The following is a 55,417-nucleotide window of genomic DNA, read 5'->3' as shown; positions in this document are numbered from 1 at the left end:
CATATATTCCACCAGCTATTTGTTAGTGAATAAAAGGTTGCGTGTAAAATTACAAAAACCTTACGCAGCGTCAAGCGGAATCGTGTCAATCATTGCGACAAATCAATCCTTAGCATTAGCTTTGCTCGATTGACCTACCTCACATTCCCTTGGAGCTTGCACCCATATGGGGCCTGCGCACGGAATTTTAAAGGGCTGCCCACATAAAAACGTGGAGTAGATCACATTTGTCTGACCGCCTCTGCGCAACGAGTAAGTTTAGATCAAAAGTACATACTTCAGTGTTAATGTTTTGTTAGAATCGACAGTAAAAGTTGTCTGTTTCAACTGCGAGATGTAAGCCTATGTCGAATCAACATAACTCCGATGAACTGAAAAAAAACCTCACCGAAATGCAGTTCTACGTGACGCAAAATCACGGGACGGAACCGCCATTCACCGGGCGTCTGCTGCATAACAAAAGGGACGGTGTTTACCACTGCTTGGTCTGTGACGCTGCGCTGTTTAACTCCCAGAGTAAATACGATTCTGGCTGTGGTTGGCCAAGCTTCTATGAACCGGTCAGTGAAGAGGCTATTCACTATCTGAAGGACCTCAGCCACGGTATGGAGCGCATCGAGATCCGCTGCGGAAACTGTGACGCCCATCTCGGTCACGTCTTCCCGGATGGCCCACAGCCGACAGGCGAGCGTTTTTGCGTCAATTCCGCCTCCTTAAGCTTCACCGACGACGAGAATGGCGACCAGACGAAAGGCTGAAAAATCGATTCAGCAAATTATTCCTTCGGAGCCCGATTTAACATGAATATTGAAGAGATGATCAATGGCATGACGCCGGAAGTGTATCAGCGTCTGGTCACGGCGGTAGAGCTGGGCAAATGGGCCGATGGCGTGGCCCTGACCCCGGAGCAGAAAGAGAATTGCCTGCAACTGGTGATGCTCTGGCAGGCGCGCAATAACACCGAAGCGCAGCATATGACCATCGACACCCAGGGCCAGATGGTGATGAAAAGCAAACAGCAGCTGAAGGAAGATTTTGGTATTGCACCGAAGCCGATTGCGACGCTGAAGGTCCAGTAATCAGAACCATTGCAGCCCGGTGAATGGCTCACCGGGCCTGTTTAACGTTACGGGTGTTTTATCCCCAGCGACTCGGCCAGCTGCTTTGCCAGCTGGTTGTTATCATCCGCGCCGTACTCCCAGAACATCGCTCCGGCCAGACCTTTCTCTTTGATGTACTCGGCTTTGATCGCCACCGAGCGCGGGTTTTCATACGACAGGGCAAACAGCGGATTGCCGTTATCGGACTTCACCGACAGCCACGGCACTTTCGCCTCATCGTCCCACTGTTCGGTAAACCGTTTCTGCGGATCGTTTAAAAACGTCTTCACAATGTCGTTGTATTTCACGTAGGTATCTTTGGTCAGATCGTAGCCCAGTGATTTGAACAGGGCGATCTGCTGTGCGCTGAAGTAGGGCTGGGTCGCGGGATTTTTCTGCGCGTCCGGTTTGCTCCAGTCGATACCTGGCTCGACGGCACGTTTCGGCACGCGACCATAGAAGCCGATACCCAGGTTCATCTGCTGCGGCTTCAGCCCGGCGGCCAGATAGTTGTTCACCACAAAGTCGACGCTATATTTATCCGCGGCGGCAACGGTCGGCCAGGCGCTGGAGTCATACAGATTGGCGTTAAAATACTGGGTGCCATACGCCATGTCGTAGGTCATCAGGTTGATGTAATCGAGCAGGGGCGCCACTGCCTTCACGTCCACCCAGCTTTTTGGGCTCTCGGCGTTGGCGCCCACCGCGATGGTCACCAGTTTTTTATGTCCGAACGCGGTACGCAGTTCTTTCAGCAGGGCGGTAAAGTTAGCCCGGTCTTCTGGCTTGCTGGCGACCAGCCCCCATGCGCCGTTAACCGGGAACTCCCAGTCGAGATCGATCCCGTCGAGGCCATATTTCTCTACGATCGCCTGAGCTGAGCGGATAAACACCGCGCGGGTCTCCGGGGTGGATGCCGCGCCCGAGAAGCCACGAGCCCCCCAGCCGCCGACAGAGAGGAGCACCTTAAGGGCAGGGTTCTGTTTACGCAGGACAGGGAGCAAAGCCAGATCGGCTTCAACCTTAGGAGATAACCAGATTTGATGCAGTCTGGCCGGGTCTTTTAACGCCGGATTGGTTTCGTCTTTCTCGTCGTTATAGATCAGACCAAAGGAGTAGTTCAGGTGGGTGATCTGGCGAACATCGAGTTTATTGATATCCCCGCCCGGCCCGGCAGTGACGTCGCCGCCACCGTTAAAATAGCCGACGGACATCAGCGAACTGGCGGAAGCAATGGATGCGCAGAGCAGGGGTAAAGCTGCCAGCAAGGGCAAACGTTTCATAGCAATTCCTCTTCAATTTTGACGGTAAAAAAAGCACGCCACGTAAGGGCGTGGCGAAAAAAGTGCCAAAAAAGAATAACATTGCCGTCTCGCTGAGAGTGCGAGGCAGTTCACTTTATGAGACTTAATGAGAATTATGCCCGGTGGCGCTGCGCTTGCACGGGCCTACGGGTGACGGGGTTTTGCCCGGCGGCGCTGCGCTTGCACGGGCCTGGGGGTTTTGTAGGCCGGGTAAGGCGTAGCCGCCACCCGGCACAAGGCTATCAGGCCTGCGTCTCCTGCCAGTCCGCCAGCGTATACAGCGTCGCACCTTCCGCCGCCATATCCATAAACGCCTGGGCGCTGTCCTGGCGCTGAATATTCACCCCGCGACAACCGTCGGTAATGACGTTCACCCGGTAACCCAGCTGCAAAGCATCCAGCACGGTAAATTTCACGCAGTAGTCCGTCGCCAGCCCCATCACAATCAGCTCCACAATTTCGTGATGGCGCAGCCACTGATCCAGCCCCGTTTTTTGCCGGTGCCCATTGTCGAAAAAGGCGCTGTAGCTGTCGATGTCAGGGTTTTCACCCTTCTGGAACACCGCGTCAATGGCTTTGCTGTTAAGCAGGGGATGCAGCTCTGCGCCTTCGGTATGCTGCACGCAGTGATCGGGCCAGAAGGTCTGCGGCAGGCCGTCCAGTTCGCCCTCGGTAAAGGGCTCAACGTCATGCTGGCTGGCAAAACTGCCGTGATCCGCCGGGTGCCAGTCCTGGCTGGCAACCACCGCTTCACCGCGCGCCTTACACCACGCAATCAGTTCGTTGGCGACGTCTACCGTACTGTCGCCTTCGGCCACCGCCAGCGCGCCGCCCGCGCAAAAATCATTCTGTAAATCGACCAGTAACAGGGCTCGTTGCTTCATAGGAACTCCTTATTCGTCTGGCGTCAGTTCGCCACGCAGGTTTTGCATCATCGCGGTGCGGATCGCCTGCACATCCAGATCCTGACTGAGTAAGTAGTGAAGTTTAGTCAGCGTGGCCTCGACCGTCATATCGAATCCGCTCACTACCCCCGCTTGCGCCAGGGCGTTACCGGTGGCGTAGCCGCCCATATTTACTTTACCGGACATACACTGGGTCAGGTTCACCACCACAATCCCACGGCTGCTCGCCTCCTGAAGTTCTTTCAGGAACTCGCCGTTCTGCGGGGCGTTACCCACGCCGTAGGAGCGCAGGATAAGCGCTTTCACCGGCTGACGGAGGAAGTTACGTACCACCTCGGCGGAGATACCGGGGTAGATCGTCACCACGCCAATGGGCTGCGGGGTGATCGGATGGACCACCAGCTCGCCGGAGGTGTGCGGCGCCGGAGGCGTACCGAGGCGGCGAATATGAATACCCGCTTCCAGCAGTGGCGTGAGGTTCGGTGAGGCAAAAGCATCAAAGCCGTCGGCGTGGGCCTTGGTGGTGCGGTTTCCACGGTAGAGCCGGTTATTGAAGAACAGGCTCACTTCGTTGATCGGGAAATTGGCCGCCACGTAGAGGGAATTAAGCAGGTTGATCTGCCCGTCGGAACGCAACTCCGCCAGCGGGATCTGCGATCCGGTGACGATCACCGGCTTACTGAGGTTTTCCAGCATGAAGGAGAGCGCCGAGGCGGTAAACGCCATGGTGTCGGTGCCGTGCAGGATCACAAAGCCGTCGTAGTCGTCGTAATGCGCTTTAATGTCGTCGGCGATGTGCTGCCAGTCTTCCGGGGTCATGTCGGAAGAGTCCATCAGCGGATCATATTCGTGAATGGTGAAGTCCGGCATCTCCGGGCGGTGGAATTCAGGCATTAACGCCAGCTGGCGCTGCAGATGGCCAGATACCGGGATGTAGCCATTTTCCGAACGCTGCATACCGATGGTACCGCCGGTATAGGCCACATAAATTGATTTCTTTTGCATGATGTAAGGTTCGTTTGCTTCAAAGAAAAATCCCCTCTTCGCGGAAGAGGGGATGGGAATTACCGTACGTTAGCGCAGGTGAGGCAGAACGCGTAGCGGTTTTGCGGATCGTTGAAGGTGGCCAGCTTGTCGCCCTCGGCTTTGACCGCTTTCGCCGCCGTGGCGACCGGAGCGGGCAGGTAAGCCTGCAGCGCGTCTGGCAGCATGGCTTTTACCGAGCCGGAGACGCTGTCCATCACAAGATCCATGAAGGTCGGCTCATCCTGATAGAAATCGACGTGCCACTGCTTCAGCTTCGCCAGTTCAGCGGCTTTGGCGACGGCATCATCGAAGTCGCCCAGGTTATCCACCAGACCGTTGCTCTTCGCATCCTGACCTGTCCAGACGTGACCCTGGGCAATCTGGTCGATCTGTTCCGGGGTTCGCTTACGGGAGTCGGCCACCAGGGTGATGAAGCGCTTGTAGCCATTCTCAATGCTGAGCTGCATCATCTGCGACACTTCCGGCGGTAACGCTTTGGTTACGGCAATGTCGGCCAGCGGCGACGTGGCGACGCCATCGGTATGCACCCCCAGATAGTCGAGGCTGTTTTCAACGGTGTTAATCACCCCGAAGATGCCAATCGAGCCGGTAAGGGTGCTCGGGTTCGCCACGATGTAGTTCGCCGGGGTGGAGATCCAGTAGCCCCCGGAGGCCGCCATGCCGCCCATGGAGACCACCACCGGTTTCCCGGCGGCGCGCGCGGCTGCCAGCTCAGCGCGGATCACTTCCGATGCGCTGACGCTGCCGCCCGGGCTGTTAACCCGCAGCACAATCGCTTTCACTTTCGGGTCGAGGCGCGCGTCGCGGATTTGTGCGGCAGTGGTATCACCCCCGACGTTGCCCGGCGTCTCTTCGCCATCCATGATCGCGCCGTTCGCGAAGACCACGGCGATGCTGTCCCCGGTATCGGCACGTTTTTTCGCCTGATAATCATAGAAGCTGATGGCGCTGTAGTTCTTCTCCTCTTTGCTCCAGCCGAACTGTTTGGTCAGGGACTTTTCAATTTCGGCGCTTGAGCCCAGGGCATCCACAAGCTTGTTATCCAGCGCATATTTCGCGGTATCGCCATCAACCTTACGCAGCCCATCCAGCACGCCCTGGGCGCCCGGGAAGACCTGCCCGGCGGTGATCTGGCGGTTAGCGGCCACGGTGCTGAGGTAGTTCTGCCACAGTTCGCCAATCCAGCGGCTGTCCGCTTCACGGGCGGCAGGGGACATATCGTCGCGGATAAACGGCTCAACGGCAGATTTATAGGTCCCGACGCGGAAGACGTGGGTGGTGACCTTCAGCTTATCGAGCAGCGATTTGTAATAGAGGCCGTTAGTGGCAAAACCGTGCAGATCGACCGCGCCCTGCGGCGAGAGCCACACTTTATTGGCAAAGCTCGCCAGATAGTACTGCCCCTGGCTGTAGTTATCGCCCACCGCAATCACCGGTTTGCCGCTGTCGCGGAATTCCCGCAGCGCTTTACCGATATACTGCATCGAAGGCTGATCCGCCCCGGCAAAGTTCTTCAGATCCAGCACGATGCCGGTAATGTTGCGATCGTCCTTCGCCTGACGAATGGCGTCGACGATATCGAACAGTGAGTTTTCCTGCAGACGGTCACCGCTGGCACCAAACAGCTGGCGGCCCAGCACGCCAAGGCGATTGCTGGTGGACGGTTTATCCACCACCACGCCGGCGATATCCAGCAGCAGCGCGCCACGCCCGGCGCTCTGACTCTGGCTGGAGGCGCTGAGGTGCATCCAGACACCGACGCAAACTATCACAAACAGGATGAAAAAGAGGTTCATCACCAGGTTGCGGACGAAATTGAGCAGTCGCCACGTCCATTTAAAAAAGCCGGCAAACAGTCGCCAGAGGGTTCGCATGTATTCTCCCTGTCCAGATAATTACCTATTCCGTCGCTACTGGACGGCGTTGTCGGGCTATCGTAATGACCCGACCGTCACTTGTCAGCAGGAATCGCCTGCTACGCTGTAACAAAATCTGCCGTCGTGTTAATTTTGAGTAAATTTCAAGACAGGAGTTAACCCAATGGATGCACTCGAACTGCTTGTTAACCGTCGTAGCGCAGCGCGTCTGGCGGAGCCCGCGCCAGCAGGCGAACAGCTGGAGAATATTCTTCGCGCCGGAATGCGCGCCCCGGATCACGGTACCTTGCAGCCGTGGCACTTCTTTATCATCGAAGGGGAAGGACGCGAGCGCTTCAGCACCCTGCTGGAGAAGGGCGCTGTTGCCGCCGGGCAGGATGAAAAGGCGATTGAGAAAGCCCGTAACGCGCCGTTCCGCGCCCCGATGATCATCGCCGTGGTCGCGAAATGCCAGCCGCAGCACAAGGTGCCGGTGTGGGAGCAGGAGATGTCCGCGGGCTGCGCGGTCATGGCGATGCAGATGGCGGCAGTCGCCCAGGGCTATAACGGTATCTGGCGTAGCGGCGCACTGACCGACAGCCCGGTCGTGCGGGAAGGCCTCGACTGCGGCGCAGATGATAAAATCGTCGGTTTCCTCTATCTGGGCACCCCGCAGCTTAAAGCCTCCACCACCGTTTCCGTGCCTGACACCGCGCCTTTTATCACCCGTTTCTGATTAATGGCATAAAACTGTCTGGATCCTGAGCAAGTGCAGCAGAATTCAGACAGTCATACTTATCACTTAATGGAATGAGCGCTAACATAGTGCAATTGTAATGAAAGGAGATTGTCATGAGCGAGCAAGCTATTCGTTTAACGCAATACAGCCATGGAGCCGGTTGCGGTTGTAAAATTTCCCCCAAAGTGCTGGAAACCATTCTGCACAGCGAGCAGGCGAAGTTTATCGACCCGAACCTGCTTGTTGGCAATGAAACCCGCGATGATGCTGCCGTCTACGATCTGGGTAACGGCACCAGCATTATCAGCACCACCGATTTCTTTATGCCGATCGTCGACAATCCCTACGATTTCGGGCGCATTGCGGCCACGAACGCCATCAGCGACATTTTTGCAATGGGCGGCAAGCCGATCATGGCGATTGCGATCCTTGGCTGGCCGATTAACACCCTGGCCCCGGAGATCGCCCGCGAGGTAATCGAGGGCGGGCGTTTCGCCTGCCAGCAGGCGGGGATCGCCCTGGCGGGTGGCCACTCCATTGATGCCCCGGAGCCGATTTTTGGCCTGGCGGTGACCGGCGTGGTGCCAACGGAGCGCGTCAAGCGCAACAGCACCGCGGAAGCGGGCTGCAAGCTGTTCCTCACCAAGCCGCTGGGCATTGGCGTGCTCACCACCGCCGAGAAAAAATCGCTGCTGTTGCCTGAGCACAAAGGGCTGGCAACAGAGGTGATGTGCCAGATGAACCTTGCCGGTGCTGCCTTTGCCGACATCGAGGGGGTGAAGGCGATGACCGACGTCACCGGTTTTGGCCTGCTGGGCCACCTGAGCGAAGTGTGCCAGGGCGCAGGCGTTCAGGCGCAGGTCTGGTATCACGAGGTACCGAAGCTGCCGGGCGTGGAAGCCTACATTGCGCAAGGCGCGGTCCCGGGCGGCACGCAGCGTAACTTCGCCAGCTACGGCCATCTGATGGGTGAGATGCCTGCCGAGTGGCGCGATCTGCTGTGCGACCCGCAGACCTCCGGCGGCCTGCTGCTGGCCGTGACGCCAGACGCCGAAGAGGCAGTGCGCGCGACCGCCGCCGAGTTCGGTATTACCCTGACCGCCATTGGCGAGCTGGTGACCGCCCGCGGTGGCCGTCCGATGATTGAGATCCGTTAATTCAATGCGGTTATTTATTGCCGAAAAACCCAGCCTTGCCCGGGCGATTGCGGACGTTTTACCCAAACCGCATCGCAAGGGTGACGGCTACATTGAGTGCGGAAACGGCCAGGTGGTCACCTGGTGTATCGGCCACCTGCTGGAGCAGGCCCAGCCGGACGCCTACGACAGCCGCTATGCGCGCTGGAATCTTAACGATCTGCCCATCGTGCCGGAGAAGTGGCAGCTGCAGCCGCGCCCGTCGGTCACCAAACAGCTCAACGTCATTAAGCGGTTGCTGAACGAGGCATCCGAGGTGATCCACGCCGGTGACCCGGACAGGGAAGGGCAGCTGCTGGTGGACGAGGTGCTGGATTACCTGGGTCTGGCGCCGGAAAAACGCCAGCAGGTGCAGCGCTGTCTGATTAACGACCTCAACCCGCAGGCGGTAGAGCGGGCCATCACCCGTCTGCGCGCCAACAGCGAGTTTGTCCCGCTGTGCGTGTCGGCGCTGGCCCGTGCCCGCGCCGACTGGCTCTACGGCATCAACATGACCCGCGCCTATACCATTCTCGGGCGCAACGCGGGTTACCAGGGGGTGCTCTCCGTTGGCCGGGTGCAAACGCCGGTGCTGGGGCTGGTGGTGCGTCGCGACGAAGAGATCGAGAACTTTGTCGCCAAAGACTTCTTCGAGGTGAAAGCCCATATTGTCACCCCGAAGGACGAACGCTTTACTGCAGTCTGGCAGCCGAGTGAGGCCTGTGAACCCTACCAGGATGAAGAGGGACGCCTGCTGCATCGTCCGCTGGCCGATCACGTGGTGACCCGCATCCAGGGCCAGCCTGCCGTCGTCACCAGCTATAACGATAAACGGGAATCAGAACCCGCGCCGCTGCCGTTCTCCCTCTCTGCTTTGCAGATCGAGGCGGCAAAACGCTACGGCCTGAGCGCGCAAAACGTACTCGATATCTGCCAGAAGCTGTACGAGACGCACAAACTCATTACCTACCCGCGTTCCGACAGCCGCTACCTGCCAGAAGAGCATTTCGCCGGGCGCCACGCGGTGCTGAACGCCATTGCCGTACACGCCCCCGATCTCGTGCCACAGCCGGTGGTCAACCCGGATACCCGCAACCGCTGCTGGGACGATAAAAAGGTGGATGCCCACCACGCCATCATTCCCACCGCGCGCAGCAGTTCCGTCAACCTGACGGATAACGAATCGAAGATTTATACCCTCGTGGCCCGCCAGTATCTGATGCAATTCTGCCCCGATGCGGTGTTCCGCAAGTGCGTCATTGAGCTGGAGATCGCCAAAGGCAAGTTTATTGCCAAGGCGCGTTTTCTGGCGGAAGCAGGGTGGCGCACGCTGCTGGGCAATAAAGAGCGGGATGAGGAGAACGACGGTACGCCGTTGCCGGTGGTGAAAAAAGAGGATGAATTGCTGTGCGAGAAGGGCGAAGTGGTGGAGCGACAGACCCAGCCGCCGCGGCACTTTACCGACGCCACGCTGCTCTCCGCGATGACCGGTATCGCCCGCTTTGTGCAGGATAAAGATCTGAAGAAGATCCTCCGCGCCACTGACGGCCTGGGAACCGAAGCGACCCGCGCCGGGATCATTGAGCTTCTGTTCAAACGCGGTTTTCTGCACAAGAAAGGGCGTTATATCCACTCGACGGATGCCGGAAGGGCGCTGATCCACTCCCTGCCGGAGATGGCCGCGAGGCCAGACATGACCGCCCACTGGGAGTCGGTGCTTACTCAGATCAGCGAAAAGCAGTGTCGCTACCAGGACTTTATGCAGCCACTGGTGGGTACGCTGTTCGATCTGATCAACCAGGCGCGAAATACGTCGGTGAGGGATTTTCGCGGCATGGTGGCACCGGGCGGCGACAAGAAGAAAAAGTTTAAGAAGAAGAGTGCGGCCTGAGAATTTGCCCGGTGGCGCTGCGCTTACCGGGCCTACGGTTTGAGGTTTTTGTAGGCCGGGTAAGGCGAAGCCGCCACCCGGCACAGCCACACAATCAGATCACACCCTGACCCATCATCGCATCCGCAACCTTCACAAATCCGGCGATGTTCGCGCCGCGAACGTAGTTGGTCTGTTTCTCTTCCCCGCCGTACTCGACGCAGGCGTGGTGAATATCCAGCATGATATGGTGCAGACGCGCATCCACTTTCTCCGCCTTCCAGCCCATGCGAGCGGCGTTTTGCGCCATCTCGAGGCCAGAGGTCGCCACGCCGCCTGCGTTAGCCGCTTTACCCGGGGCAAACAGCACGTTCGCTTCCAGGAACAGGTCGGTGGCTTCAATGGTGGTGGGCATGTTGGCCCCTTCAGCTACCGCTTTCACGCCGTTGGCGATAAGCTGGCGCGCGGCATCAACATCCAGTTCGTTCTGGGTGGCGCACGGCAGGGCGATATCCACCGGCACTGACCACGGCTGTTTGCCTTCAAGGTAGGTCAGACCGAATTCACGGGCATAGTCGGCCACGCGACCGTCGCGGCTGGCTTTGATTTCGCACAGGCGCGCCAGTTTTTCGGTTGTAAAGCCCGCTTCATCCACCACGGTGCCGCTGGAGTCGGAGGCGGTGATGACGCGTGCGCCGAACTGCATCGCTTTTTCGATAGCGTACTGAGCCACGTTGCCGGAGCCGGATACGGCGACACGCATGCCCTCAAAGCTCATCCCATGACGCTTCAGCATCGCTTCAGTGAAATAGACCAGACCGTAACCGGTGGCTTCCGGGCGGATCAGGCTGCCGCCGAAGGAGAGGCCTTTCCCGGTAAAGACGCAGGCGCTGTTGTTGGAGAGTTTTTTCATCATCCCGGCCATAAAGCCCACTTCGCGTCCGCCAACCCCGATATCGCCAGCCGGTACGTCGGTGTCGGCGCCCAGGTGACGATAGAGTTCCGTCATCAGCGCCTGGCAGAAACGCATCACTTCACCTTCGCTTTTGCCTTTCGGATCAAAATCGCTGCCGCCTTTGCCGCCGCCCATCGGCAGGGTGGTCAGGGCATTTTTAAAGGTCTGTTCAAAGCCGAGGAACTTCAGAATCGACAGGTTTACCGACGGATGGAAACGCATGCCCCCCTTGAACGGGCCGATCGCCGAGTTGAACTGTACGCGCCAGGCACGGTTAACCTGTACCTGGTTGCGGTCATCAACCCAGACCACGCGGAACTGGATCACGCGTTCAGGTTCAACCAGGCGCTCAAGCAGGGACATCTGACGATAGCGGGGATTTTGTTCCAGGAATGGCCAGAGGGTGGTCATTACTTCGCGGACGGCCTGAGCAAATTCGCTCTGGTGCGGGTCACGCTGCTGAACACGATTCAGAAAGGAGTCAAGGGAGCAAGCCTGGTCCATAACTATAAGTTCCTCTAATATATTGGGATTATTTAATTTGTAACAAATATCTTCGTGATGTTGTGTTTTTCGACTATACCACCCGACAGGCTTTGTGACGCAAGCTAAATTTCGTCCTCAAGTTAAATTCATTAAACGCGCCGGGTCATAATAAAAAACGATGACCGAAGGGGGGATTAAAGCTTCGCGCTGTTTTTACCGTTATAGTGAATATCAGGACATAACAGGAAGAAGCGTCGATGAAGCGTATTGTGATGGCTGTTTTGCTTGGGGTTTTCGCGGCTGGCAGTCAGGCCGATCAGCGGTTTGGAACCGGGGTGGATGTGAATATCCCGCCGGAGATCTTCAGCTCCAGCGGTCAGCGTCCACCGCCGTGTAACCAGTGCTGTATCTATCAGGATCAGAACTATTCAGAAGGGGCGGTGGTAAAAGCCGAGGGGGTATTGTTGCAGTGCCAGCGCGATCCTAACGCCCTGAGTACGAATCCGCTGGTGTGGCGTCGCGTAAGAGAATAAACGCCTGTAACAAAGGGATATCTGCCGGGGCGAGGTCGTAATCCAGCGCCTCGTGCGGTGAACACCATACCAGCTGGCTGTGATAGCGCGCTTCCGGCGTGCCGGTGAATTCCGCGACGTGCCAGGCGTGTAGGTTAATCAGTCGCTGGGACACTTCCCGTTGATGGCTGGCGATATACTCTGCGGGGCAGGCCTCAATGCCCAACTCCTCGCGCAGTTCACGCACTAATGCCGCGGGCTGGGTTTCCCCCGCCTCCACTTTTCCCCCGGCAAACTCCCACAGACCGGGCTGATCCGCATGCAGCGGGCGTTGCGCCAGTAAAATTTTGCCATCCCGTTCGAGAATAGCGCAGACAACATCGAGTGTTTTTAGCATGGTCGTCAATAATGAATAAAAGAAAAAGAGTTAGGATCTGCGCACTTAACACGCCAGGAGCATCCTGTGAACGAGAGACCACCCGTCTGGGTTAAACCCATCGAATCCATTCCCACCATTCTAACGCCTGTCGCGGCAATGCAGAAAAAACATTATGGCGCAGTGCTTAATCCGCTGCGCTGGTGGGGAAGAATGCCCCGGCTGTTCTGGCTGGTAGCGCTGTTTGTAGGCTTTCTGGAACGCAAAAAATCGCCCCTTGAGCTGGTACTGCGTTCGCTGCTGATGACCCGCGTCTCGCAGATCTGCCACTGCGCCTTTTGCATCGATGCCAACGCGCTGCGCCTGGCGGAACGCAGCGGCGGGCTGGATAAGGTGCAGGCCGTCGCGACATGGCGCGACAGCAGCCTGTTCAGCGATAAGGAGCGCGCCGCGCTGGCCTATGCGGAAGCCGTTACCGCCACGCCGCCGGTGGTGGATGAGGCCACCAAAGCGGCGCTGCGCCAGTACTTCAATGACGAGGCGATTACCGAGATGACGGCGCTGATTGGTTTTCAGAATTTATCCGCCCGCTTTAACGCGGCGCTGGATATCCCCTCCCAGGGGTTGTGCGCGATAAGAGGAGAAAAACAGGATGCTTGACCGCCACCTTCATCCGCGCATCAAGCCGCTGCTCAACCGGCTGGTCGCAACCCTGGATAAACCGGGCATCACCCCGGACGGTATTACGCTGATGGGCTTTGCCATCGGGGTACTGGCGCTGCCGTTTCTGGCGCTGGGCTGGTACCTGGCGGCGCTGGTGGCCATTGCGCTGAACCGCTTGCTCGATGGGCTGGACGGCGCGCTGGCCCGGCGGCGCGGGCTGAGCGATGCCGGAGGCTTTCTCGATATCTCCCTTGATTTCCTCTTCTATGCCCTGGTGCCCTTTGGCTTTGCCCTGGCGGATCCGGTTAACAATGCGCTGCCTGCCGCCTGGCTGCTGTTTGCCTTTATCGGCACCGGGAGCAGTTTTCTGGCGTTTGCTGCCCTGGCCGCGAAGCATGAGATAGACAATCCAGGCTATGCCCACAAGTCGTTTTACTATCTGGGTGGCCTGACGGAGGGGACGGAAACGCTGCTGCTGTTCGTGCTCTTTTGCCTGTTCCCGGCGCATTTCGGGTGGCTGGCGTGGGTGTTTGGCGCGTTGTGCTGGCTCACCACCACAACGCGCATCTGGAGCGGGTATCTGACGCTGAAGGAGGTTCAGCGCCAGCCGTGATCACCGCGAGCTGTCTGGCCCGCGTTCCCCAGCCACTACCGGGTTCTGCGGGTTGCTGCTCCACTCATACCAGCCGCCGTCATAGACGCCGATATGTTTCCAGCCCATCGCCCGGGCATACATAAAGGTTTCTGATGCCCGCCAGCCGGTGCCGCAGTAGAAGGCCACCTGCTGATCCGGCAGAATGTTCCACTGCTTCCACATCCTGGCGATATCATCCGCGCTGCGCATGGTGCCGTCCGGGTTATGGAAATCCTCCATATGGGTCGAGTCGCTTCCGGCGTGGCCCCAGCGGGCGCCCTGGATCTCCCCTTTAGGTTTGATGTAGCTGTAGCCGCTGGTGACACCGGTAAACTCCGGCCACGAGCGAACGCTCACCAGCGAAGCGTCCTGACGATGCAGCAGGCCGCGGGCCTGTTCGGTGCTCAGCATCAGCTGCGGCTGACCGGGGATCGGCGCGCCAAAGTCGGCGGCGGGTTTGACATCGTCGGGCGTGCCGCGCTCGACCGGCAGCTTCGCGTCATCCCACGCTTTCCAGCCGCCGTCCAGCAGGCGTACATCTTTCACGCCGGCATACAGCATGATCTGCGCCACGCGCGCGGCGGCGTAGACATCGCGTCCGTAGAGGATCACTGTGGTGTCATGGCGGATGCCGTGTTTCGCCAGCATCGCCTTCAGATCGGCATCAGAGACCTTGTTCCACAGCGGCTCGCTTTCCACTTCGTTGGTGTCGATATAGTCCGCGCCGGGAATGTGGCTCAACAGATAAAATTTCGGCGCACCCCAGGCGGCCTCAATCACTTTCCACTCGCCGGCAGGGGCGGCAGGGACCGTTTTTCCCTGCTGGAGCTGATGCAGCCACTGGGGATAGACCAGCTGTTCGAAATGGGCGAGACGCTGCAGGCGAGACGAGGTTTGCAGGGCATCACCGAGCAGGGTGATGTGGCTGAAGCCTGCCTCAGTCAGCCGCGCCTTCACGGCCTGGTTATCGCTCTCGCTGCCATATAATGCGATGGGGGTGGTCAGCGTCAGTTGATGCCGCATGGCCCAGGCTTTCAGCTGCGCCTCAGACATGGCACCCAGCCAGCTGGCAGAGAGGTTAAGAGCCGAAGGCTCATGTCCGGATGGGCCGTTCAGCCTCTGGGGCCAGCCGTTGTAAAAGGCGCTGATGCGGGTATCGATCACCGCGCCTTTCTGCTGCTGAAGCTCTTTGAGCGTGAGGGAAGGCGCCATATCAGCGGCAAAAGAGAAGAAAGAGGCGAGACCTAACGCGGCGGTCAGCGCGGTCAGTTGAGAAACACGTTTCATCGAAATGCCCGTCGTAAGAAAAAAGAGCGGTGATTGTGGCAATCCTCCCGACAAAAAACGTTGCGTTTGCGCAGGTTGCCATGGGATTCATTGCCACTTCTCCATCGCCAGCACCCGACCCGCAGCAGGGATATCCTCTTCATCGTGGGTCACCTGAACGACGGGAATGCGCCGGGCGCGCACTTCGGCAAATACCCAGCGGCGAAACTGGTCGCGCAGCGTTTTATCCAGTCGGCTAAAGGGTTCATCAAGCAGCAGCGCCTGGGGCCGGGCCAGCAGGGCGCGCAGCAGGCTGACCCGGGCGCGCTGCCCGCCGGACAGCGTGGCGGGATCGCGCTGAAAAAAACCGGGCAAATCGGCGGCATCCAGCGCCGCGATTACCTGCTGTTTACGCTGCTCCCCTTTGATGGACGCCGGAAGCGCCAGCAGCAAATTCTGTCCGACGCTGAAATGATCAAAAAGCAGTGCATCCTGAAACAGCAGACCCAGGCCGCGCTGTTCGGTGGGCAGCGTGTCGCAGCGCCGGGCATTGATCCACAGCTCCCCTTCGGCGCGAAAATCAGCGGGCAGGGCACCTACCATCCAGGCAAACAGCGACGATTTGCCGCTGCCGGAAGAGCCCATCAGGGTGAGGATTTCACCGGGTGGCACCGAAAAACTGACGTTGTGCAGCAGCGCCGTCTGACGCAGAGAGAGCGAAACATCCTTAACCACAAGCATTAACGTAACCCCTGTCGAAAACGGCCAACCAGCCGGGAAAGCAAAATGCAGGCGGCGAAAATCAGCATCGGCAGCAGCAGTTGCCAGAGCGCCTGGGCTGCCAGCACCGCGCTACTGCCGCCGCTGCTGAGCGCCACCGCGTCGGTGGTGAGGGTGGCAAACCGTCCGCTACCCAGCCACAGGGTGGGCAGATACTGCGCCACGCTGACGGAAAAGCCGACGGCAAACGCCGTCAGTGCCGGGCGGATCATCTGCGGGCATTTGATCAGCCAGAAAATTTTAAGCGATCCCCAGCCGAGGGTGCGGGCTGTCAGGATCAGGCGCGGATCGAGCCTGCGCCACGCCGGTTGCATCACCAGCAGCATCCACGGCAGCACCCACAGTAAATGTCCCCACAGCACGGCGACAAACTGCCCGTCCAGCTGCAACAGCAGCGCCAGCCGGTACTGCCCGGCCACCAGCGGCAGGGCGGGAAGGGCCAGCGGCAGCCAGACCCAGAATCCCCCGCGCTGCGGGCCCCATTCGAGCCAGAGCAGGATCATCCCCAGCGCTATCCCCGCTGAGAGCAGCCCCAGCGTCAGACTCACCCCGGCCGTCTCCCGCGAAACGCTGGCATTGCCCGCCACCAGAACCAGCACCGCGATGCTGGCGATCCCGGCCAGGGGGAGCAGCAGGCCGCAGGCTCGCCCTGTTAGCAGCGGACGCGGCATCGGGCGCTCCCCGGAGATGGCCGGAATGGTGGTTCGCCAGCGCCGCCAGCTGATAAATATCGCGATGGCAATCAGCTCCAGCAGCAGAAGCAGGATCACGCACACCAGCATCCCCTTGGCCTGCTGGACGTTGTCCCCCTGCGTCAGCCACTGCCACGCCAGCACCGCCAGGGTGGGGGGATTACCCGGCCCGAGGATCAGGGCCACATCCACCACCGACAGCGACCAGGCGATCACCGCCAGCATCACAGCCCCCAGAGCAGGCGCAATGGCGGGCAGGATCAGCCAGCGCAGCGCCTGCCAGCGTCCGTAACCCAGCGATCGCAGGATCGTCACCTTTTGCGCCAGCTCTTTTTCCGGCAGCGAGGCGTAAATCGCCCAGACCACAAAGGCGCTCTCCTTGACGGCGAGGGTCAGCCCCAGCCCGATCCCGTAGCGATCCACTATCGGTGAACAGAGAGAACAGAGGCGGTAGAGTTCTCCCCCTTCGGCAAATATCAGCAGCACGCTGACGGCAAACGCCACGTGGGGGATCGCCAGCAGCCACGGCAGATGGTTGCACAGGCGTCGCCAGCGGCTGCCGGGCCACAGCGCGGCCACCACCGCCAGGGCCAGCATCAGCGCCCCGGCGGCGGCAATCAGAGTGGAAACCAGCGTGGCGGCCAGCGCCTGCGGGATCTGCGGATCGGCGGCCAGCGCCCGCCAGTTATCAAGGGAGAAGATCGGGGGCAGCAGCAGGCCGAAGGCGGGCAGCAGCGGCAGGTACACCGCCGCCATCAGCAGCCAGGCAAGCCCGCTTAGTGGGTGCCGTAACGACGCAGCCATTCCTGCTCCAGCGCATTCACCCAGGCGGCATGTGGTTCAGCGAGCGTTGGCGGAAGCTCAGTCGGCATAAACTGGCGCAATTTATCCGCCGCTGCCGCCGGGAGTTTTTGTGGATCCAGCACAGTGGGATCGCCCCAGTTAGCCGGGTCCGCCTTGCGGATCTGTGCCTGCGGCGAGAGCAGGAAATTCGCGACGACTTTCGCCCCCGCGCTGGCGGAGGCGTTGGCCGGGATCGCCACAAAATGTACGTTGCCGATCATCCCCTGTTGAAAACCAAAGCTGTAGCTGTCTGCGGGCAGCGCTTTGCTGGCCACTTTCTGCCGGGCGTGGGCCGGGTTAAAGGTGATCGACAGGTTTAAATTGCCGCTGGCCAGCAGGGCATCCATCCGCGCCGGTGAAGGGGGGAAGTCTTTGCCCTCGCGCCACAGGTACGGATGTAGTTTATCGAGATAAGTCCAGAGCGGCGCGGTCACCCGGGCAAAGGTGGCGCTGTCGGGCGGCTGTTTCAGCGCCTCCGGCTGGGTGGTTTGCGTCAGCAGAAGCTGTTCCAGAAACGCGGTGCCGGTAAAGTCGGGCGGGCGCGGATAGGTGATGGTGCCGGGATGTTGCGTGGCGTACGCCAGCAGCGCCTGCGGGTCAGCCAGCGGCTGCGGCAGGCTCTTGCGGCTGGCGATAAAGGTCAGCTGGGCGCTGCCCCACGGAGACTCGGCTCCCTCGGTCGGGATGGCAAAATCTTCCGTCACCGGTTTCGCGGTATCCACATAGCGCCAGTCAGGCAGCATTTGCGCCCAGCCGGTCTGCAACAGCCCGGCGGTTTTGAGGGTGCGGAAGTTCTCGCCGTTGACCCACAGTAGATCTACCGAACCGTTGGTTTTGCGCCCGGCGCTGGCCTCGGTCTGGATGCGCTTCACCGCGTCGGCGGCATCCGCCAGACGGACAATCTTCAGGTTTATGGCGTAGTGGCTTTTCATCTCCCCGCTCACCCAGTCCAGGTAGCGGTTCACCGCCTCATCGCCGCCCCAGGCGTTAAACCAGACGGTCTGGCCCCGGGCCTCCTCTTTGATTTTCTGCCAGCCCTCATCGGCCAGCGCGTGTCCTGTCATCAGCAGGCCCGTTAACAACATGCAAAAACGCACACGGCGCATAGTGCCTCTCTGTTATGAAGAAGTGCGGGAAAAGCGGGCGAACAGCCAGCGGGTGATAAGCGGCAGCAGCCCCAGTAGCGTAAAGGCAATGACCACGCCGGGGGAAAGGATATCACGCAGCGCGGCGATCTGCCCCAGCTGGTGTCCGGCATTAAGATAGACGATTGCCCCTGGCAGCATGCCGAGCTGACTGACCCACCAGTAGCGCCACAATCCGATCGGGGCGATCCCCGCCAGCAGGTTGACCATAAAGAACGGGAACAGCGGCATCAGGCGCAGGGCAAAGAGGTAGAACGCCCCGTCCCGCGAGACACCTTCGTTAACCGTGCGCATTGGCCCGGCAAAACGGCGCTGCACCCAGTCCCGCAGCAGGTAGCGGCTGCTCAGCATCGCCAGCGTGGCCCCCAGCGTCGAGGCGAACGACACCAGCAGGATCCCCGGCCACAGGCCAAACAGCGCCCCGCCGAGCAGGGTTAACACCGCGGCGCCCGGCAGCGACAGGGTAGTGACCAGCACATAGAGAAGGAAAAAGAGTATGGCGCTCTTCAGCGGCGCCTGCTGGCAGTATAGCTGCAGGGCCTGATGCTGCGCCTGAAGGTTTTCCAGCGTCAGCGTGCCGGGCGGCAGTAGCTTAAAAAGAAGGGTAAAAGCGCCCAGAAGGGCGCAAATAAGCAGAACTTTACCGGGACGTACAGCCATTTACTTCACGTCGAAGGTCGCCCAGACCGGGGCATGGTCGGAGGGTTTTTCCATGCTGCGGATCTCATAGTCGATCCCGGTTTCGATGCAGCGCTCCGCCAGCGGGCTGCTTGCCAGCAGCAGGTCAATGCGCAGGCCGCGGTTATCATCAAAACCTTTAGAGCGGTAGTCAAACCACGAGAAGCGATCGTGGGTTTCCGGGTTGGCGTTGCGGAAGGTATCCACCAGACCCCAGCCCAGCAGACGCCCCATCCACTCGCGCTCTTCCGGCAGGAAGGAGCATTTCCCGGTGCGCAGCCAGCGCTTGCGGCTGTCCTCGCCGATGCCGATATCCAGATCGGTCGGGCTGATGTTCATATCGCCCATGATCAGCACCGGATGATCTTTTTGCAGCTCCGTTTCCAGCAATGACTGCAGATCCTGGTAGAACTTCTCTTTGGCCGGGAATTTCAGCGGATGGTCGCGGCTCTCGCCCTGGGGAAAGTAACCGTTGATCACGGTGACATTACCCAGCGGGGAGGGCACTTCCGCCATGATGATACGGCGCTGGGACTCTTCGTTATCCCCCGGGAAACCGCGACGTACCGAGACAGGCGCCGCTTTGGTCAGCAGGGCCACGCCGTAGTGACCTTTCTGGCCGTGATAAAAGACGTTGTAACCCAGTTTTGCCACCTCTTCGAGAGGGAACATATCGTCGTGAACTTTTGTCTCCTGCAGGCCAATGACGTCAGGCTGATGTTTTTCGACGATGGCCTGGAGTTGATGAGGGCGGGCGCGCAGGCCGTTGATATTAAAAGAGACAAATTTCATAGTCGCTGCCAGTGCAAGGTGAATAGTGCAAGGATGGTAGCAGAATTTCCTCCCGCTGACTGCCGCCGCTGCGTATGTTCCACCCATTACTGCAACAGATCCTGCCGATAGTGCAATTTCTGCACCGTTCTGACGCGTTACGCCCTCCGATGGCGCATAAAAGCTACACAAATTTCGCGAGCGATCACAATTCCAGAATTATATTTGGCCTATGCATAATATTTCTGTTTTTCCTTCGGTAAAGCTGCGCTTGTTGTAAAAATATTCACTTTTTATGCAATAACAGTGAATAACTCCATGTTGTAACCTGTTGATATTTCGTTACCCCCTCCCGTTTATGCATTTTTATCGCTGGCTGGCACGAACGCTGCAATCTACATTCACAGGGCAAACACATAAATATTTAACATTTTATCAACCTTTTATTTACCGGATGAGGTCGCTATGTCTCTGTCAATTACGCGTGAAAACTTTGATGAATGGATGATGCCGGTTTACGCCCCGGCGGCTTTTATTCCGGTACGGGGAGAGGGCTCGCGCCTGTGGGATCAGCAGGGCAAAGAGTATATCGACTTTGCTGGGGGCATTGCGGTTAACGCCCTGGGACATGCTCATCCGGCGCTGCGTCAGGCGCTGAACGACCAGGCGGCAAAGTTCTGGCATACCGGGAATGGCTACACCAACGAGCCCGCGCTGCGCCTGGCGAAAAAACTGATCGACGCCACCTTCGCGGAAAAAGTGTTCTTCTGTAACTCAGGCGCTGAGGCCAACGAAGCCGCGCTGAAGCTGGCACGTAAATATGCCCACGACAATTTTGGCAGCCATAAAAGCGGTATCGTCGCCTTTAAAAATGCCTTCCACGGCCGCACCCTGTTTACCGTCAGCGCGGGCGGGCAACCCTCTTACTCCCAGGATTTCGCGCCGCTGCCACCGGATATCCGCCACGCGGTCTATAACGATCTACAGTCCGCCAGCGAGCTGATAGATGAGTCCACCTGCGCGGTGATCGTCGAGCCGATGCAGGGCGAAGGCGGCGTTGTGCCTGCCGACAAAGCGTTCCTGCAGGGGCTGCGCGAGCTGTGCGATCGCCACAACGCGGTGCTGATTTTCGATGAAGTCCAGACCGGCGTCGGCCGCACCGGTGAGCTCTATGCCTATATGCACTACGGCGTGACGCCGGATGTGCTCTCCACCGCCAAAGCGCTGGGCGGCGGCTTCCCTGTCGGGGCAATGCTCACCACCGATAAATTTGCCCGGGTGATGACCGTCGGCACCCACGGCACCACCTACGGCGGCAACCCGCTGGCATCGGCGGTGGCCGGTCAGGTGCTGGATATCATCAACACGCCGGAAGTGCTGAACGGCGTGAAGCAGCGTCACGACTGGTTTGTTGAGCGTCTTCAGGCCATCAACAGCAAAACCGGCCTGTTTAAAGAGATTCGCGGCCTGGGGCTGCTGATTGGCTGCGTGCTCACGGATGAATTCGCCGGAAAAGCTAAACTCATTTCACAGGAAGCGGCAAAAGCGGGCGTGATGGTGTTGATCGCCGGGGCTAACGTGGTGCGCTTCGCGCCTGCGCTGGTTGTCAGCGAAGAAGAGGTGCGGACCGGGTTAGATCGCTTTGCGCTGGCCTGCGAACAGGTGAAGTCCGGGGTGTCATCATGATGGTCATCCGTCCCATTGAGCGCGGGGATCTCTCCGCCCTCATGCAGCTTGCCGGTAAGACGGGAGGCGGGCTGACCTCGCTTCCCGTTGATGAAAACACGCTCTCGGCGCGCATTGAGCGCTCCATCGAGACCTGGCAAGGGACGCTGCCGAAAGGCGAACAGGGCTACGTGTTTGTGCTGGAAGATACCGACAGCGGAACCGTGGCGGGGATTTGCGCCATTGAGGTGGCGGTAGGTCTGAACGATCCCTGGTATAACTACCGTGTGGGCACCCTGGTGCATGCCTCGAAAGAGCTGAACGTCTACAATGCGCTGCCCACGCTGTTTCTCAGTAACGATCACACCGGCAGCAGCGAGCTCTGCTCGCTGTTTCTCGACCCGGAGTGGCGCAAAGAGGGCAACGGCTATCTGCTCTCCAAATCGCGCTTTCTGTTTATGGCCGCCTTCCGCGATCGCTTTAACGAAAAAGTGGTTGCCGAGATGCGCGGCGTCATCGACGAAACCGGCTTCTCGCCGTTCTGGAAAAGCCTGGGCGAGCGCTTCTTCTCCATGGAGTTCAGCAAGGCGGACTACCTGTGCGGCACCGGGCAGAAAGCTTTTATCGCCGAGCTGATGCCAAAACATCCTATCTATACCCATTTCCTCAGTCCCGAGGCGCAGGCGGTAATTGGCGAGGTCCATCCGCATACCGCGCCGGCCCGCGCGGTGCTGGAAAAAGAGGGCTTCCGCTACCGTAACTATGTCGACATCTTCGACGGCGGCCCGACGCTGGAGTGTGATATCGACCGGGTGCGGGCGATCCGCAAAAGCCGTCTGGTGGAGGTGGCCGAGGGGCAGCCCGCGCCGGGTGAGTTTCCGGCCTGCCTGGTGGCGAACGAACAATATGACAGCTATCGCGCCACGCTGATCCGCGTGGACCCCGAATGTGAACGTCTGGTGCTGACCGCAGCGCAACTGGATGCCCTGAAATGTTGCGCTGGCGATCTTATTCGCATGGTGCGTCTGTGCCCCGAGGAGAAAACGGTATGAACTTATGGATTAACGGTGACTGGGTAACCGGCGAAGGTGAACTTCGCAGCAAACATAACCCGGTGGGGCAGGAGAGATTATGGCAAGGGGCGGATGCCAGCCCCGGGCAGGTTGAGCAGGCGTGCCGCGCCGCGCGCGCCGCGTTCCCCGGCTGGGCGAAGCTGCCGTTCAGCGCTCGTCAGGCGATCGTGGAGAAATTTGCCACCCTGCTGGAGGCAAATAAGCAGGAGCTGACCCGCGTTATTGCCAGCGAAACCGGCAAGCCGCGCTGGGAGGCGGCGACCGAAATTACCGCCATGATCAACAAGGTCGCCATTTCAATTAAGGCGTACCACACCCGCACCGGCGAGCAGCGTACCGAGATGGCGGACGGGGCCGCTACGCTGCGCCATCGTCCGCACGGCGTGCTGGCGGTGTTTGGCCCCTATAACTTCCCCGGCCATCTGCCGAATGGCCACATCGTGCCCGCCCTGCTGGCGGGTAACACGGTGATCTTCAAGCCGAGCGAGCTAACGCCCTGGAGCGGCGAAGCGGTGGTCAAACTGTGGGAGCAGGCCGGGCTGCCGCCGGGGGTGCTCAATCTCGTCCAGGGCGGGCGCGAAACCGGTCAGGCGCTGAGTGCGCTGAGCGATATTGACGGGCTGCTCTTTACCGGCAGCGCCGGAACTGGCTATCAGCTGCACCGCCAGCTGGCCGGGCAACCGGAGAAAATTCTCGCCCTTGAGATGGGGGGCAACAATGCGCTGATCGTTGACGATCCGGCGGATATCGATGCCGCGGTCCACCTGACCATCCAGTCAGCCTTTATTACCGCCGGGCAGCGCTGCACCTGCGCCCGTCGGCTGCTGGTCAAACGCGGTGCTGAAGGGGATGCTTTCCTGGCCCGTCTGGTTGAGGTGAGCAGGCGGCTGCTGCCGGGCGAGTGGGATGCCAGCGAGCAGCCGTTTATCGGCGGGCTGATTTCCGAACAGGCGGCAAAAAATGTCTATCACGCCTGGCGGGAACATGTCGCCCGCGGCGGCCAGTCGCTGCTGGAGCCACGGCTGGTGAAGGCGGGAACCTCTTTATTAACCCCGGCAATCGTCGAGATGACTGGCGTGAGCGGTGTGCCGGACGAAGAGGTCTTTGGTCCGCTGCTCTGCGTCTGGCGCTATGACGATTTTGACCAGGCCATTGCGATGGCAAACGCCACACGCTACGGCCTGTCGTGCGGTCTCATCTCCCCGGATCGTGAGAAATTTGACCAGCTGCTGCTGGAGGCGCGCGCCGGGATTGTGAACTGGAATAAACCGCTCACCGGCGCGGCCAGTACCGCCCCGTTTGGCGGGGTGGGCGCCTCCGGTAACCATCGTGCCAGCGCCTGGTATGCGGCGGATTACTGCGCCTGGCCGATGGCGAGCCTGGAGACGCCGGCCATCGTCCTGCCGGAGCAGCTGAATCCGGGCCTCGATTTTACACGGGAGAAGCGTCATGAAAGCGCGTGAAGTTAACTTCGACGGGCTGGTGGGGTTAACCCACCACTATGCCGGGCTGTCTTTCGGCAATGAGGCCTCCACAAAACACCGCTTTCAGATCTCCAACCCGCGGCTGGCGGCAAAGCAGGGGTTGTTAAAAATGAAGGCGCTGGCGGATGCGGGTTTTCCTCAGGCGGTGATCCCGCCGCAGGAGCGGCCTAACGTCGCCGTCCTGCGCCAGCTCGGGTTTACCGGCAGCGACGAGCAGGTGGTGGAGAAAGCGGGCACCCAAATGCCGCAGCTGCTCTCTGCCGCCAGTTCGGCCTCCTCCATGTGGGTTGCCAACGCCGCGACGGTGGCCCCCTCCGCAGATACCCTCGACGGAAAAGTGCATCTGACGGTGGCGAACCTGAACAACAAGTTCCACCGCGCCAGTGAAGCTGGCACCACGGAACAGGTGCTGCGGGCTATTTTTCGCGATGAGTCCCGGTTCAGTGTCCATACAGCGCTGCCGCAAGTGGCGATGTTCGGCGACGAAGGGGCGGCCAACCATAACCGTCTTGGCGGCGATTATGGCGAGCCGGGTTTGCAACTGTTTGTCTATGGTCGTGATGAGGGAACAGGTCCCGCGCCTGCCCGTTACCCGGCCCGTCAGACTCTGGCCGCAAGCCAGGCCGTTGCCCGCCTGAATCAGGTCAATCCGGGCCAACTGATGTTTGCCCAGCAAAACCCGCTGGTGATCGACCAGGGAGTGTTCCATAACGACGTGATTGCGGTCTCGAACCGCCAGGTGCTGTTCTGCCACGAGCAGGCGTTTGTTCACCAGTCAGCGCTGCTGCACGCCCTGGGCGATCGCGTGCCCGGATTTATGCCGATTGAGGTGCCGACGGAAGCCGTTTCGGTGCAGGATGCGGTGGCAACCTATCTCTTTAACAGCCAGCTGCTGAGCCGTGACGACGGCAGCATGATGCTGGTGCTACCCCAGGAGTCGCAGAACCATCCTGGCGTCTGGCGCTATCTGAATCAGCTGGTGGCCGAGGATAACCCCATCAGCGAGCTGCGGGTGTTCGATCTGCGCGAAAGCATGGCCAACGGCGGCGGTCCGGCCTGTCTGCGCCTGCGCGTGGTGCTCACCCCTGAGGAGCAGCGGGCGGTTAACCCGGCGGTGATGATGAACGATACCCTGTTCAACACCCTTAATGACTGGGTGGATCGCTACTATCGCGATCGGTTGACCCAGGCCGACCTGGTCGATCCGCAGCTTTTACGGGAAGGACGCGAAGCGCTGGATGCCCTGACCCGCATTCTGCAACTGGGCTCCGTCTACCCGTTCCAGCAATAAAGGAGGCGTTATGGATAATTTTCTGGCGCTGACCATGGCGAATGAAACGCCCGCCCGACGGGAGGGTAAAGGGGCTTCGTTTCACTGGCGCTGGCTGGCACGCGGCGTGCTGGAGCTCGTCCCGGAGGCAGACAGCGAGCGAGCCCTGGTGCTCTCTGCCGGGATACACGGCAACGAAACGGCGCCGGTGGAGATTGTCGACCTGCTGGTCAGGGCGCTCTTTCGCGGCGAACTCTCGCTGCGCTGCCGTCTGCTGATTATCTACGGGAATCCTCCGGCGCTGCGAGCCGGCAAGCGCTACCTGACCTGCGATATCAATCGCCTGTTCAGCGGGCGCGGGACGCAGTTCCCGGCCTGCGAGGAGACCGAACGGGCGGCGCTGCTGGAGGATCTGTTAGCGGCCTTTTACCGGCAGGCGGGTTCCGATCGCTGGCATCTGGATCTGCATACCGCCATCCGCGCCTCGTATCATGAGCGCTTTGGCGTGCTGCCCCAGCGCAATCAGCCCTGGGATGAGGCGTTTATTCAGTGGCTGGCGGATGCCGGGCTGGAGGCGCTGGTCTTTCATCAGGCACCCGGCGGTACCTTCACCCATTTCACCTGCGAACGCTTTGGGGCGCTGGCCTGCACCCTGGAGCTGGGAAAAGCGCTGCCGTTCGGGCATAACGATTTAACGCGTTTTGCCACCACCCATCAGGCGCTGCGCGCGTTGCTGTGTGGTGAGGTATCGACGTCCCATGCCGGGCCCGTGGCGCAGTATCGGGTGGTGCAACAGATCACCCGCCGCAGCGAGGCCTTTGTGCTGCACATGGCGAGTCATACCCTGAACTTTACGCCGTTCCGCCAGGGGGTATTGTTGGCAGAGGATGGCGAAGAACGCTATGAAGTACAAAAGCCAACCGAGTATGTTCTTTTCCCGAACCCCGCCGTGGCCTTTGGTTTGCGCGCCGGGCTGATGCTGGAAAAAGTTGCCTGAAAATTACCTGACCCCATCTGTGTAACGCGGTGGGGTTGTTTATTTTCTCAGCCATTTCACTCGACTGCCGTTTTATTACGGATTATTCCTGGTTGTTTGCTTTATTATTAATCTGTTTGTCGGTATACTTCTCCACAATCTCTTTAAAATCATCTGCATGCATATTTTTGTTTCAACTCTCCACGCTTTATCCTTATTTTCTCCATATTTGACGATAATTTGTTTTTTACACTTTCACTGTTTTACCGTTGCTCTGACTAATTGACGATAAACCCCGTAAAGTTAATCTCGTCAACACGGCATAGCGCCGAAGAATAACTGAAAGGAAGGACAAAATTATGCGTAAATTAACTGCACTGTTTGTTGCCTCTACCCTGGCTCTGGGCGCTACCAGCGCGGCGTTCGCCGCTGATACCGCCACCACCACCACGGCTGCACCGACCGAAGGCAAAATGATGCATCACAAAGGTAAGCCGGGCATGCATCACGACATGATGTTTAAAGACCTGAACCTGACGGATGCGCAGAAAGAGCAGATCCGCGACATCATGAAAAGCCAGCGCGAGCAGATGAAGCGTCCGCCGGTAGAAGAGCGCCGCGCAATGCATGACATCATCGCCAGCGACGCCTTCGATAAAGCGAAGGCCGAAGCGCAGGTTGATAAGATGGCCGAGCAGCATAAAGCCCGCATGCTGGCGCACATGGAAACCCAGAACAAGATTTACAACATCCTTACCCCGGAACAGAAAAAGCAGTTTAATGCCAATTTTGAGAAGCGTCTGACAGAACGTTCCGCGGCGAAAGGTAAAATGACCACCTCAGCCGAATAATCGGTTCAGCTATTCAAGACCGCCGGAGTCTTGTCCACTCAAGCAGATTTGCTGTGGGCAGGTCCGGCGGTTTTTTCTTTTCCAGCCTCTTGCCAGCCGCCGCCATCCCGGTATTCTCCTGTTATCGATTTGCAGAATGTGTTTGAAATTTCTGACGTTACTTTTTTCGTCGTCAGACTAAGGCCCACCCGCACATCTGCCGATACTGTTCTGCAGCGACCTAACGATAACAAACAAAAAGCGACCGCCCTGGGCGGGGTGCTTTGGCGCGTATTGCGCCATTTGGAGTGGTGATGGAATTCTTCGATATCCGCAAAATGCCGGTTAACCTCTGGCGCAACGGCGCGGGAGAGACGCGCGAAATATGTTGTTTCCCTCCTGCAACCCGGGACTTTAACTGGCGCGCCAGTATTGCCTCCCTTGCCAGCAACGGTGATTTTTCTGTTTCCCCCGGTGTTGATCGGGTGATCACCCTGCTGGAAGGGGGAGAAGTGCAGCTGGATGGTGGAAAGGCGTTTAATCACACGCTGCGGCGTCATCAACCCTTCAGCTTTGCCGGAGAACTGCCGGTCAAGGCGCAGCTGCTGGAAGGGCAGATGTCGATGGACTTTAACATCATGACCCGCCGGGATTGCTGCCGGGCTAAGGTGCGGGTGGCGGATCGCACCTTCACGACATTCGCGTCACGCGGCGGCGTGGTGTTTGTGCTGAGCGGCGCCTGGCAGTTGGGTGATAAACTGCTGACCGCCGATCAGGGGGCGTACTGGCATGAAGGCGACCATACCCTGCGATTGCTTAAGGACGAGGGCACCCTGCTGTTCAGCGAGATTTTCTGGCTTCCGGGCCACTGAGCGGAATGATCTCATACTTGCCCGCCAGCAGCGGCTTGCAGAGTATTTTATACCCATCCTGATCAAAACCGGCGGGCGTGCGCAGCAGTTCCGCCGCCTCGTCCAGGCTTTCGACCGCGCCCAGCCAGAGCCAGTTATGGATAATGTGGTAGTGGGTCATCTCCGGGCGCGACTCTTTCAGCGCCACGGCGCAGTCCCACGGCCAGCAGGTGACGCCTATCGCCTGCAACCCTTCAACCAGCCGCTGCTGATGCTCCTCCACGCTCTCTTTCCCGCAGCACGCCCCTGCACAACGCTTCAGGGCGGAGCGGAAACAGGCCCGCCCGCGGCTTAACGACTCCAGCCCCAGCAGGCCGTAACAGAGCTGTCGCTCGTCGGCCAGCGTCTGTAAGGTTTGCAGCGCCGCCCGGCGGTTAGCGAACAGGCCATACAGGTTCGGGGTATGCGAAAAATCGACCTCGCGGGCATAGACGATCTGCGGTTTACCCTCGGTGATTTGCAGCGAGCAGAGCTGGCGGTTGCGACGTAATCGTTTATTGAACAGCGGCTGCTGCTCCTTGATTAAACGCGCTTCCAGCAGCAGGGCGCCCAGCTCGCCCGCGGTTTGCGTCCAGGTGATGCGCCGGGACTGGCGCAGCATAGCGGCTTCGTCCGGCGTGCGCAGATGCGACAGCACCCGGCTGCGGATATTGACGCTCTTGCCGATATAAAGCGGCATGGCATCGCTTTCGCCATGAAAGAAGTAGACGCCTGGCTGCCTGGGGAGTGCCTCAAGCCACGGGCGCAGATGTTCGGGATATTCATAGATTGCTGCCGCTTCAAATTCAAGCCGCGGTGCCGATTGACGCCTGCTCACAACATACTCCTGATACTGTTCAGGCATACAGTGTAGCAGCAGTGGTGCGGTTAAAAAAGAGGCGGCATAAGCCGCCCCGTCAGATTACGCTTTCCAGAAGTCGTCAAACACCGTGATCGGCGGGCGACGTTTGTGCTCGGTCTTCAGGTACCAGCCTTCGATAATGCGGGCGGTGCCTTCGTCCAGCGTCTTACCTTCCAGATAATCATCAATATTTTCATAGGTCACGCCCAGCGCAGCTTCGTCAGGCAGGGAAGGGCGATCGTCTTCCAGATCTGCGGTAGGGGCTTTTTTATACAGATGCTCCGGACAGCCCAGCGCGGCCAGCAGCTGTTTGCCCTGGCGCTTGTTGAGACGAAACAGCGGATTAATGTCGGTACCGCCATCGCCATATTTGGTGAAGAAGCCGGTCAGGGCTTCTGCCGCATGGTCTGTCCCCACCACTACGCCGCTGGTCATCCCGGCGATGCTGTACTGCGCCTTCATGCGCTCGCGGGCTTTTTCGTTACCGCGGACGAAATCGCTCAGCTCAATGCCCGCCTCGCGCAGCGCTTTTTCGCTGGCCAGCACCGCTTCTTTAATATTGACGGTCAGCACGCGATCGGGCTGGATGAACGCGATGGCATCCTGACAATCCTGCTCGTCAAACTGCACACCGTAGGGCAGGCGCACCGCGATAAACTGCAGGTCGTTATTCCCCGTTTCGGCACGCAGTTCGTTGATCGCCATCTGGGCGAGCTTCCCGGCGAGCGTAGAGTCCTGACCGCCGCTGATGCCCAGCACCAGCGTTTTCAGAAACGGGAAGCGGGTTAAGTAGGATTTCAAAAAATCGACGCTACGGCGAATCTCTTCTTCCGCGTTGATAGTGGGTTTTGCACCCAGTGCCTGGATAATCTCTTGTTGCAGAGCCATCTAGCCCCTCCGTTACACAAATTTGCCTGATGAATGTACTGTTAAAGCTAACCTGTGATGGGTAAAACGACAAGGATCACAAATTTGAATGGAGCGAAATAGAGCGATTTAGCAGGTTATTTTTGTTTTGCCGGAATTTTCCGAAAAAACTTTGCCGTCACGCTTGAGGTTGAAAAATGTGGTTTTCTATTCCAGGCTTACTTAACACGCTGATAAACAAGAGGACGGAATATGAACAAGAACGTAGCAGGAATGTTAGGCGCAGCGGCTGTACTGACTTTACTGGCGGGCTGTACCGCTTATGACCGCACAACCGATCAGTTTAAAGAGCCTGTGGTCAAAGATGTTAAGAAAGGGATGAGCCGCGCTCAGGTCGAGCAGCTGGCCGGTAAGCCATCCTCTGAAGTGACGATGATCCACGCTCGCGGTACTTGCCAGACCTATATCCTGGGTCAACGGGATGGTAAAACCGAAACCTATTTTGTTGCATTAGATGACACAGGTCACGTTATGAACTCTGGCTACCAGACCTGCGCGGAATATGACACCGATCCGCAGGCACCTAAAGCCTGATAACCCTTTTGCCTGAGCAGATCCAAACCGGCCAACTGGCCGGTTTTTCTTTATCCCCCCTATAATCTTATTTCTTATCGCGAATTATTTGCCTGAAATGTGAAGGTTGTCATAACCGCAGGTCAATGAGAGACAATTCCAAAACATCCTGGATTACCACAGCCTTATCGCTTGCCGTATACTCATCCCATCAGACCAGCCTGCGAGAAGAACGCCCGGTAACGGTGCTGAAGTCGCAGCTAACGCGGTGGCTATATAAGAGGGAAGTCATTATGGAAAAGAAACATATCTATCTGTTTTGCTCAGCAGGCATGTCAACGTCACTGCTGGTGTCAAAGATGCGCGCGCAGGCCGAGAAGTACGAAGTTCCGGTTATCATTGAAGCCTTCCCGGAAACGCTGGCAGGCGAAAAAGGCACCAGTGCCGATGTGGTACTGCTGGGGCCGCAAATTGCCTATATGTTGCCAGAAATTCAGCGTCTGTTACCGAATAAACCGGTTGAAGTGATCGACTCTGCCCTGTACGGCAAAGTGGATGGTTTGGGTGTTCTTAAAGCTGCAGTAGCGGCGATTAAAAAAGCTGCTAATTAATTTAATTTTTATTTTTCCCGTCAAAGAGCAATTTCACACATTTACGCCGCAATATTATTGCGGCATTTAAGGGTATTTTCTATGAGTAGATTTATTGCTGCGCTTGAAAAGGTACTCCTTCCTTTTGCAGTTAAAATAGGAAAGCAACCGCATGTCAACGCCATTAAAAACGGTTTTATTAAAGTAATGCCGTTAACACTGGCCGGGGCCATGTTCGTTTTAATTAACAACGTTTTTCTTAGCTTCGGTGATGGTTCATTTTTCTATTCATTAGGCGTGCGTTTAGATCCCTCAACTATTGAAACATTAAATGGTTTCAAGGCCATCGGCGGCAATGTGTACAACGGTACGCTGGGTATTATGTCGCTGATGGCACCTTTCTTTATCGGGATGGCGCTGGCAGAAGAGCGTAAAGTCGACTCACTGGCCGCCGGTTTATTATCTGTCGCTGCGTTTATGACCGTCACCCCTTACAGCGTGGGCGAAGCCTACGCAGTGGGCGCCAACTGGCTGGGCGGGGCAAACATCATCTCCGGCATTGTGATCGGTCTGGTGGTGGCGGAGATGTTCACCTTTATTATTCGACGCAACTGGGTGATTCGCTTACCGGACAGCGTTCCGGCATCGGTATCGCGCTCGTTCTCGGCGCTGATCCCGGGCTTCATTATTCTCTCCATCATGGGGACTATCGCCTGGGCGCTCTCACACTGGGGCACCAACTTCCACCAGATCATCATGGACACCATCTCCACACCGCTGGCATCCATGGGAGGCGTGGTAGGCTGGGCTTACGTGATTTTCACCTCCCTGCTTTGGTTCTTCGGTGTTCACGGCTCTCTGGCGCTGGCTGCGCTGGACAGCGGCATCATGACCCCATGGGCGCTGGAAAACGTGGCGCTCTACCAGCAGTACGGCTCCGTTGACGCAGCGCTGGCGGCCGGTAAAACCTTCCACGTGTGGGCGAAACCGATGCTGGACTCCTACATCTTCCTGGGCGGTACCGGGGCAACGCTGGGCCTGATCATCGCGGTATTTATCACCTCCCGTCGTGCGGATCATCGTCAGGTGGCGAAGCTGGCCCTGCCGTCAGGCATCTTCCAGATTAACGAGCCCATCCTGTTCGGTCTGCCGATTATCATGAACCCGGTGATGTTTATTCCGTTCGTCCTGGTGCAGCCGCTGCTGGCGGCCATTACCCTGACGGCTTACTACCTGGGCATCATCCCGCCGGTCACTAACATTGCACCGTGGACCATGCCAGCCGGTCTGGGCGCCTTCTTCAACACCAACGGCAGCGTAGCGGCCTTCCTGTTGGCGATATTTAACCTGGGTGTGGCAACCCTGCTCTATATGCCATTCGTTGCCATCGCCAATAAAGCCCAGACCACCATTGATGAAGAAGAGAGCGAAGAGGATATCGCCCTCGCACTGAAATTCTGATGTCGTATGACGCGGGGCGACCCGCGTCACTACAGGAGAGAAAACATGTTTGATTTAGAGAATGTAGTTGCAGAAGCGGAAGAGGTCGCAGAGAACGATCTTGAAGAAGTGGTGATGGGGCTTATCATCAACTCCGGTCAGGCGCGCAGCCTGGCGTACGCGGCGCTGAAAAAAGCCAAGCAGGGCGATTTCGACACCGCGAAAGAGATGATGGCCCAGTCGCGCACCGCGCTCAATGAAGCGCACCTGGTGCAAACAAAACTGATCGAAAGCGATCAGGGTGAAGGTAAAATGAAGGTCAGCCTGGTGCTGGTACATGCTCAGGACCATCTGATGACCTCCATGCTGGCGCGTGAGCTGGTGGCGGAACTCATCGAACTTCATGAGAAAATGCAGTAGGTCAGACTGATAGCAGGAGGTCAGCGCCATGGAAATCACTACCGCCCGGGAACAACAGCTGTTTAATGGTAAAAATTTTCATGTCTTTATCTACAACAAGGTGGAGAGCATCAGCGGTCTGCATCAGCATGACTACTATGAGTTCACCATCGTGCTGACCGGCCGCTATTTCCAGGAGATCAACGGCAAGCGGGTGCTGCTGGAGCGTGGGGATTTTGTTTTTATCCCGATGGGTTCTCACCATCAGAGCTTTTACGATTTTGGTGCCACGCGCATTCTCAACGTCGGCATCAGTAAACGCTTCTTCGAAACCCACTACTCGCCGCTGCTGCCGTTCTGCTTTGTTGCATCGCAGGTTTATCACGTTAAAAGTGAATTCCTGAACTGGATCGACACTGTTATTGCCTCACTCAACTTCCGCGACAATGAATTCGATGAATTTATTGAAACGGTGACCTTTTACGTCGTCAATCGGCTACGCCATTATCGCGAAGAGCAGCAGGCATCCGACGATATTCCGCAATGGCTGCGCACGACCGTTGAATCGATGCATGACAAGCTGCGTTTTGGTGAAAACGCGCTGGAAAATATGGTGGCGCTGTCGGGAAAATCCCAGGAATACCTGACCCGTGCCACCCAGCGTTATTACCAGAAAACGCCGATGCAGATTATTAATGAAATACGGATCAATTTCGCCAGAAAACAGCTGGAAATCACCAACTATTCGGTGACGGATATTGCTTACGAATCCGGTTATAGCAGTCCGAGTCTGTTTATTAAAACCTTTAAGAAATTGACCTCATTTACCCCTAACAGCTACCGGAAAAACCTCACAGTTATTAATTAACGTCCGGCGGGTTTACCGCCGGGAATATCGATTAACAGGCTTGCCCAATATAAATGGGACGGGATCGCTATACTTAAAAAGCGGATCTCCAGGGAGAATATTATGCAAAAGAAACTTAAAGTAGTGACCATCGGCGGCGGAAGCAGCTACACCCCGGAATTACTGGAAGGCTTCCTTAAGCGTTATCATGAACTGCCGGTCAGCGAATTGTGGCTGGTTGACGTGGCCGAGGGCCAGGAGAAGCTCGATATTATTTTCGACCTGTGCCAGCGTATGGTGAAAAAAGCGGGTGTGCCGATGACCGTGCATAAAACCCTCGACCGTCGTCAGGCGCTGAAAGATGCCGATTTCGTGACGACGCAGCTGCGTGTCGGCCAGCTGAAAGCGCGCGAGCTGGATGAGCGTATCCCGCTGAGCTACGGCTATCTGGGCCAGGAGACCAACGGTGCAGGCGGCCTGTTCAAAGGGCTGCGCACCATTCCGGTGGTGTTCGACATCATTAAAGATGTACAGGAGATCTGCCCCCAGGCATGGGTGATTAACTTCACCAACCCGGCCGGGATGGTCACCGAAGCGGTCTATCGCCATACCGGGTTCAAACGCTTCATTGGGGTCTGCAATATCCCTATCGGCATGAAGATGTTTATTCACGACGTGCTGGCCCTGACCGACAACGACGACCTCTCTATCGACCTGTTTGGCCTGAACCACATGGTCTTTATCAAGGATGTCCTGGTCAACGGCAAATCACGTTTCCCGGAGCTGCTGGATGGCGTTGCCAGCGGCACTCTGAAAGCAAGTTCGGTGAAGAACATCTTTGACCTGCCGTTTAGCGAAGGGCTGATCCGCTCCCTGAATCTGCTGCCATGCTCCTATCTGCTCTACTACTTCAAGCTGAAAGAGATGCTGGCGATCGAGATGGGCGAATACTACAAAGGCGGTGCCCGCGCGCAGGTGGTGCAGAAGGTGGAAAAACAGCTGTTCGAGCTCTATAAGAACCCGGATCTGGACGTGAAGCCGAAAGAGCTGGAGCAGCGCGGCGGAGCATACTACTCCGATGCGGCCTGCGAAGTGATCAACGCTATCTACAACGACAAGCAGGCGGAACACTACGTCAATGTGCCGCACCACGGCCACATCGATAACATCCCGGCGGACTGGGCGGTGGAGATGACCTGCATCCTGGGCCGTGACGGGGCGAAGCCACATCCGCGACTGACCCATTTCGATGATAAAGTGATGGGCCTCATCCACACCATCAAGGGCTTTGAAGTGGCGGCAAGCCAGGCGGCCATCAGCGGCGAGCTGAACGACGTGCTGCTGGCGCTGAACCTGAGCCCGCTGGTGCACTCCGATCGTGATGCCGAGAAGCTGGCGCGGGATCTGATCCTGGCCCATGAAAAATGGCTGCCGAATTTCGCCGCCACGATCGATAAACTGAAAAGCGAGCAGCACTAAGAGGGATCGCTATGGAATATCTGCTGATCGTCAATGCCGATGATTTTGGCCTCTCAAAAGGGCAGAACTACGGCATCGTGGAAGCCTGTCGGCACGGCGTGGTGACCTCCACCACCGCGATGGTGAACGGTGAAGCCATTGAGCACGCCGCGGCGCTCAGCCGGGATCTGCCCGATCTGGGCGTGGGCATGCACTTTGTTCTGACCCTTGGTATGCCGCTAACCGCTATGCCAGGGCTGACCCGGGAGGGGGTGTTGGGCAAATGGATCTGGGAGAGGGCAGAGGAGGGGACGTTACCCCTGGAGGAGATCGCCCGCGAACTGGACTGTCAGTTCAATCGCTTCGTCGATCTCTTCGGGCGCGAACCGACCCATATCGACAGCCATCATCACGTGCATATGATCCCGGCCATCTTCCCGCTGGTGGCCGAGTTTGCCCGCCGCAAAGGGGTGGCGCTGCGTGTGGATCGTCAGGTCGACATGCCCGGCGAAATGGGGGGCGATCTGCCGCCCACGACGGACGGTTTCAGTAGCGCATTTTATGGCGATGAAATCAGTGAAGCGCTGTTTTTAAGCGTACTGGACAGGTCCGTACAGCAGGGAGAGCGGTCGCTGGAGGTGATGGCGCATCCGGCCTTTATCGACAATACGATCCGTAAAAGCGCTTACTGCTGGCCACGACTGACGGAGATGGAGGTGCTGACCTCGACGTCGCTGAAGTATGTGATTGCCGAGCGCGGGTATCGTCTGGGAACGTTCGGGGATCTGTGAGGAAATGCCGGGTGGCGGATTCGCCTTACCCGGCCTACAAATTCAATGGAACCTTGCGCCGGGTTTTATCCGGTTAGCAAATTACACGGAACCGTAGGCCGGGTAAGCGCAAGCGCCACCCGGCTTTTTTTACGCAGGTATTTGGTCAATCTTACTGCTGCGCGACCATACCCGGTGCGCCGCCATCAGCAACGTCAGTTCATCCATAAATGCACCCGCAGCCGTATCGCCTTCGACGATACCCTCTTCGCCCTGATCTGCCACCTTCAGCAGCGGCTTAAACTGACGGGCATCGCCAGCCAGCGCAATCGGCTTGAGATGCTTGTACGCTTCCAGCAGATAGTAAGCCGCGTCGCCGTTATTCAGCAGGCTCTGAATATCGCCGCACGGCACGACGACCGCATCGACGGTCAACGACGGTGAACCGGCGAAGGTGGCCGCCACTGGCAGTACCGAGCCGTCATCGGCGGTGACTTCACCCATGCGCGAATAGAGCAGTTTGGCATGGACGCCTTTGGCCTTGAGCGCCTGGAGCACCGCCAGCACGTCGCTGGCCCGTGGAGTATCGTTCAGCAATACCGCCACCACACGGCCTTTGATATCGCCGCCAGGAACTGCATACAGGCTGAGGGAGGGATCCTTTTGTACGCCGTTCACATCCTGCGGCGGAGCCAGGTTACGCTGCTCGTCGGTAAGGGTGATGCCCAGATTGTCCGCCACCTTCTGGGCCAGCGTGATATCGATATGGGCCAGCTGATCGACCACCCGCTCGCGGATATAGGCCCGCACCACTTTGCTCAGCTCAAAGCTGAAGGCGCCCACAATATGATCCTGCTCAACGGGCGTCTGGCTCTGCCAGAACAGGCGCGGATGGGCATAGTATTCACCGAAAGAGGGGCTACGCTCGCGGATCTTCGATCCCTCCACGCGCTCCTGATAGGACTCGAATCCGCCCCGTTTTGGCCCCGGCGGCGTTTCGCGCGGCCAGTTGTCGTTGATCGAGTTTGGCTCGTAGTTCGCCGGGTTGGTGTCGATCTCCATGCGGTGCATCCCGTCCCGCTGGAAATTATGGTACGGGCAGGTTGGTCGGTTGATTGGGATCTCGTGGAAGTTAGGCCCGCCCAGACGACTGATTTGCGTATCGGTATAGGAGAACAGACGCCCCTGCAGTAATGGGTCGTTGGTGAAGTCCATCCCGGGGACAATATGCCCTGGGTGGAACGCGGCCTGCTCGTTTTCGGCAAAGAAGTTGTCCGGGTTACGGTTGAGCACCATTTTGCCCACCAGCTGAACCGGCACCAGCTCTTCGGGAATGAGCTTGGTCGGATCGAGGATATCAAAATCAAACTTGAACTCGTCCTCTTCCGGGATCAGCTGGAAACCGAGCTCAAATTCCGGGAAGTCGCCCGCTTCAATGGATTCCCACAGATCGCGGCGATGGAAGTCTGGATCGCGCCCGGTGAGCTTTTGCGCCTCATCCCATACCAGCGAGGCTTTACCGGCGACCGGTTTCCAGTGGAAGCGCACAAAGGTGGCTTTGCCTTCGGCGTTAATCAGCCGGAAGGTATGAATGCCAAAGCCCTCCATGGTGCGGTAGCTGCGCGGAATGCCGCGGTCGGACATCGCCCACATCACGTTGTGCAGGGTTTCCGGCTGCAGCGACACGTAATCCCAGAAGGTATCGTGTGCGCTCTGGCCCTGGGGAATAGCCCAGTGAGGTTCCGGTTTTACGGCGTGAACAAAATCGGGGAACTTGTGTGCGTCCTGAATAAAGAAGATCGGTGTGTTGTTGCCCACCATATCAAAAACGCCTTCATCAGTGTAAAACTTGGTGGCGAAACCGCGAATATCGCGCACCGTGTCGGCGGAACCTGCGCCGCCCTGTACCGTGGAAAAGCGTACAAAAACCGGCGTGATTTTATCCGGATCCGACAGGAAATCGGCTTTAGTAATCTCTTTCAGGCTTTTGTAAGGCTGGAAATAGCCATGTGCGGCGGAGCCGCGGGCGTGTACGATGCGCTCCGGGATACGTTCATGGTCAAAGTGGGTGATCTTCTCCCGCAGGATAAAGTCTTCCAGCAGGGTGGGACCGCGCGTACCGGCACGAAGGGAGTTCTGATCGTCACTGATACGCACACCCTGGTTGGTGGTCAACGGGAAGTTTTCCCCCCCTTTGCGAACCCCCTCCAGCGCATTCAGTTTCTGGTTGCCGGTATCAGGTGCCTTCATGCTGCCGGGAGCCGTCGGCTCCTGGCCTGGCGGAGTAGGGACTGGACTTGCGCGGTGAGAACCGTCTGCCGGGGCCAGCGAGTCCATTCCGGGTTTCGCTTCGCTGGCATCGTGAAGCGGGGATTGTTCAGGTTTATGGGTCTTATCATTTTGCGACATTGCACTCGTCTCCTTTTCATTGCTGAAATGCGGCCGTTTTTGCGTCAAAACTCAATAACTATAGAACATTACGGGTTATAAACCGGGTGAAAGGCCGATCTAAGGTCAGAGCTTATGTTGCATAAGACACGTGAGGCGCGACGCAGGAGGGGCAATCGGCTATGATAAGAATTTGCTGATTTTTATGCTTGTTTAGTGAAACTGCTGCTTATGAAACCTCTTCGCCAACAAAACCGCCCTGTGATCAGTTACCAGCCTCGCGTTGAACCTGCGCCGCCAGAACATGCCACCAAAATGGATGGCTTTCGTGACGTCTGGCTGTTACGCGGCAAATATGTGGCCTTTGTGCTGATCGGGGAGCGTTTTCGTCGTTCTCCAGCTTTTACCGTACCGGAATCAGCCCAGCGCTGGGCGCTACAGGTCCGTCAGGATGAAGAGGTTGAGGATTAACAGAGATAAAAAAACCGCCGTCATTACTGAAGGCGGTTTTTTTTAACTCAGAAGGCGATTAACGGTGCGCGAGCTCCGCGTCATCTTCACTTGCCAGGATAGTTTTGTCGGTCTGCTTCAGCCACTGGCTGGTCAGCGTCCCGGCGGTCATGGAGCCGCTGACGTTTAGTGCGGTACGCCCCATGTCGATCAATGGTTCAACGGAGATCAGCAGAGCCACCAGCGTTACCGGGAGACCCATCGCAGGCAGAACAATCAGTGCCGCGAAGGTTGCGCCGCCGCCCACACCGGCCACACCGGCAGAGCTCACGGTGACAATCCCCACCAGGGTCGCAATCCAGACCGGATCCAGCGGGTTAATCCCAACCGTTGGGGCAACCATCACCGCCAGCATGGCAGGGTAGAGACCCGCACAACCGTTCTGGCCAATCGTTGCACCGAAGGAGGCAGAGAAGCTGGCAATCGATTCCGGCACGCCCAGACGACGGGTCTGCGCTTCCACATTCAGTGGAATGGAGGCGGCGCTGGAGCGGCTGGTAAAGGCGAAGGTCAGTACCGGCCACACTTTGCGGAAGTATTTCAGCGGGCTGACGCCGTTTACGCTGAGCAGAATGGCGTGAACCACAAACATAATGCCCAGACCGAGATACGAGGCCACCACGAAACTACCCAGCTTGATGATGTCCTGGAGGTTCGAGCCCGCAACCACTTTGGTCATCAGCGCCAGAACGCCATACGGGGTCAGCTGCATCACCAGACGCACCAGCTTCATCACCCAGCTCTGCAGGGTATCGATGGCGGTCAGTACGCGCTGGCCTTTCGGCGCATCATCTTTCAGCAGCTTCAGGGCAGCTACGCCCAGGAAGGCGGCAAAAATTACCACGCTGATGATAGACGTCGGGTTGGCCCCGGTCAGATCGGCAAACGGGTTTTTCGGGATAAAGGAGAGCAGCATCTGCGGAACGGTGAGATCCGCCACTTTACCCGCATAGTTGGTCTCGATGGCGGTCAGGCGCGCGGTCTCCGCGGTGCCCTGCACCAGGCCTTCTGCCGTCAGGCCAAACAGGTTGGTGACCAGCACACCGACCAGCGCCGCGATAAGCGTAGTAAACAGCAGCGTACCGATGGTCAGAAAGCTGATTTTCCCCAGCTGGGAGGCGTTATGCAGACGGGCAACCGCGCTCAGAATAGAGGCGAAGACCAGCGGCATGACGATCATCTGCAGCAGCTGGACGTAGCCGTTGCCGACAATGTTAAACCACTGAATAGACTCTTTCAGTACCGGATTGCTGGAACCGTAAATGGCCTGCAGCGCCAGGCCAAAGACCACGCCCATGACCAGACCGACCAGCACTTTTTTAGCCAGGCTCCACTGTTTATGACGCGCCTGCGCCAGCAACAGCAGTAGGCCGACGAACACCACAATGTTCGCGATTAATGGAAAATTCATCCCCGTTCTCCTGATTTAATATCAGATCGGTATCAGTCCGACCTTGTTGGCGCAAGGTTAGCAGAAGTGTGATCCAGTCGCTTATATCCAAATGGAATGGGTTATGCCAAAACGGTTAAGTTTGTCCAGTTACTGCTCACTTTGCAGATGAATAAAGCGGTTGAACTGAAATTGCAGCGAATTGATCATGTGCGAAGACCAGCGCACGGCACCGTTTTCAGGCAGCGTCTGAGGCATCCAGACGGCCCAGGCAAACAGGGCCATGCACAGCGCACGCTCCAGCTGGTTACCTTTTTGCGGGCGGAGGATAGGCAAACGAAAACGCCAGCGGCAGGGCCAGAGGAGGGGAACCCCTGCCGGGGTGAGCATGTCGGCCAGGATATGGCTCAGGTAACCCAGCACCATTCCCTGAATGGCGTCTGCGGGGATAAGCCAGCTGTCGGGCACTTTTAAATAGAAGAGGGTCAGGGCGGCGAACACCGCCAGCAGGCTGTGGGTAAACCCACGATGGCCGCAGGCGCGGGCAATGGGTTTGGAGATCCACTTCAGCCGCTGCCCGAGCAGCGACTTAGGATGATCGATATCCGGTAACAGGCAGGTCAAAACCGCCGATGGCACAATATGCCACCAGTCACCCTGCGCCAGCACCGGTGTAAGCTCAGCGTTCTTGGCAAACACTGCGCAGGCGAGAGAAAAAAGCAGATGACCTTCCGCCGTCATGATAAAACCCACTAAACTGTCGATGCATCCAGTATAGGGATTTTATACAGTATACGGAAGTAGTGACGGTGTAACTCTTTGTCACAAAGCTGTTAACGCGCCAGCCAGCCACCATCGACGGCAAGGGTATAACCGTTCACATAGTCCGAGGCGGAAGAGGCCAGAAATACCGCCGGACCCTGGAGATCGTCCGGCTTGCCCCAGCGACCCGCCGGAATACGGTCGAGGATCTCTTTGCTGCGCTGTTCGTCGTCGCGTAGCTGCTGGGTGTTGTTGGTCGCCATGTACCCCGGGGCGATGGCATTTACGTTAATACCATGTTGTGCCCACTCGTTGGCTAGCAGCCGGGTGAGCCCCAGCACGCCGCTTTTTGACGCGGTATAAGAGGGAACGCGGATCCCCCCCTGGAAGGAGAGCATGGAAGCGATATTGATAATTTTGCCCCCTTGCCCCTGGGCAATAAACTGGCGGGCCACGGCCTGAGAGAGGAAAAAGACCGACTTCAGGTTGAGGTTCATCACCTCATCCCAGTCTTTCTCACTGAAGGTCAACGCATCTTCCCGGCGAATGGTTCCGGCGTTATTCACCAGGATATCGACCCGCCCCATGCCGGTCACCGCCTGTTCAACCAGACTTTCAATGGCATCCTGCTTGCTGAGGTCGGCCTGAATAGCCAGAAACCGGCGCCCCAGCGCCTTCACGCCTGCGGCGGTCTCTTCCGGAACGCGGCGATTGACGCTGACAATATCGCATCCAGCCTGGGCCAGACCCAGCGCCATGCCCTGGCCGAGGCCGGTATCACAGCCGGTAACGATGGCAACTTTTCCTGAAAGATTAAAGGCATCCAGTATCATACAGACCTCAGTGTGTAGGGGGATATAGTTGTTCTGAGGTAAGCATAGAATCAGTTATCAGGAAGATCAAATTAAAATGAAATGGTGTTTCAAAAATTTTTAAGGCGGTCATGTTTGCGGGCAACAGGGTGCTGCCCGCCAGTGACCATTACCCGCGCAGATGCGCCACGGTAAGTGCCTGCAGGGAGGTCAGTTTGACATCGGCCAGTGCGTAACGCGCATCGTGCTGGTTCTCTTCCGCAGGAACAACAATTGAGCGCATCCGGGCCGCTTTACTGGCAATCATGCCATTTACCGAGTCTTCCAGCGCCACGCAGGCGGTCGGGTCGACGCCCAGTTTCGCAGCGCAATCCATATAGACCTGCGGATGCGGCTTGCTGTACGGGAGCTTTTCTGCCGAGGCCAGCGCGTCGAAGCTGTCGCGCAGATCGAACATGATCAGCACCTTCTCCAGCATATGCAGCGGCGAGGCGGAGGCCAGACCGACCTTCAGTCCCTGCTCTTTACAGAGTAATACGGCCTCACGCGCGCCTTTGAGTAAGGGACGGGTCTCTTCCACCAGCGTAATGGCGCGGTTGATAATGCGATCGGTCACTTCATCCCGGCCTGGACCTACCCACGGCTGGTGGGCGTACCAGAGATCAACCACCATATCGATGCGCAGGCCGAGGGTATCCGGCAGCTCGTGACGGCGGCTGATATCCACACCCAGGCTCGCCATTACATCCAGTTCAGCCCGATCCCACAGCGGCTCAGAATCAATCAGTAATCCATCCATATCAAAAATGGCAGCAACAATTTGACGTGGCGTCGACATGCAACCTCTCCTTTCGTTGGTTTTAGCAGCGGTAAGCGCTACCTCACCCTGGCAATTTAGCATATCGCCAGTAAAGAGCGGGCGAAAATGAGATCCAGCAGGTAAACTTAGCCACAAAGGATGTAATTTCATAATGAGGAACCCATGACATATCAACAAGCTGGTCGCGTTGCGATACTGAAACAGATCGCCGGATGGGTGATTTTTATCCCATCAGTTATCTCGACCATTATTTCTGTTCTGAAATTTATCTATGACCACAGCGAGAAGCAGGCCGGGATTAATGCCGTGATGCTTGATTTTGCCCATGTCATGATTGAGATGATGCGGTTCAATACCCCATTCCTGAACTTTTTCTGGTACAACTCGCCGACGCCTGATTTTCGGCAGGGGATGAACATCGCGTTCTGGATTATTTTTGCCCTGATCTTTATTGCCCTCGCGCTGCAGGCCTCGGGAGCGCGGATGCGCCGCCAGACGCGCATGATCCGCGAAGGTTTGGAGGCGCAGCTGATTCTGGAGAAAGCGAGAGGGGAGGAGGGCTTGACCCGTGAGCAGATCGAATCACGTATTGTGGTACCGAATAACACTATTTTCCTGCAAATATTCACGCTCTACGTGCTGCCCGTGCTGATGATCGTCGCCGGGTATTTCCTGTTTTCGCTGCTCGGCCTGATCTAAGCGTTCGCTGCCGGGCGCTGAAGCCCGGCAGCCTGCGCGTTATGCCGCCAGTACCCGCTCCAGCGCTCGCTGCGCATTCACCATATGCTCCCCACCAAACAGAATGGCGCGGTTCATCAGCGTATAGAGCTGATACACCGGTTGCCTTTCCAGAAAATCTGCCGGCAGGGGTGATATCGACTGGTAGCCGTCGTAAATTTGCGGCGGCTGTTCAGGATGGAGCGGCAGCATGGCGAGATCGCACTCTCTGTCTCCCCAGTAACAGGCCGGGTCGAAGATGTAGGGGCCGTTCGGCCCCAGCGCGCAGTTGTCCGACCATAAATCGCCATGCAGCAGCGAAGGCTGCGGCTGGTGCGAGGCCAGGCGCTGCTGAATATGATCGACAATGGCGTCAATATTGCCGAACGCCAGCCCTTTTTCCGCTGCCAGCTCCAGCTGCCAGCCGATGCGCTGTTCGGCAAAGAAGGTTGACCAGCGTCGCTGCCAGGCGTTGGGTTGTGGCGTGGTGGAGAGGTCATTGTCAAAATCGAGGCCAAACTGTGGTTGCTCGCTCCACTGATGCAGGCGGGCGATTTGCTGCCCCAGAATAAAGGCATTATGCGCGTCGAGCGGGCGGGGAGGGAGATAGTCCATCACCAGGAAACTGTAGTCACGATCGCTACCGACGGCCCGGACTGTAGGAACAGATACGGTTTTGCTGCGGGAGAGCAGTTCCAGCTGATCGGCTTCTGCTGTGAATATCGGTAACAGTTCACGTTCGTCACATTTTACGAAGAGATCGAGGCCTGCATAGCGCAGATGCCACGCGGCGTGGATTTCGCCTCCTGGCAGCTCATTACGCAGTTCAATTTCACCTTCGCCCAACTGTTCACTCAAAAGATGACTGATAGCCTGCCACATGATCGCTCTCCCATGTTGTCTGCCAGATCATAAAGTTAGCGTGAAACTATGGTAAAAAAATACGAGCTAACGCACAGTTGGGCCGTTTGGTTGGCCCTCGGGCATTTATTGTTGCTCTTTTTGCCAGTTTTCCCAGCGCGTGACTTCAACCTGCGGCTCTTTCCCGGTTGCGCTCTCAACCAGCCCCGACGCCAGCGCCTTCACCTCGTCTTCACCCAGCGGGGTAACCAGACCATAAGTATGGGTGCCCAGCTCATGCAGCGTGCCCTCATCGTCAGTCATGGTCAGTAAAAAACCTCCGCGGGTGAGGTTGTTGTTCATTTCGTTGAGCTCGGTCAGCGTATCTTCATGCACTTTAATGGTTACCACGTAGCGCGCGATCTCTCCACTACTCATCATTCACCTCGTTGTTATCCCGAAATTTTTTAGCATAGTCGATTCATGCTATTTGTCGCCCTCGCCGGCTAACCGGGAGGGCTGTCATTACGCATTTGCCAGATACTTGAATATTTTTTGCGTGTCTTCCAGCGAGCAGAGTCGGGTGCCGTGATTGATGGTCGCCGCGCTGCCTGCTGCCACCCCGTACTGGGTCATCTCCCGTAAGGATGCGCCCTGCGCCAGTTTCAGGGTCATGGCGCCGACCATGCTGTCACCTGCGCCGACGGTGCTCTGGCTTTTCATCGGCGGCGGTACCACTTGTACCGAGCCGGTTTCATCAACGGCCAGCGCCCCCTGCGGTCCCAGGGAGACGACGACCCGCCGCGCTTTGCCGCTTTTCACTAACTCCTCGGCGGCCTTACGCACATCGTCTGGCTGGCTGAGGTCACGATTGACCAGCGCGCTCAGCTCTTTCTGGTTAGGTTTTACCAGCTCAATATTGCCAAGCGTCAGTGCGGCGCTGAGCGCCTCCCCGGAGCTGTCGACAATGCAGCGAATGCCGTTCTGCTGGGCAGCGCGGATCAGCTGCGTCAGTTTTTCGGTTTTCACACCCGGTGGCAGACTGCCGCTGATAACCAGCAATGCGCCGCTTTCGATGGCCAGCACTTTCTCTTCAAGCTGGCGAAACTCATCTTCGCTTAATGTCGCACCAGGCATCACAAAGCGGTATTGCTCGTTAGAGGATTCAACGTGAACATGCAGGTTTTGCCGGGTCCAGTCCCGGGCCTCAACCGTATCGACGGCAACCTGCTCGTCGGCAAGGAGTGAGACGAGATGTTCGCCCGTCGCACCGCCCGCGGGGAAGATGGCTGTGGCTTTTCCGCCAAGGTGCGTAATAGCGCGGGCGACGTTAATGCCGCCGCCGCCGGGCTCAAAGACCGGCACGCTGCAGCGGAGTTTACCTTCAGGATAGATTTGTGCCGTCAGGGTAGCGCTGTCCAGGGAAGGGGAGAGCGTCAACGTAAAAATACGATCCATGCTTATCTCCTGTAAGTGAGGTTTGCATTAAGCCTGGCACCGAACCCACAGAAGCGAAAGAAATAACAATATGATTTCTAATATAAATATCTTTACGTAACGTGACTGTTTTTTATAAATATTAGAGGGCTTTGAGATCGTTCTTATTCCAAAAATGAAACAAGAAATCATTGCTATGTTATTTGAGCCTTTTTATAATTTGTTACCTTTCCAAGGATCCCATGGCATTGATCCGCAAGAAAGTTTCCGGGACCGTAATGGTCTCTTTTTTTGTTGTACGGACTCTTTATAAATGAAGCTCTTAAAGACAGTACCCGCTGCGATGATGTTAGCGGGAGGCCTGCTTGCGTCAATGAATGCAGCAGCCGATGATTCCGTTTTTACTGTCATGGATGATCCCTCCACTGCACAGAAACCCTTCGAAGGCAACCTTAACGCAGGTTATCTGGCGCAATCGGGCAATACGAAAAGCTCCTCCCTGACCGCAGACACCACCCTGACCTGGTACGGCAATACTACCGCCTGGTCGCTGTGGGGTAACGCAAGTAACACCTCTTCTAACGATGAGCGTTCTTCCGAGAAATATGCGGTAGGTGGGCGTAGCCGTTTCAATGTGACCGACTATGACTATCTGTTTGGCCAGGCAAGCTGGTTAACCGATCGCTATAACGGCTATCGTGAGCGTGACGTTGCGACCGCCGGTTACGGTCGGCAGTTCCTGAACGGTCCGGTACACAGCTTCCGCTTTGAATTTGGTCCGGGCGTACGTTATGACGAATACACTGACGGCGACACGGAAACTCAGCCGCTGGGCTACGCGTCCGGAACCTATGCATGGCAGATGACCGATAACGCGAAATTCAGCCAGGGCGTTTCTGTCTTTGGCGCTGACGACACCACCGTCAACTCCGAAACCGCGCTTAACGTGGCAATCAACGCCCATTTCGGGCTGAAAGTTGCATACAATGTGACCTGGAACTCCGAGCCGCCAGCGTCTGCGCCGGAACACACCGATCGCAGAACCACCGTCTCTCTGGGCTACAAAATGTAATTATCGCGGGCCAAGAATATATTGGCCCGTTTTTGATTTTTGTGCTGATAAATAATAAACACTGTTTTAGAATATAGCGGCAGCCGATATCTCCATATTCTCTCCATAATTCCTCGCTTCGTTAACTATTCAGTTTATTTGACACGAATTGATAAATATTTTGACTATGCAAAAGTGTGATCCAGATCTAAACTATGAACACAGGCTAGATATTGCCTTAAGTTGGTCTGTATTAATTCAGTAAGAGAAAAACATTATGAATAAAATCGCAACTGCATCTGCAGCATTGGTGCTTTCTGCACTGTCATTCGGCGCATTTGCCGCTGACGCTGTATATAACTCTGCCAGTGACACCTCTACACAAATCGGCATTACCAAAGCCTCTGATGTAGAAGCCGGATCAAACATCGCCCCGGGTTCGCAATCTACCGGGCAGTCCATGGATGACGCATTCGACGTGCATAAACTGGTCGCCGGGGAATGGTCCTGATCGATTTGTCAGATTATCTCCATTCATTTACGGGCTGTTATTGCCACTAAAAAAACCGGATTTTGATGTGCCGGTTTTTTTATTTTTGTCATTTTTGTAAAGTTATATAGAACGCGATTTTATATTCGCGCCATTATTACCTACAAGACGCGAAATACCGTTATGGCGTAGGGGAAGGCGAGACGATTAACCCCAAAGCATTGCCGCCCAGCGTAATAACAGCATGGCAACGCAGATGGCGATTAACACAATCACCATCTTCCAGTGTTTTTTTGTAAAGCGTTTCGTTGGCATCCGATCATCCTTGTTCATTGATTCATGGAGTTTACCAAAGAACAAAGATAATTGCGCTTCACCGGGATGCTACATCCTCAGGCGCCTGCAACAACACGCGTCAAAACCAGTGAAACTTATCTGCCAGAATGACGAGTAAGGCGGTGGCAGAAAGAATGTTCAGGATAACGACTGTTTTGCTGGATACGTTCATAATTTGCCCCATGGAATGTTGAAGGAACTTTTCAAGAATAGCTTAGCAGCCCGCTATTGCGAGCAGCTGTCTGAAATTCCACGTCAAACTCATGCAAAAGTACTAACGCGTTCATTCTGCCTGTAAAGGGTGTTTTCACCCTTTTGTTAGTGTTACCATCTTCGGGCTGATCGTAAATTGTCATTTATCTGATTTCGATCCTGTGCATGGTTGCGGGCCAATTTGACGATTGTTGGTCAGATGGTTTTGCAATCCACTGTAAATTAAAGATTATTTTCTTTGCATATGCTCTTATGTGTGGGGCATCACTGCAAATAAGGATATAAAATGCCTGTTATTACTCTTCCTGATGGTAGCCAACGCCATTTTGACCGCGCCGTCAGCCCAATGGATGTTGCGCTGGATATCGGCCCGGGACTGGCGAAAGCCACTATTGCTGGCCGCGTAGATGGTGAGCTGGTTGATGCTTCCGATTTAATTGAAAACGATGCGAAGCTGTCGATCATCACCGCGAAAGACGAAGAAGGTCTGGAGATCATTCGTCACTCCTGCGCACACCTGCTCGGTCATGCGATCAAACAGCTGTGGCCTCACACCAAAATGGCTATCGGCCCGGTTATCGACAACGGCTTCTACTATGACGTTGACCTTGACCACACCCTGACCCAGGAAGATATCGAAGCCCTCGAAAAGCGTATGCACGAGCTGGCTGAGAGCAACTATGACGTCATTAAGAAGAAAGTGAGCTGGCACGAAGCGCGTGAAACCTTCGTGAAGCGTGGTGAAACCTACAAAGTCACTATTCTTGATGAAAACATTGCCCATGATGATAAGCCTGGCTTGTATCATCATGAAGAATATGTCGACATGTGCCGTGGACCGCACGTGCCGAACATGCGTTTCTGCCATCACTTCAAGCTGATGAAGACCGCAGGCGCTTACTGGCGTGGCGACAGCAACAATAAGATGCTGCAACGCATTTACGGTACCGCCTGGGCCGACAAAAAAGCCCTGAACGCGTACCTGCAGCGTCTGGAAGAAGCGGCGAAGCGTGACCACCGTAAAATCGGTAAACAGCTCGACCTGTATCACATGCAGGAAGAGGCGCCGGGTATGGTGTTCTGGCATAACGATGGCTGGACTATCTTCCGCGAACTGGAGACGTTCGTACGCTCCAAGCTGAAAGAGTACCAGTATCAGGAAGTGAAAGGCCCGTTCATGATGGACCGTGTGCTGTGGGAAAAAACCGGCCACTGGGACAACTACAAAGATGCAATGTTCACCACCTCTTCTGAGAACCGTGAATACTGCATTAAGCCGATGAACTGTCCGGGTCACGTTCAGATCTTCAACCAGGGTCTGAAATCCTACCGCGACCTGCCGCTGCGTATGGCGGAGTTCGGTAGCTGCCACCGTAACGAGCCATCAGGCGCGCTGCATGGCCTGATGCGTGTTCGTGGCTTTACGCAGGATGACGCGCATATCTTCTGTACTGAAGATCAGGTGCGTGATGAAGTTAACGCCTGTATTCGTATGGTCTACGATATGTACAGCACCTTTGGCTTCGAGAAGATCGTGGTCAAACTCTCAACTCGTCCTGAAAAACGTATCGGCAGTGACGAGACCTGGGATCGTGCTGAGGCGGACCTGGCCGTCGCGCTGGAAGAGAACGGTATCCCGTTTGAATACCAGCTGGGCGAAGGCGCATTTTACGGTCCGAAAATTGAATTTACCCTGTATGACTGCCTCGATCGTGCATGGCAATGCGGTACTGTACAGCTGGACTTCTCCCTGCCGCAGCGTTTAAGCGCCTCTTACGTTGGCGAAGACAACGAGCGTCAGGTTCCGGTAATGATTCACCGTGCGATTCTCGGTTCTCTGGAGCGCTTCATCGGCATCCTGACCGAAGAGTTCGCTGGCTTCTTCCCAACCTGGCTTGCGCCGGTGCAGGTAGTGGTGATGAACATTACCGATTCTCAGGCTGATTACGTTAAAGAATTGACGCAGAAACTACAAAATGCGGGCATTCGCGTAAAAGCAGACTTGAGAAATGAGAAGATTGGCTTTAAAATCCGCGAGCACACTTTACGTCGTGTCCCGTATATGTTGGTCTGTGGTGATAAAGAGGTGGAAGCAGGCAAAGTTGCCGTTCGCACCCGCCGTGGTAAAGACCTGGGCAGCCTGGACGTAAGTGAAGTGATTGAGAAGCTGCAACAAGAGATTCGCAGTCGCAGTCTTCAACAACTGGAGGAATAAGGTATTAAAGGCGGAAAACGAGTTCAAACGGCACGTCCGAATCGTATCAATGGCGAGATTCGCGCCCAGGAAGTTCGCTTAACAGGTCTGGAAGGCGAGCAGTTGGGGATTGTGAGTCTGAGAGAAGCAATCGAAAAGGCTGAAGAAGCTGGAGTAGATTTAGTTGAAATCAGCCCTAACGCCGAACCGCCAGTTTGTCGTATCATGGACTACGGCAAGTTCCTTTATGAAAAGAGTAAGTCTTCTAAGGAACAGAAGAAGAAGCAAAAAGTTATCCAGGTTAAGGAAATTAAATTCCGTCCTGGTACCGACGATGGCGATTATCAGGTAAAACTCCGCAGCCTGATTCGCTTTCTGGAAGATGGCGATAAGGCCAAGATCACGCTGCGTTTCCGCGGTCGTGAGATGGCCCACCAACAGATCGGTATGGAAGTGCTTAACCGCGTCCGTGACGATCTGAGTGAACTGGCAGTAGTCGAATCCTTCCCTACGAAGATCGAAGGCCGCCAGATGATCATGGTGCTCGCTCCTAAGAAGAAACAGTAAGGCCTTCAAGTAGCAATTCCTGTGGAGCCGACAGGCTTCGCAGGTTTTGTTCGCCTACGTTTCGTTTATTTAACAATGCGAAGTGGAAGTTATTAAAATGCCAAAAATTAAGACCGTACGCGGTGCTGCTAAGCGCTTCAAAAAAACCGGTAAAGGTGGTTTTAAGCACAAGCACGCTAACCTGCGTCACATTCTGACTAAGAAAGCTACCAAGCGTAAACGTCACCTGCGTCCAAAAGCCATGGTTTCTAAAGGCGATCTGGGCCTGGTAATCGCGTGCCTGCCGTACGCATAAGTCGTTAACGTTTAACTTTTTTAACTTAGAATAGATACAGGAGAGCACACATGGCTCGCGTAAAACGTGGTGTAATTGCACGTGCACGTCACAAGAAAATTTTGAAACAAGCTAAAGGCTACTACGGTGCGCGTTCACGCGTATACCGCGTTGCCTTCCAGGCTGTTATCAAAGCTGGTCAGTACGCTTACCGTGACCGTCGTCAGCGTAAGCGTCAGTTCCGTCAACTGTGGATTGCGCGTATCAACGCAGCAGCACGTCAGAACGGTATTTCTTACAGCAAATTCATCAACGGCCTGAAAAAAGCCTCTGTTGAAATCGACCGTAAGATCCTGGCTGACATCGCAGTATTCGACAAAGTAGCGTTCACCGCTCTGGTCGAAAAAGCGAAAGCAGCTCTGGCATAAGCCAGTTGAAAGGGGGAGCTCTGCTCCCTCTTTTCGTTTCAACAGCATCAAAACATTGACAATTTTCTGGCGACCCTTTTCAATAGGGCGACAGGTCCCATACCACACAAGGTAACGCAAGCATGAATGCTGCTATTTTCCGCTTCTTCTTTTACTTTAGCACCTGACATCAGGAGGCTAGCGCGTGAAAGACGAAACGGAAAACAGCGCCAGAAAGCCTCCTGATGGAGGCTTTTTTCGTATCTGCCGCTTGTAAATATCGCTACATAACGAGGAAAACCATGTCACATCTCGCAGAGCTGGTTGCCAGTGCAACGGCCGCCATTAACCAGGCCTCAGATGTTGCCGCGTTAGACAATGTCCGCGTGGAATATCTGGGCAAGAAAGGGCAATTGACCCTTCAAATGACTACCCTGCGTGAATTGCCGCCAGAAGAGCGCCCGGCTGCAGGTGCGGTAATTAACGAAGCCAAAGAGCAGGTTCAGCAGGCGCTGAACGAGCGTAAAAACGCGCTGGAAAGCGCTGCGCTGAATGCGCGTCTGGCTGCAGAAACCATCGACGTCTCCCTGCCGGGTCGTCGTATTGAAAACGGTGGTCTGCATCCGGTCACGCGGACTATCGACCGCATTGAAAGTTTCTTCGGTGAGCTCGGCTTTACCGTGGCGACCGGCCCGGAAATCGAAGACGATTACCATAACTTCGATGCCCTGAATATCCCAGGCCATCACCCGGCACGTGCTGACCACGACACTTTCTGGTTCGATGCTACCCGTCTGCTGCGTACCCAGACCTCTGGCGTACAGATCCGTACCATGAAAGAGAAGCAGCCGCCAATCCGCATTATCGCGCCGGGCCGCGTCTATCGTAACGACTACGACCAGACCCACACCCCGATGTTCCACCAGATGGAAGGGCTGATCGTGGATAAAAACATCAGCTTTACCAACCTGAAAGGTACTCTGCACGACTTCCTGAGCAACTTCTTTGAAGAAGATCTGCAGATCCGTTTCCGTCCTTCCTACTTCCCGTTCACTGAACCTTCTGCCGAAGTTGACGTGATGGGTAAAAACGGCAAATGGCTGGAAGTGCTGGGCTGCGGCATGGTGCACCCGAACGTCCTGCGTAACGTTGGCATCGATCCGGAAGTTTACTCCGGCTTTGCGTTCGGTATGGGGATGGAGCGCCTGACCATGCTGCGTTATGGCGTGACCGACTTACGCGCTTTCTTCGAAAACGATTTGCGTTTCCTCAAACAGTTTAAATAAGGGCAGGACAGAACAATGAAATTCAGTGAACTGTGGTTACGCGAATGGGTAAACACCGCGCTCGACAGCGAGGCGCTCTCTAACCAGATCACCATGGCAGGCCTGGAAGTGGACGGCGTTGAGCCGGTTGCAGGTGCGTTTAATGGCGTGGTTGTGGGTGAAGTGGTGGAGTGCGGCCAGCACCCGAATGCAGACAAACTGCGTGTCACCAAAGTGAACGTGGGCGGCGAACGCCTGCTGGATATCGTCTGCGGCGCGCCAAACTGCCGTCAGGGCCTGAAGGTAGCCGTGGCCACCGTTGGGGCGGTACTGCCTGGCGATTTCAAAATTAAAGCGGCGAAACTGCGCGGCGAGCCGTCTGAAGGCATGCTGTGCTCTTACTCTGAGCTGGGTATTTCTGACGACCACTCTGGCATCATTGAGCTGCCAGCAGATGCCCCGATCGGTACCGACCTGCGCGAATACCTGAAGCTCGATGACAACACCATCGAAATCAGCGTGACGCCGAACCGTGCCGACTGCTTAGGCATTATCGGCGTTGCGCGCGACGTCGCTGTGCTGAACCAGACCGAACTGAACGTGCCAGAGATTGCACCGGTTGCTGCCACCATCAACGATACGGTATCGATTCAGGTTGACGCACCAGAGGCCTGTCCGCGCTACCTTGGCCGTGTGGTTAAAGGCATTAACGTTAAGGCGCCTACTCCGCTGTGGATGAAAGAGAAGCTGCGCCGCTGCGGCATCCGCTCCATCGATGCCGTGGTAGATGTGACCAACTACGTTCTGCTGGAGCTGGGTCAGCCAATGCACGCGTTCGATAAAGATCGCATTGAAGGCGGCATTGTGGTTCGTATGGCGAAAGAGGGCGAGACCCTGGTTCTGCTCGACGGCAGCGAAGCCAAACTCAATGCCGACACGCTGGTGATTGCCGACCATGGCCAGGCGCTGGCGATGGGCGGGATCTTTGGCGGCGACCACTCCGGCGTGAACGATGAAACCCAGAACGTGCTGCTGGAATGCGCCTTCTTCAGCCCGCTCTCCATTACCGGTCGCGCACGTCGTCACGGCCTGCATACCGACGCTTCTCACCGCTATGAGCGCGGCGTCGATCCGGCGCTGCAGTACAAAGCGATGGAGCGCGCTACCCGCCTGCTGATCGACATCTGCGGTGGCGAAGCCGGTCCGGTTATTGACGTGACCAGCGAGGCGCATCTGCCGAAGCCTGCGACCATCACCCTGCGCCGCAGCAAACTGGATCGCCTGATTGGCCACCACATTGCCGATGCGCAGGTGAGCGACATTCTGCGTCGTCTGGGCTGTGAAGTAACCGAAGGCCAGGACCAGTGGACAGCCGTTGCGCCAAGCTGGCGTTTCGATATGGAGATCGAAGAAGATCTGGTGGAAGAGGTGGCCCGCGTTTACGGCTACAACAATATTCCTGATGAGCCGGTACAGGCTGGCCTGGTGATGGGCTCCCACCGTGAAGCTGACCTCTCTCTGAAGCGTGTGAAGACCATGCTGAACGATAAAGGCTACCAGGAAGTGATCACCTACAGCTTCGTTGACCCTAAAGTGCAGCAGCTGATCCACCCGGGCCAGGAAGCGTTGATCCTGCCAAGCCCAATCTCCAGCGAGATGTCCGCGATGCGCCTGTCGCTGCTGACCGGCCTGCTGACTACCATCGTCTACAACCAGAACCGTCAGCAGAGCCGCGTACGCATTTTCGAAACCGGTCTGCGCTTTGTGCCGGACACTCAGGCGAACCTGGGTATCCGTCAGGATCTGATGCTGGCGGGCGCTATCTGCGGCAACCGCTATGAAGAGCACTGGGATCTCAGTAAAAACAGCGTTGATTATTACGATCTGAAAGGCGATCTGGAAGCTGTACTGGAACTTACCGGTAAATTGTCTGAAATTGAGTTCCGTGCTGAAGCTATTCCTGCGCTGCATCCGGGGCAAAGTGCCGCGATTTATCTGAAAGGTGAACGCGTTGGTTTCATTGGTGTTGTACATCCGGAACTGGAACGCAAACTCGATCTCAATGGCCGTACACTGGCGTTTGAGCTGGAGTGGAACAAGGTCGCAGACCGCGTCATTCCTCAGGCTCAGGAGATTTCTCGCTTCCCGGCAAACCGTCGTGATATCGCCGTTGTCGTGGCTGAAAATGTGCCTGCCGCAGATATTTTGGCCGAATGTAAGAAAGTTGGCGTAAATCAGGTAGTTGGCGTAAACTTATTTGACGTGTACCGCGGCAAGGGCGTGGCAGAGGGCTTTAAGAGCCTGGCTATCAGCCTGATCCTTCAGGATACCAGCCGTACACTCGAAGAAGAGGAGATTGCCGCTACCGTTGCCAAATGTGTAGAGGCATTAAAAGAGCGATTCCAGGCATCATTGAGGGATTGAACCTATGGCGCTTACAAAAGCTGAAATGTCCGAATATCTGTTTGATAAGCTTGGGCTTAGCAAACGGGATGCCAAAGAGCTGGTTGAGCTGTTTTTCGAAGAGATCCGTCGCGCTCTGGAAAACGGTGAGCAGGTGAAACTCTCCGGCTTTGGTAACTTTGATTTGCGCGACAAGAATCAACGTCCGGGTCGTAACCCGAAGACGGGTGAGGATATTCCCATTACGGCTCGCCGCGTGGTGACCTTCAGACCCGGCCAGAAGTTAAAAAGCCGTGTCGAAAACGCTTCACCCAAAGCAGAGTGAGATGATCTAACTAAAAAGGCCGCGAAAGCGGCCTTTTTTCTTTGCGCTGCTGTAAACCCACCGTAAAATCAACTACATCTTTTTCCCGCAAAATGATTCCAATGTCTGAATTTGCCCGTCTGCAATACCGTTCCGATCTACGTAAAGTGCTCTTACTGCTGCTGGCGCTGATCACTGCGCTAGGGCTGAGCCTCTGTGCGGGCGAGCAATGGATCGGGCCGCAGTCGTGGTTTACGCCGCAGGGGGAGCTCTTTATCTGGCAAATCCGCCTGCCGCGCACGCTGGCCGTGGTGCTGGTGGGCGCTGCGCTGGCGCTAAGCGGGACAATTATGCAGGCGCTGTTTGATAATCCGCTGGCGGAGCCTGGCTTACTGGGCGTTTCGAACGGGGCGGGGGTCGGGTTGATTGCCGCAGTAATGCTGGGT

Annotated in this window: 60 protein-coding genes and 1 other annotated feature (1 of these 61 cut by a window edge); of the genes, 35 read left to right on the top strand and 25 right to left on the bottom strand. The window is 56.7% G+C overall.

Annotated elements, in window-relative coordinates:
• A protein-coding gene (gene gapA / locus ACOKCT_RS00300) for a glyceraldehyde-3-phosphate dehydrogenase (protein ID WP_061495017.1) crosses the window boundary here: on the bottom strand, positions 1 to 3 show its start. Its footprint begins 993 nt before the window's first position; 3 of the gene's 996 nt are visible here — the first part of the coding sequence; its start codon is at positions 1 to 3; its stop codon lies beyond the left edge, outside the window.
• A 341-nt stretch (positions 4 to 344) separates the two neighbouring features.
• On the opposite strand from gapA, the gene msrB reads away from it, so the two are divergent.
• Positions 345 to 758 carry a peptide-methionine (R)-S-oxide reductase MsrB gene (msrB, locus tag ACOKCT_RS00295; protein WP_103179256.1) on the top strand — a complete coding sequence of 138 codons (414 nt, stop codon included), beginning with the start codon at positions 345 to 347 and terminating at the stop codon, positions 756 to 758.
• 42 nt (positions 759 to 800) lie between these two features.
• Positions 801 to 1,079 carry a YeaC family protein gene (locus ACOKCT_RS00290; RefSeq protein WP_103179257.1) on the top strand — a complete coding sequence of 93 codons (279 nt, stop codon included), beginning with the start codon at positions 801 to 803 and terminating at the stop codon, positions 1,077 to 1,079.
• Between the two features lie 47 nt (positions 1,080 to 1,126).
• Here the strand turns inward: ACOKCT_RS00290 and ACOKCT_RS00285 are convergent, their stop codons facing one another.
• The 4 genes from ACOKCT_RS00285 to sppA form a co-directional block, all read right to left on the bottom strand.
• The gene (locus ACOKCT_RS00285; protein WP_103179258.1) at positions 1,127 to 2,383 is read right to left on the bottom strand and encodes a glycoside hydrolase family 18 protein; all 1,257 of its coding nucleotides are present in this window, start codon (positions 2,381 to 2,383) and stop codon (positions 1,127 to 1,129) included.
• A 263-nt stretch (positions 2,384 to 2,646) separates the two neighbouring features.
• The gene (gene pncA, locus ACOKCT_RS00280) at positions 2,647 to 3,288 is read right to left on the bottom strand and encodes a bifunctional nicotinamidase/pyrazinamidase (protein WP_103179259.1); all 642 of its coding nucleotides are present in this window, start codon (positions 3,286 to 3,288) and stop codon (positions 2,647 to 2,649) included.
• Positions 3,289 to 3,297: 9 nt separating this feature from the next.
• Entirely contained in the window at positions 3,298 to 4,314 is a 1,017-nt protein-coding gene (ansA, locus tag ACOKCT_RS00275) for an asparaginase (protein WP_103179260.1), read from the bottom strand.
• A 59-nt stretch (positions 4,315 to 4,373) separates the two neighbouring features.
• A complete protein-coding gene (sppA, locus tag ACOKCT_RS00270; RefSeq protein ID WP_420193035.1) occupies positions 4,374 to 6,230 on the bottom strand; it encodes a signal peptide peptidase SppA in 1,857 nt (618 codons plus the stop codon).
• Between the two features lie 166 nt (positions 6,231 to 6,396).
• Between sppA and ACOKCT_RS00265 the strand changes: the two genes are divergently transcribed.
• The 3 genes from ACOKCT_RS00265 (at position 6,397) to ACOKCT_RS00255 (ending at position 10,017) form a co-directional block, all read left to right on the top strand.
• Positions 6,397 to 6,948, top strand: coding sequence for an NAD(P)H nitroreductase (locus ACOKCT_RS00265; RefSeq protein WP_156654341.1), 552 nt, complete (start codon positions 6,397 to 6,399; stop codon positions 6,946 to 6,948).
• Between the two features lie 116 nt (positions 6,949 to 7,064).
• Positions 7,065 to 8,108 (top strand): selenide, water dikinase SelD, encoded by a 1,044-nt coding sequence (selD, locus tag ACOKCT_RS00260; protein ID WP_103179263.1) that lies wholly within the window; start codon positions 7,065 to 7,067, stop codon positions 8,106 to 8,108.
• 4 nt (positions 8,109 to 8,112) lie between these two features.
• The gene (locus tag ACOKCT_RS00255; protein ID WP_420193034.1) at positions 8,113 to 10,017 is read left to right on the top strand and encodes a DNA topoisomerase III; all 1,905 of its coding nucleotides are present in this window, start codon (positions 8,113 to 8,115) and stop codon (positions 10,015 to 10,017) included.
• A gap of 94 nt (positions 10,018 to 10,111) precedes the next feature.
• Here ACOKCT_RS00255 and gdhA read toward each other — a convergent pair whose 3' ends face one another.
• A complete protein-coding gene (gene gdhA, locus ACOKCT_RS00250; RefSeq protein WP_103179265.1) occupies positions 10,112 to 11,455 on the bottom strand; it encodes an NADP-specific glutamate dehydrogenase in 1,344 nt (447 codons plus the stop codon).
• Positions 11,456 to 11,694: 239 nt separating this feature from the next.
• On the opposite strand from gdhA, the gene ACOKCT_RS00245 reads away from it, so the two are divergent.
• Positions 11,695 to 11,970 (top strand): YnjH family protein, encoded by a 276-nt coding sequence (locus ACOKCT_RS00245; protein ID WP_114387331.1) that lies wholly within the window; start codon positions 11,695 to 11,697, stop codon positions 11,968 to 11,970.
• On the opposite strand, the gene ACOKCT_RS00240 is transcribed toward ACOKCT_RS00245, so the two are convergent.
• A complete protein-coding gene (locus ACOKCT_RS00240; protein WP_103179267.1) occupies positions 11,921 to 12,346 on the bottom strand; it encodes a pyrimidine (deoxy)nucleoside triphosphate diphosphatase in 426 nt (141 codons plus the stop codon). The genes ACOKCT_RS00245 and ACOKCT_RS00240 overlap by 50 nt on opposite strands.
• Positions 12,347 to 12,484: 138 nt before the next feature.
• Between ACOKCT_RS00240 and ACOKCT_RS00235 the strand changes: the two genes are divergently transcribed.
• A complete protein-coding gene (locus tag ACOKCT_RS00235; RefSeq protein ID WP_420193168.1) occupies positions 12,485 to 12,985 on the top strand; it encodes a carboxymuconolactone decarboxylase family protein in 501 nt (166 codons plus the stop codon).
• Positions 12,978 to 13,601 carry a CDP-alcohol phosphatidyltransferase family protein gene (locus ACOKCT_RS00230; RefSeq protein ID WP_103179268.1) on the top strand — a complete coding sequence of 208 codons (624 nt, stop codon included), beginning with the start codon at positions 12,978 to 12,980 and terminating at the stop codon, positions 13,599 to 13,601. Before ACOKCT_RS00235 ends, ACOKCT_RS00230 begins: the two co-directional genes overlap by 8 nt.
• Here ACOKCT_RS00230 and ACOKCT_RS00225 read toward each other — a convergent pair whose 3' ends face one another.
• The 6 genes from ACOKCT_RS00225 to xthA form a co-directional block, all read right to left on the bottom strand.
• Positions 13,602 to 14,909, bottom strand: a complete 1,308-nt coding sequence (locus ACOKCT_RS00225) for a sulfurtransferase (protein WP_103179269.1) — start codon at positions 14,907 to 14,909, stop codon at positions 13,602 to 13,604.
• Between the two features lie 87 nt (positions 14,910 to 14,996).
• Positions 14,997 to 15,629, bottom strand: coding sequence for an ATP-binding cassette domain-containing protein (locus tag ACOKCT_RS00220; RefSeq protein ID WP_263950933.1), 633 nt, complete (start codon positions 15,627 to 15,629; stop codon positions 14,997 to 14,999).
• Positions 15,629 to 17,164, bottom strand: coding sequence for a thiamine ABC transporter permease (locus ACOKCT_RS00215; protein ID WP_420193033.1), 1,536 nt, complete (start codon positions 17,162 to 17,164; stop codon positions 15,629 to 15,631). The genes ACOKCT_RS00220 and ACOKCT_RS00215 overlap by 1 nt, the downstream gene beginning before the upstream one ends.
• Entirely contained in the window at positions 17,137 to 18,300 is a 1,164-nt protein-coding gene (locus ACOKCT_RS00210; protein ID WP_420193167.1) for an ABC transporter substrate-binding protein, read from the bottom strand. The genes ACOKCT_RS00215 and ACOKCT_RS00210 overlap by 28 nt, the downstream gene beginning before the upstream one ends.
• A gap of 21 nt (positions 18,301 to 18,321) precedes the next feature.
• The gene (locus ACOKCT_RS00205; protein ID WP_420193032.1) at positions 18,322 to 19,008 is read right to left on the bottom strand and encodes a TVP38/TMEM64 family protein; all 687 of its coding nucleotides are present in this window, start codon (positions 19,006 to 19,008) and stop codon (positions 18,322 to 18,324) included.
• Positions 19,009 to 19,818: an exodeoxyribonuclease III gene (gene xthA, locus ACOKCT_RS00200; RefSeq protein ID WP_156654345.1), complete on the bottom strand. Its 810-nt coding sequence runs from the start codon at positions 19,816 to 19,818 to the stop codon at positions 19,009 to 19,011.
• Between the two features lie 444 nt (positions 19,819 to 20,262).
• Here xthA and astC point away from each other — a divergent pair, with 444 nt between their 5' ends.
• From astC to ves, 7 genes are all read left to right on the top strand, one after another.
• Positions 20,263 to 21,483, top strand: coding sequence for an aspartate aminotransferase family protein (gene astC / locus ACOKCT_RS00195; protein WP_103179275.1), 1,221 nt, complete (start codon positions 20,263 to 20,265; stop codon positions 21,481 to 21,483).
• Positions 21,480 to 22,514 carry an arginine N-succinyltransferase gene (gene astA / locus ACOKCT_RS00190; protein WP_420193031.1) on the top strand — a complete coding sequence of 345 codons (1,035 nt, stop codon included), beginning with the start codon at positions 21,480 to 21,482 and terminating at the stop codon, positions 22,512 to 22,514. Before astC ends, astA begins: the two co-directional genes overlap by 4 nt.
• A complete protein-coding gene (astD, locus tag ACOKCT_RS00185; protein WP_420193030.1) occupies positions 22,511 to 23,998 on the top strand; it encodes a succinylglutamate-semialdehyde dehydrogenase in 1,488 nt (495 codons plus the stop codon). Before astA ends, astD begins: the two co-directional genes overlap by 4 nt.
• Positions 23,985 to 25,310 carry an N-succinylarginine dihydrolase gene (gene astB / locus ACOKCT_RS00180; RefSeq protein ID WP_103179278.1) on the top strand — a complete coding sequence of 442 codons (1,326 nt, stop codon included), beginning with the start codon at positions 23,985 to 23,987 and terminating at the stop codon, positions 25,308 to 25,310. The genes astD and astB overlap by 14 nt, the downstream gene beginning before the upstream one ends.
• Before the next feature lie 10 nt (positions 25,311 to 25,320).
• Entirely contained in the window at positions 25,321 to 26,286 is a 966-nt protein-coding gene (gene astE, locus ACOKCT_RS00175) for a succinylglutamate desuccinylase (protein ID WP_420193029.1), read from the top strand.
• Between the two features lie 338 nt (positions 26,287 to 26,624).
• Complete coding sequence (spy, locus tag ACOKCT_RS00170; protein WP_420193028.1) at positions 26,625 to 27,116, top strand: ATP-independent periplasmic protein-refolding chaperone Spy; 492 nt, start codon at positions 26,625 to 26,627, stop codon at positions 27,114 to 27,116.
• A 293-nt stretch (positions 27,117 to 27,409) separates the two neighbouring features.
• The gene (gene ves / locus ACOKCT_RS00165; protein ID WP_159339079.1) at positions 27,410 to 27,967 is read left to right on the top strand and encodes an environmental stress-induced protein Ves; all 558 of its coding nucleotides are present in this window, start codon (positions 27,410 to 27,412) and stop codon (positions 27,965 to 27,967) included.
• Here the strand turns inward: ves and cho are convergent.
• Both cho and nadE read right to left on the bottom strand, forming a co-directional pair.
• Positions 27,936 to 28,823, bottom strand: coding sequence for an excinuclease Cho (gene cho / locus ACOKCT_RS00160; RefSeq protein ID WP_168192013.1), 888 nt, complete (start codon positions 28,821 to 28,823; stop codon positions 27,936 to 27,938). The two genes, ves and cho, sit on opposite strands and share 32 nt — an antisense overlap.
• Before the next feature lie 84 nt (positions 28,824 to 28,907).
• On the bottom strand, positions 28,908 to 29,735 hold the full coding sequence (gene nadE / locus ACOKCT_RS00155; protein ID WP_103179283.1) for an ammonia-dependent NAD(+) synthetase: 828 nt from the start codon (positions 29,733 to 29,735) through the stop codon (positions 28,908 to 28,910).
• A gap of 231 nt (positions 29,736 to 29,966) precedes the next feature.
• Between nadE and osmE the strand changes: the two genes are divergently transcribed.
• The 7 genes from osmE (at position 29,967) to chbG (ending at position 35,812) form a co-directional block, all read left to right on the top strand.
• A complete protein-coding gene (gene osmE, locus ACOKCT_RS00150; RefSeq protein ID WP_103179284.1) occupies positions 29,967 to 30,308 on the top strand; it encodes an osmotically-inducible lipoprotein OsmE in 342 nt (113 codons plus the stop codon).
• Between the two features lie 272 nt (positions 30,309 to 30,580).
• Entirely contained in the window at positions 30,581 to 30,898 is a 318-nt protein-coding gene (gene chbB / locus ACOKCT_RS00145) for a PTS N,N'-diacetylchitobiose transporter subunit IIB (protein WP_103823836.1), read from the top strand.
• 81 nt (positions 30,899 to 30,979) lie between these two features.
• A complete protein-coding gene (gene chbC / locus ACOKCT_RS00140) occupies positions 30,980 to 32,338 on the top strand; it encodes a PTS N,N'-diacetylchitobiose transporter subunit IIC (RefSeq protein ID WP_103179286.1) in 1,359 nt (452 codons plus the stop codon).
• 45 nt (positions 32,339 to 32,383) lie between these two features.
• Positions 32,384 to 32,737, top strand: coding sequence for a PTS N,N'-diacetylchitobiose transporter subunit IIA (chbA, locus tag ACOKCT_RS00135; RefSeq protein WP_103179287.1), 354 nt, complete (start codon positions 32,384 to 32,386; stop codon positions 32,735 to 32,737).
• A 28-nt stretch (positions 32,738 to 32,765) separates the two neighbouring features.
• Positions 32,766 to 33,584, top strand: coding sequence for a transcriptional regulator ChbR (gene chbR / locus ACOKCT_RS00130; RefSeq protein WP_214421869.1), 819 nt, complete (start codon positions 32,766 to 32,768; stop codon positions 33,582 to 33,584).
• 102 nt (positions 33,585 to 33,686) lie between these two features.
• On the top strand, positions 33,687 to 35,042 hold the full coding sequence (locus ACOKCT_RS00125) for a 6-phospho-beta-glucosidase (protein WP_103179289.1): 1,356 nt from the start codon (positions 33,687 to 33,689) through the stop codon (positions 35,040 to 35,042).
• 11 nt (positions 35,043 to 35,053) lie between these two features.
• Entirely contained in the window at positions 35,054 to 35,812 is a 759-nt protein-coding gene (chbG, locus tag ACOKCT_RS00120) for a chitin disaccharide deacetylase (protein ID WP_214421870.1), read from the top strand.
• Positions 35,813 to 35,941: 129 nt separating this feature from the next.
• Here chbG and katE read toward each other — a convergent pair whose 3' ends face one another.
• Positions 35,942 to 38,200 (bottom strand): catalase HPII, encoded by a 2,259-nt coding sequence (katE, locus tag ACOKCT_RS00115; RefSeq protein WP_420193027.1) that lies wholly within the window; start codon positions 38,198 to 38,200, stop codon positions 35,942 to 35,944.
• Positions 38,201 to 38,395: 195 nt separating this feature from the next.
• On the opposite strand from katE, the gene cedA reads away from it, so the two are divergent.
• Complete coding sequence (cedA, locus tag ACOKCT_RS00110) at positions 38,396 to 38,650, top strand: cell division activator CedA (protein ID WP_103179292.1); 255 nt, start codon at positions 38,396 to 38,398, stop codon at positions 38,648 to 38,650.
• A 58-nt stretch (positions 38,651 to 38,708) separates the two neighbouring features.
• Here the strand turns inward: cedA and ACOKCT_RS00105 are convergent, their stop codons facing one another.
• The 4 genes from ACOKCT_RS00105 to hxpB all read right to left on the bottom strand — a co-directional run bounded on the left by ACOKCT_RS00105 (position 38,709) and on the right by hxpB (position 42,491).
• A complete protein-coding gene (locus ACOKCT_RS00105; protein ID WP_156654354.1) occupies positions 38,709 to 40,100 on the bottom strand; it encodes an L-cystine transporter in 1,392 nt (463 codons plus the stop codon).
• Positions 40,101 to 40,229: 129 nt separating this feature from the next.
• The gene (locus ACOKCT_RS00100) at positions 40,230 to 40,820 is read right to left on the bottom strand and encodes a metal-dependent hydrolase (protein ID WP_103179294.1); all 591 of its coding nucleotides are present in this window, start codon (positions 40,818 to 40,820) and stop codon (positions 40,230 to 40,232) included.
• A 92-nt stretch (positions 40,821 to 40,912) separates the two neighbouring features.
• On the bottom strand, positions 40,913 to 41,674 hold the full coding sequence (kduD, locus tag ACOKCT_RS00095) for a 2-dehydro-3-deoxy-D-gluconate 5-dehydrogenase KduD (RefSeq protein ID WP_103823845.1): 762 nt from the start codon (positions 41,672 to 41,674) through the stop codon (positions 40,913 to 40,915).
• Between the two features lie 148 nt (positions 41,675 to 41,822).
• Complete coding sequence (gene hxpB, locus ACOKCT_RS00090) at positions 41,823 to 42,491, bottom strand: hexitol phosphatase HxpB (RefSeq protein WP_103179296.1); 669 nt, start codon at positions 42,489 to 42,491, stop codon at positions 41,823 to 41,825.
• A gap of 144 nt (positions 42,492 to 42,635) precedes the next feature.
• Here hxpB and ACOKCT_RS00085 point away from each other — a divergent pair, with 144 nt between their 5' ends.
• Positions 42,636 to 43,172 carry a YniB family protein gene (locus tag ACOKCT_RS00085; RefSeq protein ID WP_103179297.1) on the top strand — a complete coding sequence of 179 codons (537 nt, stop codon included), beginning with the start codon at positions 42,636 to 42,638 and terminating at the stop codon, positions 43,170 to 43,172.
• Between the two features lie 39 nt (positions 43,173 to 43,211).
• Here ACOKCT_RS00085 and ACOKCT_RS00080 read toward each other — a convergent pair whose 3' ends face one another.
• The 3 genes from ACOKCT_RS00080 to pfkB form a co-directional block, all read right to left on the bottom strand.
• Complete coding sequence (locus ACOKCT_RS00080) at positions 43,212 to 44,072, bottom strand: fructosamine kinase family protein (protein WP_103179298.1); 861 nt, start codon at positions 44,070 to 44,072, stop codon at positions 43,212 to 43,214.
• A 105-nt stretch (positions 44,073 to 44,177) separates the two neighbouring features.
• Positions 44,178 to 44,468 carry a type V toxin-antitoxin system endoribonuclease antitoxin GhoS gene (gene ghoS / locus ACOKCT_RS00075; protein ID WP_103179299.1) on the bottom strand — a complete coding sequence of 97 codons (291 nt, stop codon included), beginning with the start codon at positions 44,466 to 44,468 and terminating at the stop codon, positions 44,178 to 44,180.
• Between the two features lie 87 nt (positions 44,469 to 44,555).
• On the bottom strand, positions 44,556 to 45,488 hold the full coding sequence (pfkB, locus tag ACOKCT_RS00070) for a 6-phosphofructokinase II (protein ID WP_103179300.1): 933 nt from the start codon (positions 45,486 to 45,488) through the stop codon (positions 44,556 to 44,558).
• 292 nt (positions 45,489 to 45,780) lie between these two features.
• Between pfkB and ACOKCT_RS00065 the strand changes: the two genes are divergently transcribed.
• Positions 45,781 to 46,539: a DUF481 domain-containing protein gene (locus ACOKCT_RS00065; RefSeq protein WP_103179301.1), complete on the top strand. Its 759-nt coding sequence runs from the start codon at positions 45,781 to 45,783 to the stop codon at positions 46,537 to 46,539.
• Between the two features lie 256 nt (positions 46,540 to 46,795).
• On the top strand, positions 46,796 to 47,029 hold the full coding sequence (locus tag ACOKCT_RS00060) for a hypothetical protein (protein WP_156654356.1): 234 nt from the start codon (positions 46,796 to 46,798) through the stop codon (positions 47,027 to 47,029).
• A 186-nt stretch (positions 47,030 to 47,215) separates the two neighbouring features.
• Here the strand turns inward: ACOKCT_RS00060 and yniD are convergent, their stop codons facing one another.
• Positions 47,216 to 47,323, bottom strand: a complete 108-nt coding sequence (gene yniD / locus ACOKCT_RS00055) for a small membrane protein YniD (protein WP_103179303.1) — start codon at positions 47,321 to 47,323, stop codon at positions 47,216 to 47,218.
• Between the two features lie 100 nt (positions 47,324 to 47,423).
• Positions 47,424 to 47,516, bottom strand: a complete 93-nt coding sequence (yncL, locus tag ACOKCT_RS00050; RefSeq protein WP_103179304.1) for a stress response membrane protein YncL — start codon at positions 47,514 to 47,516, stop codon at positions 47,424 to 47,426.
• A 327-nt stretch (positions 47,517 to 47,843) separates the two neighbouring features.
• On the opposite strand from yncL, the gene thrS reads away from it, so the two are divergent.
• The 9 genes from thrS to ACOKCT_RS00005 form a co-directional block, all read left to right on the top strand.
• Positions 47,844 to 49,772, top strand: a complete 1,929-nt coding sequence (gene thrS, locus ACOKCT_RS00045) for a threonine--tRNA ligase (protein ID WP_103179305.1) — start codon at positions 47,844 to 47,846, stop codon at positions 49,770 to 49,772.
• A 3-nt stretch (positions 49,773 to 49,775) separates the two neighbouring features.
• Complete coding sequence (gene infC, locus ACOKCT_RS00040; protein WP_023616141.1) at positions 49,776 to 50,318, top strand: translation initiation factor IF-3; 543 nt, start codon at positions 49,776 to 49,778, stop codon at positions 50,316 to 50,318.
• A 97-nt stretch (positions 50,319 to 50,415) separates the two neighbouring features.
• The gene (gene rpmI, locus ACOKCT_RS00035) at positions 50,416 to 50,613 is read left to right on the top strand and encodes a 50S ribosomal protein L35 (protein ID WP_001124225.1); all 198 of its coding nucleotides are present in this window, start codon (positions 50,416 to 50,418) and stop codon (positions 50,611 to 50,613) included.
• Between the two features lie 50 nt (positions 50,614 to 50,663).
• A complete protein-coding gene (gene rplT, locus ACOKCT_RS00030; RefSeq protein WP_000124850.1) occupies positions 50,664 to 51,020 on the top strand; it encodes a 50S ribosomal protein L20 in 357 nt (118 codons plus the stop codon).
• Positions 51,021 to 51,137: 117 nt separating this feature from the next.
• Positions 51,138 to 51,261 (top strand) — a sequence feature (Phe leader region).
• Complete coding sequence (pheM, locus tag ACOKCT_RS00025) at positions 51,143 to 51,187, top strand: pheST operon leader peptide PheM (protein ID WP_001386830.1); 45 nt, start codon at positions 51,143 to 51,145, stop codon at positions 51,185 to 51,187. It overlaps the preceding feature by 45 nt.
• A gap of 40 nt (positions 51,262 to 51,301) precedes the next feature.
• On the top strand, positions 51,302 to 52,285 hold the full coding sequence (pheS, locus tag ACOKCT_RS00020; RefSeq protein ID WP_103179306.1) for a phenylalanine--tRNA ligase subunit alpha: 984 nt from the start codon (positions 51,302 to 51,304) through the stop codon (positions 52,283 to 52,285).
• A 15-nt stretch (positions 52,286 to 52,300) separates the two neighbouring features.
• Entirely contained in the window at positions 52,301 to 54,688 is a 2,388-nt protein-coding gene (gene pheT / locus ACOKCT_RS00015; RefSeq protein WP_159339074.1) for a phenylalanine--tRNA ligase subunit beta, read from the top strand.
• Positions 54,689 to 54,692: 4 nt separating this feature from the next.
• The gene (ihfA, locus tag ACOKCT_RS00010) at positions 54,693 to 54,992 is read left to right on the top strand and encodes an integration host factor subunit alpha (RefSeq protein ID WP_006820203.1); all 300 of its coding nucleotides are present in this window, start codon (positions 54,693 to 54,695) and stop codon (positions 54,990 to 54,992) included.
• A gap of 101 nt (positions 54,993 to 55,093) precedes the next feature.
• The coding region (locus ACOKCT_RS00005; RefSeq protein ID WP_420193026.1) for an iron chelate uptake ABC transporter family permease subunit at positions 55,094 to 55,417 on the top strand (324 nt) is incomplete at its 3' end.

The sequence above is a fragment of the Leclercia sp. M-A074-M genome, assembly GCF_965195605.1.
Classification (GTDB): Bacteria; Pseudomonadota; Gammaproteobacteria; order Enterobacterales; family Enterobacteriaceae; genus Enterobacter.
This window is presented reverse-complemented; position numbering and strand designations above follow the sequence as displayed.

Coding starts and splice junctions, on each gene's coding strand:
- msrB (WP_103179256.1), top strand. CDS start 345: ATGTCGAATCAACATAACTCCGATGAACTGAAAAAAAACCTCACCGAA.
- ACOKCT_RS00290 (WP_103179257.1), top strand. CDS start 801: ATGAATATTGAAGAGATGATCAATGGCATGACGCCGGAAGTGTATCAG.
- ACOKCT_RS00285 (WP_103179258.1), bottom strand. CDS start 2,383: ATGAAACGTTTGCCCTTGCTGGCAGCTTTACCCCTGCTCTGCGCATCC.
- pncA (WP_103179259.1), bottom strand. CDS start 3,288: ATGAAGCAACGAGCCCTGTTACTGGTCGATTTACAGAATGATTTTTGC.
- ansA (WP_103179260.1), bottom strand. CDS start 4,314: ATGCAAAAGAAATCAATTTATGTGGCCTATACCGGCGGTACCATCGGT.
- sppA (WP_420193035.1), bottom strand. CDS start 6,230: ATGCGAACCCTCTGGCGACTGTTTGCCGGCTTTTTTAAATGGACGTGG.
- ACOKCT_RS00265 (WP_156654341.1), top strand. CDS start 6,397: ATGGATGCACTCGAACTGCTTGTTAACCGTCGTAGCGCAGCGCGTCTG.
- selD (WP_103179263.1), top strand. CDS start 7,065: ATGAGCGAGCAAGCTATTCGTTTAACGCAATACAGCCATGGAGCCGGT.
- ACOKCT_RS00255 (WP_420193034.1), top strand. CDS start 8,113: ATGCGGTTATTTATTGCCGAAAAACCCAGCCTTGCCCGGGCGATTGCG.
- gdhA (WP_103179265.1), bottom strand. CDS start 11,455: ATGGACCAGGCTTGCTCCCTTGACTCCTTTCTGAATCGTGTTCAGCAG.
- ACOKCT_RS00245 (WP_114387331.1), top strand. CDS start 11,695: ATGAAGCGTATTGTGATGGCTGTTTTGCTTGGGGTTTTCGCGGCTGGC.
- ACOKCT_RS00240 (WP_103179267.1), bottom strand. CDS start 12,346: ATGCTAAAAACACTCGATGTTGTCTGCGCTATTCTCGAACGGGATGGC.
- ACOKCT_RS00235 (WP_420193168.1), top strand. CDS start 12,485: ATGCAGAAAAAACATTATGGCGCAGTGCTTAATCCGCTGCGCTGGTGG.
- ACOKCT_RS00230 (WP_103179268.1), top strand. CDS start 12,978: ATGCTTGACCGCCACCTTCATCCGCGCATCAAGCCGCTGCTCAACCGG.
- ACOKCT_RS00225 (WP_103179269.1), bottom strand. CDS start 14,909: ATGAAACGTGTTTCTCAACTGACCGCGCTGACCGCCGCGTTAGGTCTC.
- ACOKCT_RS00220 (WP_263950933.1), bottom strand. CDS start 15,629: ATGCTTGTGGTTAAGGATGTTTCGCTCTCTCTGCGTCAGACGGCGCTG.
- ACOKCT_RS00215 (WP_420193033.1), bottom strand. CDS start 17,164: ATGGCTGCGTCGTTACGGCACCCACTAAGCGGGCTTGCCTGGCTGCTG.
- ACOKCT_RS00205 (WP_420193032.1), bottom strand. CDS start 19,008: ATGGCTGTACGTCCCGGTAAAGTTCTGCTTATTTGCGCCCTTCTGGGC.
- xthA (WP_156654345.1), bottom strand. CDS start 19,818: ATGAAATTTGTCTCTTTTAATATCAACGGCCTGCGCGCCCGCCCTCAT.
- astC (WP_103179275.1), top strand. CDS start 20,263: ATGTCTCTGTCAATTACGCGTGAAAACTTTGATGAATGGATGATGCCG.
- astA (WP_420193031.1), top strand. CDS start 21,480: ATGATGGTCATCCGTCCCATTGAGCGCGGGGATCTCTCCGCCCTCATG.
- astD (WP_420193030.1), top strand. CDS start 22,511: ATGAACTTATGGATTAACGGTGACTGGGTAACCGGCGAAGGTGAACTT.
- astB (WP_103179278.1), top strand. CDS start 23,985: ATGAAAGCGCGTGAAGTTAACTTCGACGGGCTGGTGGGGTTAACCCAC.
- astE (WP_420193029.1), top strand. CDS start 25,321: ATGGATAATTTTCTGGCGCTGACCATGGCGAATGAAACGCCCGCCCGA.
- spy (WP_420193028.1), top strand. CDS start 26,625: ATGCGTAAATTAACTGCACTGTTTGTTGCCTCTACCCTGGCTCTGGGC.
- ves (WP_159339079.1), top strand. CDS start 27,410: ATGGAATTCTTCGATATCCGCAAAATGCCGGTTAACCTCTGGCGCAAC.
- nadE (WP_103179283.1), bottom strand. CDS start 29,735: ATGGCTCTGCAACAAGAGATTATCCAGGCACTGGGTGCAAAACCCACT.
- osmE (WP_103179284.1), top strand. CDS start 29,967: ATGAACAAGAACGTAGCAGGAATGTTAGGCGCAGCGGCTGTACTGACT.
- chbB (WP_103823836.1), top strand. CDS start 30,581: ATGGAAAAGAAACATATCTATCTGTTTTGCTCAGCAGGCATGTCAACG.
- chbC (WP_103179286.1), top strand. CDS start 30,980: ATGAGTAGATTTATTGCTGCGCTTGAAAAGGTACTCCTTCCTTTTGCA.
- chbA (WP_103179287.1), top strand. CDS start 32,384: ATGTTTGATTTAGAGAATGTAGTTGCAGAAGCGGAAGAGGTCGCAGAG.
- chbR (WP_214421869.1), top strand. CDS start 32,766: ATGGAAATCACTACCGCCCGGGAACAACAGCTGTTTAATGGTAAAAAT.
- ACOKCT_RS00125 (WP_103179289.1), top strand. CDS start 33,687: ATGCAAAAGAAACTTAAAGTAGTGACCATCGGCGGCGGAAGCAGCTAC.
- chbG (WP_214421870.1), top strand. CDS start 35,054: ATGGAATATCTGCTGATCGTCAATGCCGATGATTTTGGCCTCTCAAAA.
- katE (WP_420193027.1), bottom strand. CDS start 38,200: ATGTCGCAAAATGATAAGACCCATAAACCTGAACAATCCCCGCTTCAC.
- ACOKCT_RS00105 (WP_156654354.1), bottom strand. CDS start 40,100: ATGAATTTTCCATTAATCGCGAACATTGTGGTGTTCGTCGGCCTACTG.
- ACOKCT_RS00100 (WP_103179294.1), bottom strand. CDS start 40,820: ATGACGGCGGAAGGTCATCTGCTTTTTTCTCTCGCCTGCGCAGTGTTT.
- kduD (WP_103823845.1), bottom strand. CDS start 41,674: ATGATACTGGATGCCTTTAATCTTTCAGGAAAAGTTGCCATCGTTACC.
- hxpB (WP_103179296.1), bottom strand. CDS start 42,491: ATGTCGACGCCACGTCAAATTGTTGCTGCCATTTTTGATATGGATGGA.
- ACOKCT_RS00085 (WP_103179297.1), top strand. CDS start 42,636: ATGACATATCAACAAGCTGGTCGCGTTGCGATACTGAAACAGATCGCC.
- ACOKCT_RS00080 (WP_103179298.1), bottom strand. CDS start 44,072: ATGTGGCAGGCTATCAGTCATCTTTTGAGTGAACAGTTGGGCGAAGGT.
- ghoS (WP_103179299.1), bottom strand. CDS start 44,468: ATGAGTAGTGGAGAGATCGCGCGCTACGTGGTAACCATTAAAGTGCAT.
- pfkB (WP_103179300.1), bottom strand. CDS start 45,488: ATGGATCGTATTTTTACGTTGACGCTCTCCCCTTCCCTGGACAGCGCT.
- ACOKCT_RS00065 (WP_103179301.1), top strand. CDS start 45,781: ATGAAGCTCTTAAAGACAGTACCCGCTGCGATGATGTTAGCGGGAGGC.
- ACOKCT_RS00060 (WP_156654356.1), top strand. CDS start 46,796: ATGAATAAAATCGCAACTGCATCTGCAGCATTGGTGCTTTCTGCACTG.
- yniD (WP_103179303.1), bottom strand. CDS start 47,323: ATGCCAACGAAACGCTTTACAAAAAAACACTGGAAGATGGTGATTGTG.
- yncL (WP_103179304.1), bottom strand. CDS start 47,516: ATGAACGTATCCAGCAAAACAGTCGTTATCCTGAACATTCTTTCTGCC.
- thrS (WP_103179305.1), top strand. CDS start 47,844: ATGCCTGTTATTACTCTTCCTGATGGTAGCCAACGCCATTTTGACCGC.
- rpmI (WP_001124225.1), top strand. CDS start 50,416: ATGCCAAAAATTAAGACCGTACGCGGTGCTGCTAAGCGCTTCAAAAAA.
- rplT (WP_000124850.1), top strand. CDS start 50,664: ATGGCTCGCGTAAAACGTGGTGTAATTGCACGTGCACGTCACAAGAAA.
- pheS (WP_103179306.1), top strand. CDS start 51,302: ATGTCACATCTCGCAGAGCTGGTTGCCAGTGCAACGGCCGCCATTAAC.
- pheT (WP_159339074.1), top strand. CDS start 52,301: ATGAAATTCAGTGAACTGTGGTTACGCGAATGGGTAAACACCGCGCTC.
- ihfA (WP_006820203.1), top strand. CDS start 54,693: ATGGCGCTTACAAAAGCTGAAATGTCCGAATATCTGTTTGATAAGCTT.